The following is a 46,286-nucleotide window of genomic DNA, read 5'->3' on the forward strand; positions in this document are numbered from 1 at the left end:
TGAACGTCCTGTGGGCTCTGATCCGTGACGGACGGTGCTACCAAGGCGACCTCCCAGTCACATCAGCGGCTTGACAACAGCATTAGGAGGTGACGGTCTCGGTGTGCCGGGTGAGGGCGTCCAGGAGTGCGGCCTGGTGGTCGGTCAGCTTGCCGTCGGTGCGGGCCTTGTCTTGCTTGCGCAGCCAGGTGCCGGGGCGGAAGGCCGGGTCGTCGCCGAGGCCGGTGCGGTTGGCGGGGCCGGTGAGGGTGCCGCCGGCGGCGAGGTAGGCGAGCAGACGGCGGTAGGAGCGATTCCAGTCCGGCTCCAGGCGCCACAGCTCGTCCAGGGCGGTGAGCTTGGCGACCTGGTCGCCGGTGAGGCCCGCGGCCTTGCGCTGGCGGCGCATCCACGCGCCCACCGCGTAGCCGTCCAGCTTGGCGGTGGCGGGGATCGCGAGGTGGCCGTGGTGGGCGGCCCAGGCACGGGCGTAGGCGTAGCCGCGTTCCCAGGCGTTGGCGTGCTTGGACCAGATCATGCCGAGCGCGTCCAACTCCGAGACGCGGGCGGGGTCGAGCAGGTGCTGGACGTTGAGGTGGCGCTGGCGGTCCAGCCAGGAGATCAGCTCGCCGTGCTTGGTCTTGTCGGTGGGGTCGAGGTGGCCGTGTTCCAGGTGGAACCTGGCGGCGACGGCGTGCATGCGCTGCCACTCGGCCGCCCGCGGGTTGAACGCCCGCAGCTTGACGGTCTGGAGGATCTGTGCGGCGTGGTGCTTCGCGTCGATCCGCAGCCACGCGATCGGTGACTCGGCCGGCGCAGCCGGCTGCTCACCCTCCTCGGCTGAGGAGGTCGCGGTGGTCGCGGTGGTGTGGGAGCGGTGGGTGCGTAGTTCGGTGATCCGGCCGACCACCCGGGCGTCGTGCGCGGCCAGCGCCCGCAGGACCCGCCAGATCGTGCGGAAGGACGACGCTTCGAGTTCGGTGTCGGCCCCGGCCTTCACCGCCGCCCCGGCGTCGCGGACCTCGGCCGGGTCGGCGGTGGCGGTGTCGTCGCCGGCCACGGGCGTCGGGAGGTAGGCCGGGATGATCACCCAGGAGACCTTGCCCTGCCGGTAGGACTGGCGCAGCGCCCGCCCGACGGCCTGGACGATGTCGATCACCGAGGACTTGGGGTCGGCGAAGCAGATCGCGTCGACGGCGGCGACGTCGATGCCCTCCGTCAGCAGGCGGGCGTTGGCGAGGATGCCGCATTCCTCGCCGTCCTCGCCGGTGTGGGCCTTGAACTCCGCGAACGCCGCCCGGCGCTCCCGCAGGCGGTCGGTGCCGGCCACGGCCTTCGCCCAGATGCGCTCCGGGCGCTCCGCGTCGGGCAGCAGGTCCGCGGTCTCCAGCAGGGTGCCGGCGAACTCCCGCGCGGCGGTGACGCGCGAGTGGAAGGTGATCACGCGGCGCAGGTCGAGGTCGGCGATCGCGCGCAGCACGGCGGTCTGGAGGGCCAGGCGCAGGAGTTCCTCGTTGGTGCGCTGGGAGCGCAGGTCGGCGACGGCGGGGAGGTTGAGGAGGTCGCGCAGGTCCTCGTCGGTGACCACTGGGACCAGGACGCGGTAGTCGGCGAGGTAGCCGTGCTCGATGCCCTGGCCGAGGGTCCAGGTGAACACGGTGGGGCCGTAGGTGTTCTCGTCGTCCATCGAGCACAGTGCCGGCAGCTTCTCCGCTCCGCCGGCGCCGGCGGCGTCGGCGGTGAGGTCGGCCAGGCCGTCCTTCGTGCGGCGGTCGTCCGCGATCCGCGGGGTCGCGGTGAAGTACAGCCGGCGCGCGGCGGGGACCTGGGCGTCGTCGTGGACCGCCGCCCACGCCTTGCCCTCCGAACCGGCGGTGCGGTGCGCCTCGTCGACCACCACCAGGTCCCAGGCCGGGAGGCCGAAATCGCGGTGGGCCTGGACGATCCGCTCCAGGGAGGCGTAGGTGGCGTACACGGTGACCGGCTCGGAGGGCTTCGCCGAGGCGAGCAGGTCGGCGATCCGCGGGGCCTGGGTGGTCACCCGGGCCCGCACCCGGGTGCCGGCTTCCGCGCTCTCCAGCGCCTCCTCCCGCGAACACGCCGCCACCGCCAGGCCCCGGCGGCCTCCCTTCAGTGACCACGCCTCGGCGGTCTGCTCCAGCAGCTCGATCGTGGGCACCAGCACCAGCACCCGGCCCTTCGCTGCCAGGCGCCGGGCGCAGCCGGCGGCGATGAGGGTCTTGCCGGAGCCGGTCGCCGCGACGACGGTGGCGCGCCCGCCGTTCTTCACCTCGCGTACCGCGGCCGCCACCGCGTCCTTCTGGAACCCGTGCAGCGGCAGTGGGTTCACCACGGCGGCAGTCACGGCGGGCTGCGCCGGCAGCGGCGTGCGGGGCTGGGTCCGGGTGTGGGCGCGCGGCCCGGCCGGCACGCCGGTCCCGACGGTGGCGGCTGTGGTGGTGTCCACGGCGGTGCTTCTCCTTGCCGGTGCTGGGCCGCTGGGTGTGGTGCGGGGACCACTCGATCGGGGCCGGACGGTGGTGCGGGCGGTGCGAGGTCAGGGCATGTGGCCGTCCCGTGCGACCTCCTCGGCCTCTTCCAGCGCGTCGAGGGCGAGTTCGCGGGCAGGGCCTTCGTTCCCGCAGGCGTGGTGGCGCAGGAAGTCGAGGACCTGCGGAGCGGAGTCGGCGAGTTGGGGGATGAGGAAGCAGATCTCTTCGAAGTGGTCGATGTCGGCCGCGTCGGCGGTGCGGAGGAGCTCGGGGAGGATGTCCAGGATCCGTGCCCGGCAGTACGCGGCGGTGTCGACCGCTCTGCCGCCGACGGGGACCGTGGAGCCGGGGCTTCTTGCGTTGAGGATCGCCTCCAGCGTGCTCACCGCGGCAGGGCTCGGCCGCCCGCCCGCGCGGACGTACTCGGCGATGAAGTCGACGCACGGTGCTGCGGCGGTGTAGAGCGAGCCCTGGTTGGCGACCTCGCAGTGCAGGACCCGATGGGCCTTGTGGCGCTCCTTCGGGCTGCCGGTCACCAGCCACCGCGGGTACTGGGTGATCTGGGAGGCCGGCATGTGCAGGGTCCGCAGAGACGACCAGTCCCATGCTTGTGTCATCAGGGCTTGACTCCTTCGCAGTGGCGGAAGGACCGTGTGCTCACGACCCGGGGACCCAGGCGCGGACTTCGAGGTAGCGGATGTCGGCGTCCTCGACGGCGCGGCCGGTCTCCACCAGCCAGGCCTTCATGGCCTCGGTGACGTCGCCGTGGTGGTCGGCGACGCGCCGGGACCACTGGGCGGCGTCGAAGCCGCCGGTGGAGGCACTGCCGTAGGTGCGCTCCTCGGTGCCGTCCGCGCGGGGGACGAAACCGCGGCGCAGGCCCGGGGAGTCCAGCGTCGAGCCGGCCGGCATCGTGAACTGATCGGCGCGCATCCGCACCGTGAAGGCGAGCCGGCCACCGGCCTGGCCGGTGGCGTGGACGACGGGGGCGAGGTGGGCGGCGCCGGAGCGGATGGCCTGTTGGCCCGCGCGTGCGGCCATGCTCTCGCCGGGCGCGCCGACGACGTCCTTGCCCCGTACGCGGGCCTTGTGGCCGGTCCGGGTACGGCGGCGCTCGATGTTCTCCCGGGCGACGGCGCCGAGCGCCTCGACGTCGCGTTCGCCGCCGCGCACCGCGCGCACGACCTGGCGCAGCGCGTTCACGAACGCCGCTCCCTTGCCCTTGGTGAAGAACTGGGAGACGAGGGAGGCGTCGCGGCCGAGCATCCCGGCGATCTGGCGTTTGGTGTAGCCCTGGTCGATCAGCTGCTGGGTCAGGCGGGCGGCTTCGTTGGGGTGGTCCGGGTCGGCCGGGCTCACTGGTCGGTCCCCTTCTCGGCGGCGGCGAGTTCGGTGCGGCCCCGGGCCCGCAGTTCGAGGTACTGCTCCTGGCTCCTCGGGTGCTCGACCGGGCCGGTCAGGTGGCCCTTGAGGAGGTAGTCGCCCACCTCGCCGCGGTAGGGCCACGGCTGGCGCTCGGTCAGGGCGATGCCGTCGGTGCCGAAGTACACGACGGTGCCGGGCCTGGCGTGCAGGGCGCCGGCGCAGGCGATGACGTCCTTGCCCTGGCGGTACTTCGTGTCCAGCAGCGCCGCGCGGGCCCCCGACCACACGTAGGCGGCCCACTCGGGGTGGGCGTACGGGTCGCGGGAGAAGCCGGCCCGGCGCTGCCAGGTGACGACCCGGTCGTCCTGGCCGAGGATCTCCACCCCGGCCGGCAGCGCCTCGCCGATCGGGGTGGTGCCGGAGACCAGGCGCGGGCGCTGGGCGAAGCCGCCCAGGCCGAACAGCAGTACGGAGCGCACCGCGCGGGAGGCGAGGTAGGCCGCGGTGCGCTGGCGTTCGTCGCCGTGCAGCTTGGAGAGGTTGGTCAGGTCGGCCCAGGCGGCCTTGAGGCGCTTGCCCCATTCGTCGAGGGGCTTGCCGTCCTCGAAGAGCAGGCCGCCGAGGACCTCGACCTTCCACGGCATCAGGTGGTTGGACAGGGCGAGGTGGACCTCCGCCCCGCCCGCCCAGGTGGTGAACGTGGCGCCGGGCTCGGCCGGGTAGGTCCAGGCGCGGTCCCCGGTCACCGGGGCCGGGAGGAGGCCGGCGTGGTCCCAGCCGGCGGGGACGGTCACCCGGATGTTCCAGTGGGAGCAGGACATCAGCGCCTTCACCTGCTCCTGCCCGGTCATGGCGGCGAACGCGGCCGCGGTGATGCGGCGCGGGGTACCCACCGGGGACTTCCACAGGTGCTTGGCGTAGGCGAACGTGCGGTCGTACTCCACCAGCGCCGGCAGCTGCTCGGGCACCCGCGGGGGCAGGATCAGCTCGGTGCGGCCCTGTCCGCCGGTGGCGTGCAGCAGGCCGCGCAGTTCCTCACTGAGGACCGGGTAGCCCCCGGCCCACTTCCCGGTGGTGGGGATGGTGCGTGACCACAGGTCCCGGCCCGTCTGGCTCGGGGAGCCCATCAGCACGGCGTCGTCCCAGTGGCGGCGCAGCGCCTGCCACAGCAGCGTGAACGCCTGACGGCAGGTCACGACGTCGGCGCCGTCCGGGTCGAACCACTCCCCCATGGAGCGGATCTCGGTGCCGGCGCCGTCCGGGGCGGTGGCGGGGGCGTAGCGGCCGACGGGCTGGCGCTGGTGGACGAAGTGGCCGGCGAGTTTGTCGCGGCCGGAGCCGACGGCGGTGGTCCACCGCTCCGAGGGCGTGTTGAGCCAGGCGGCGACCGCGTCCTTGAGGGTGGAGTAGCGTTCGGCGCCGTCGTGCCAGGGGGCTCCGGCGGTGATGTAGATCCGCTCGGTGCCGGGGGCGGCGTGCAGGACGGCGTCCAGGATCTCGCCCGGGGTGCGGGCGCCGAGGTCGAGCCGCACGGTGCGGTCGCGCACGGCGAGGTCACCGGTCGCGGCGTCCAGGAACACGGTGGCGCGGGTCTGCTGGGTGAAGTTCGGGCGTTTGGAGACCAGACCGGTGGTGACGGCCTCGAAGCGGGCACCGGCCGGGCCTTCGGGGAGGGTGGGCAGCTCGCGTGGGCCGGGTACGGCCGCCGGGTGGGGCGCGGAGGAGGCGGGGGTTTCGGCAGGGGTGGCCTGGTCGTCGTCGGCGGTGGGAGGCTGCTCGACCGGTGCGGCGGGGGCGGGAGGCGCGGCGGGGTCGGCGGGCGACACGGGCGGCGCAGTCGGCGTCTGGACAGGGGCGGGGGCGGTGGCCTGGTTCTCGCCGGCGGGCTCGGCCGGCTGCTCGACCGCCTCAACCGGGCGGGGCAGTGCCGGGGCGAGCGCGGCGGCGGGTTCGTCGGACGACGCGGACGGATCCTGGGCAGGGGCAGGGGCGGGGGCGGCCTGGGCGGTGCGGACGGCGGGCGGGGTCGGGTCCAGCAGCGGGGCGATCCGCACCACGTCGCCGACCGACAGCCCGGAGGCCTTCGCGACGGCCGGTGCCTGGGCGCCCTCGTACCCCGCGAGCCCGGCGACCCGGCGCGCGCGCTGGGCGGTGAGCTTGTCCAGTTCCTTCTGCGCGGCCGCGACCTGCTTCTCCGCGGCCGTGATCTCGGCGCGCAGCGCGCGCAGCGCGGCGAGTTCGGCGGTGTACGTCTTGCGGTCCATCAGGCCTGCTCCCCCTCGGTGGCGGGCTGGTCGGCGGTGCGGGTGGGGACGTAGGCGATCGGGCCGCCGGAGACGGAGGGCAGGCGGGTGCCGAGCAGCAGGCCGGCCAGGCGGGTGTCCTCGGGGCCGGTGGGGCCGGCGGCGTTGGCGGGGGCGGTGAGGTCGGTCAGGTAGCCGGCCAGGCGCGCCTTCGGGAAGCGGTACCGGCCCGTGGTACCGGGCGTGCCGTCGGACTCCCACGCGGCCAGGCCGGTCAGCACCGCGACGACGAAACCGGCCACCGTGACCGGCAGCACGACGCCGGCCGCGACCCGGGACGGGTCGCACCGCCACCAGCCCGACAGGGCGGCCAGCAGCTGTTCCTGGTCCAGGCCGGTGCCGAAGCCGATCCAGTCGCGGTCCGGTTCGTCGACCCGGGCTGGGGCGTCCGAGCGCAGCACCGCCACCTCCGGTGTACCGAGTGCGGCCAGGTCGGCGGCGGGACGGGCCTGCAACTGCTGGAGAGCGGCCAGCGGGAACACCTGCCGGCCGGTGTCGCGCACGCCCGGCACCACGCCGGTGGCCATCAGCTTCTTCACCGTCGGGATCGAGCACCCCAGCGCCGTCGCGGCCTGCCCGGTCGTCACGAACACACCCAGTCCTCCATGCCTGTCGACCTGGCTTGAAAGGCTAGTGGACGTTGGAGCAACTCCATGCCGCTCACGGGCGCGGGGCGTGCCTTTTCAGTGAGTCATACAAGCATGCCCAGGGGACGTGGCCGCCCCGGTGCCGGGCGGGCCAGGCGGGACCGGGGAGGAAGGGGCGCGGCGAGGGCCTCCCGTGGCAGGACGTCCCCACCGGGTGCGAGACACCCGTGGGCAGCGGCGTGCCCCGGGCGGACAGGGACGTCAGCCGCCGTGTTCCCGGGCTTCCTTGGGGACGGGGCCGCGTGCGTCGATCTTGGGGGTGCGCGAGGAGACGGCGCTTTCGTTGCGGCCGGAGTCCGTGGGCAGTTCGGCGAGGGAGGAGGCTCCTGGGCGCAGGGTGCGGTGGGTTCGGCGTCCTCTTCCGGTGTCCGGTGTTTGCAGGCGTGGTGGGGTCTTTCCTGCCAGGGCCGTGTGTGCCCTGGTCTGATGCCGGGTCGGTGAGGGGCGGCGCGGGATCGGTGGGCGGGGTCAGGACCGGCGGGCGGACGCGGGCTCGGCGGGGGTGGGGTGGCGGCGGGCGGGTGGTGGGAGCCGGTGGCCTGCGCGCCACTGGGCGGTGGTCCGCTCCCCGCCGAAGCGGCGCCGCCAGTACAGGTGCTGGGCGACGATCAGCGGGCCGAGCGCGGTGAGCAGCGGGAATCCGGTGGTGAGCCAGCCGGCGGCGAAGCAGGCGCTGACGGCGCTGGTGGTCAGCAGGCCGGCCAGGGCGGCGAACCCGGCGGCGGTGCGGCCGTGGGCCTTGGCGGCGACCAGGGGGTGGAGGGTCAGGAGCAGGAGGTCGCCGAGGCCGATGGCGACGGGGGCCGGGCCGCCGGTGAGGGCGAGCATGGGGGCGAAGGGGCGGTCCTGGACCTGGGCGAAGAAGCGGGCGGTGGTGTCGGTGAGGGTGGTGGCGGCCAGGTCGTAGACGGTGAGGACGGCGGCGAGGGCGGCGGTGTGGGTGGAGCGCAGGCCGCTCTGGGTCCAGAGGTTGGCGACGCCGATGACGGCGGCGGCGATCATCAGGTCGCTGCTGGCCCGGGCGGCGCCGGGGTGTCCGGTGAGGGCGGCGAGGGCGGTGGCGGCGGTGGCGGTGAGGGCGGCGGCCCAGGACCAGGGCGCGGCGCGCGGGCCGGCGGCGGCGAGCAGGGGCGCGAGGGTGAACTGGAGGGCGAGGCAGCACACGAGGCCGAAGAGGACGCAGACCACCGCGCCGGGCAGCGCGGTGTAGAGGAGGGGGGCGAGGACGACGCCGGCGCACAGGACGGCGACGTCGCCGGCGGTGTAGACGCCGACCGGGGGCCGGGGCATCCGGATGCGGGCGAGGTACCAGGCGGCGAGGGCGGTCTCGGCGGCGACAGCGGCGCTGAGGGCGCTCAGCGCGGCGGGGTCGGCGGCGGCCATTCAGCGCCTCCCGGGGGTGGGGTCGAGGGTGTCGAAGGCGTGTTCGCGCAGGTCGGCGCGCAGGGGCGCGGTCGGCGGCATGGCGGCGCGGTCCTCGTGCAGGACGATGTCGGACAGGCGCAGGCCGGCGGCGTGGGCGCGCTCCTCCAGGCGGCCGCGCAGGGCGGTGGCGGGCAGGCGCTCGACCAGCAGGTGGAGGCGGGCCGGTCCGTCGGGGCCGTCGGGGCCTTCGGTGAGGGCGTGGCGGGCGGGCAGCGGGACCTCGGGGTCGGCTTCGAGGAGGTCGAGGATCTCGCGGGTGGTGACGGTGGTGCTCAGCGGGCCGCTCCAGCGCCCGAGGATCTCGGAGGTGGCCGGCAGGTGGGCGAGTTCGCAGCCGGGCGCCTCGGCGGGCAGGCGCACGAGGTCGCCGGTGGCGTAGCGCAGCAGCAGGGTGCAGTGGCGGTAGGGCACGTACGGGGTGTGGACGACGGTGCCGATCGCGCCGGGCGCGGTGGGCTGCCAGGTGAGTGGGTCGAGGACTTCGAGGTGCCCGAACTCGGGGGTGTGGTGGAGATGGCCACGCGCGCAGGGGGTGGCGCCCGAGGGCAGGATCTCGGTCATCAGGTAGGCGGAGGTGACGGTGGCGCCGAACGCCTCCTCGGCGCGCCGGCGCAGGGGCGCGGAGAGGACCTCACCGCCGACGCTGATCGAGGCGAGGCCGAAGTCGCTCGGACGCCGCCGGTGGTGTTCGGCCTCCCGGACGAGGGCGGCCAGGTAGGAGGCGGAGGTGGTCAGGTGGGTGATTCTGGGGTCCTTGCCGGGCAGGTGGAGCGGGGCGGCGAGGCGCTCGATGGCCACGGCGGGGGTGACGGTGCCGAACTGGACGAATCCGGCGCCGGCGCGGGTGGCCGATTCCTCGGCGTTGACCAGGGACACGGTGGCGCGGGAGCAGCCGGCGTAGGCGACGGTGTGACGGGGGCGCAGGCCGAGGCCGAGGACGGCGGAGATGGTGCTGAAGGCGATGGCGCACTCGAGTTCGGCGCGGGAGAACCAGACGACGGTGGGGGTGCCGCTGGTGCCGGTGGTGAGGGCCATCAGGGCGGGGGCGGCGGTGTCCGAGACGAAGTCGGCGGGCCGGGCACGCAGGTCCTGTTTGGGGGTGACGGGCAGGCGCGGCCAGTCCTCGGGTTCGAGCCGGCCGGGGTCGAGGTCGAGGCCGGCGAACCGGCGGCGGTAGTAGGCGGTGTGGCGGGCGGCGGTACGGGCGGTGGCGCGCAGGCTGCGGCGGGCCACCTCGTGGCGCACCCGCGGGTCGACGTGGCCGGCGCGGCCGGGCAGCAGGGCGGAGTCCTCACCGGGTTCGCCGAACTCGGCGATGGTGGCGACGAGGTCGCGGGCGAGGCGTTCCAGGTCGCCCGGTCTTATCCGACGGCTCGTCAGAATTGATGCGGCGTAGCGCAGTTGGCTCAGCGCGGTCGCGAACAAGCGCACTCTCCCCAGGCCAGGGTCGGACGGTTGCGCCACCCGGCCCCGGCCGGGGTCGGACGGATCAGACCATGTGCAGGAACATGGCGGCGGTGAGGGTGCTGAAGGCGTACTTGAGGTAGTGCTTGACCATGATCGGTTCTCCCTCGTACGGGCGGCCGGCCGCCCTGGCCGGGCGCAGCAGCGGATGCCCGGACGGCCGGGTCCCGGTCGGCGGGCAACGGAAGTATAGGGACGGGCCGGGCGCGCGCAACAGGCTATGTGCACGGCCAACCTTCCGTTTGTGCCGGGGAGTTGGGGACGGCGGGACGACGGGGTGGCAGGGCGGGGGGGCGCCGGGGCGGGGCCGGGCGGCGGGCGGGCGGGGATGCATGGCCGGCGGATCGGCGGGCAGGCGCGGACCACAGGACACCGCCCCCGGGCGGCTGGTGACGAGACGTCGGAGGGATGTGCGATGCACCGGATCGAGGAGTCCGTCGAGGTGGCGGCGCCGCTCGGGGCGGTCTACGGGAGCTGGGTGCGCTGCGAGGAGTTCCCGCGGTTCATGCGGGGGGTGGTCAGTGTCGAGCGGTCGGGTTCCGGCACCCGGTGGGTCCTGCGGACCCCCGCCGGGCCGAGGGAGTTCGAGGCCGTCACGACGGAGATGGTGGAGCACGATCGGGTGGCGTGGGACAGCGGTCCCGGGCCGGCGCGGCACCGGGGTGTGGTCACCTTCCACCCCGTGGACGAGCGGACCACCCGGGTGATGCTCCAGTTGGAGGTGGAGCCCCACGGGATCTGGGAGCACCTCGTGGAGGCGCTGGGTTTCGTCGACCGCCGGGTGATCGACGACCTGGAGGACTTCCGGCGCCACGTGGAGGAGGACAGTGCCGCCGGCACCGGGGCCCCGGGCGTGTAGCGCGCGGCAGCGGACACGCGCGGACGCCGGCGGCGCGGCGGCCAGGACACCCGATCCCCCAGGTGTCCGGACCGCCGCGCCGCCGGTGTGCGGCGCTCCCGGTCAGCCCGCGAGGGCCTGGTTCAGGGCGTCGAGGCCGTCGGCGTAGATGGCGGTGAACAGGTCGACGGCCTCCTGCTCGGTGGCGCCCTTCGGGTTGAAGCGGCCGGACCACTGGACCTCGGCGACGTCGGCGCGGCCGGGGACGGTGTGGACGCGGATGGTGGAGACGTAGCCGTCGACCGGGAAGGGGGCCTGAAGGATGGCGTAGCTGTACTGCCGCTCGGTCTCGTTGAAGTCCACGAGGCGCTCGACGATGACCTCGCCCTCGGGGTTCTTCAGGCTGCGGACGCGGCCGCCTTCGGACGCGGTGCTCTCGGGGATGTAGGGCAGCCAGTCGGGCAGGGCGTCGAAGCCGCCGATGAGGCTCCAGACCTTCTCGGGGGTGGCGGGGACGACGCGGCTGACGGAGGTGGAGGCCATGATCGTTTCTCCTGGGCTGTGCTGAGGGTGAGGGTGGGGTGGGGGTTCAGGCGCCGTTGGGCAGCGGGGCGGCCGGGCTGACGAGGCCGGCGGCGCGCAGCTCGGTCCAGAACGCGGCGGGGACGCTCTCGTTGAGCGCCGCCTGGTCCTCGGCGATGCGGCTGGGCTTGGTGGCGCCGGCGACGACGGCCGCGCTCACCGGGTGGGCGAGGGAGAACTGCAGGGCGGCGGCCTTGATGCTCACGCCGTGCTTCGCGGCCAGGCCCTTGAGCCGGGTGACGCGCTCGATGATGTGCCGCGGGGCTTCCTGGTACTCGAAGTGGGTGCCGCCCGCCAGGATGCCGGAGCTGTAGGGGCCGCCCACGACCATGTCGACGTCCTGCTCCTGGGCGAGGGGCAGCAGGCGCTGGAGGGCGTGCTCGTGGTCGAGCAGGGTGTAGCGGCCGGCCAGCAGGAAGCCGTCGGGCCGCGGCTCGTCCAGGGCGAGGGTCATCTCGATCGGCTCGGTCTTGTTGACGCCCAGGCCCCAGGCCTTGATGACGCCCTCGTCGCGCAGGCGGGACAGGACGCGGAAGGCGCCGGTACGGGCCTCCTCGAACTTGCTCACCCACAGGTCGCCGTGGAAGTCCTGCGCGATGTCGTGGACCCAGACGATGTCCAGGCGGTCGGTGCCCAGGCGCTTGAGACTGTCCTCGATGGAGCGTTCGGTGGCCTCGGCGGTCCACACGTGGAGCATCTTGTTCGGGTTGCCGTGCTCGAACAGGCCGCCCTTCTCACCGAGGTCGCGGGCGCCCTCCTCCACCTCGTCGAGGATGACGCGGCCGACCTTGGTGGACAGCACGTACTCGTCACGCGGCTTGGTGGACAGCACCTCGCCGAGACGGGACTCGGACAGGCCCGCGCCGTAGAAGGGGGCGGTGTCGTAGTAGCGCACGCCCTGGTCCCAGGCGGCCTCGACGGTGGCGGCGGCCTCCGCGTCGGGGATCGCGCGGAACATGTTGCCGAGCGGGGCGGTGCCGAAGCCGAGCTTGCCGGGAAGGATGTTCTTCAGGGACATGTCAGTGCCTTTGTGGAGCGGGCGGGCGGCCGCGGGGAAGGGGGCCCGCCGGGGGTTGCGGCCACACCGGAACAATCGGTGCAGACGCGCCTTACATGCAGAAACAATAGTTGCATGCGCGGGGCAATGCAAGGGGCCGGCCACGGCGGGGCGGCGGGCGGACGGAAGCGGGGCCCGGCGCCCCTCCCCCGCCCGCCCGGCCCCTCCCCGGCCCGCCCGGCCGCCCGCCTGGCCGCCCGGGCCCCGCGGCCGGGGTCAGGAGGCGGTGAAGACGACCTGGTCGACGGTCCAGAAGGCGCTGTTGGTGCCGGTGTAGCGGAACTGGAAGCGGGCGGTGGTGGCGCCGGCCGGGACGGTGACGGGCAGGTTCTCGACGGTGTTCAGGTCGCTGCGGTAGGACTTCACCGGCTGCGGGGCGCCGTTGTCGAAGACCACGTAGAGGTCACCGGTCTGCGGGCCGTCGATCTTGTAGTTCGTGGCGAAGGACAGCACGCCGCTCCTCGCGCCGGCCACCGGGTAGGCGGGGCTGACCAGGGTGGAGTCGAACTGGCCGGCGCCGTGTGCCTTGTCGTCCCACTCGTCGGAGTCAGCGACGGCGAAGACGTTGCGGGCGCGCACGTTGGTCTCGCGGGACTGACCCAGCTCGGCGGCGCTCCAGAACTCGTCGGTGGCGAAGGTCCAGCCGCGCCACTCGGTGACGCCGCCGCTGGGCATCCGGGAGTTGTCGATGCTCCAGCCGGCCGGCGGGGTGTGGGTCCAGCCCTTCACCGCGGCCGGGATGCCGCTCTCGTCGGCGCGGGACTGGAGGCTCGGGCGCAGCGCGTCGAAGGCGTCGGGGGTGATCTCGTCGACGGGGCGGCCGTCGAGCTTCCAGGCGGGGTCGATGGCGGCGCCCTCGTGCTTGAGGACGGTGGGGGCGATGTCGACCGGCTTGACGTCGTAGCGGCGCGAGCCGGGGGTGTAGCCGGCGCCGTCGGCGATCAGGAAGGTCTGGCGTTCGTTGGCGCTGTTGCCGCCGTGGCCGCCGGCGTCGGTGTGGCCGTGGTCGGTGGTGACGATGACCAGCCAGTCCTCCGAGGCGTACGTGGCGCGGGAGGTGACGGCCTGGAGGACCTGGCCGACCAGGGTGTCGGCGGAGTGCAGGGCGGCCAGGTAGTCGGAGCTGGCGCCGCCGTGGTTGTGGCCGGCCTCGTCGACCTGGTCGAAGTGCAGGAAGGTGGCGTCGGGGTTGCCGTGGGCGAGGTAGTCGACGGCGTCGGCGGCGGTCTTGGTGTCGTTCTCGCTCTCCTGGAGGCGCACGTCGGCGCGGCCGTTGAAGACGGTGCCGGCGATGGGGTTCCAGGAGCCGATCACCAGGGTGGAGGTGGCCGGGTCGGCGTTCTCCAGGCGGGTGGCGAAGTCGGGGTAGAGGTCGAGGCGGGCGCCGGTGAAGTTGTTGTCCTTCACCTGGTGCTTGTCGGGCCACACGCCGGTGGCGATGGTCGACCAGCCCGGGCCGGAGAGGGTGGGGGCCAGCGGGTTGGCGTAGAGGTTGCTGGTGGCGGTCATGCCGCCGGCCATCAGGGCCTTGAGGTTGGGGGCGTCGGCGGTGAGCAGCTTGTCGTAGCGGGTGCCGTCGATGCCGATGACCAGGGTCTTGGCCTGCTTGGTGCCGTTGGGCAGGCCCCGGTACGGGCCGTCCGCCACGGCGGCGGGGATGGCAGCGGGGGCGGGGGCAGTGGCGGTGGCCCAGGCGGTGGCGGACAGGGGGATCAGCGCGGCCACGGTGGCGGCGACCGTGGCGGTGGCGAGGGCGGCGGAGCGGGAGGAGGCGGAGCGGGTGGAGGTGGGGCGGGAGGAGGTGGGGCGGGAGGTGCGCAACGGAGGTCTCCCAACTGATCGTCAGTGCGGTGCGGTCGCACCGGGAGTGAGGATGGGCCAGCCGGGCGAGGACGACCGCTCGCCGAATGCACTGTTGTATGAACAACCGCCGAAATTCAGACCAGACCCGTTACACTTCCATGATCTTTGGCCTCGGGGGGTGGCCGGGCGGCCCCCGGGGCGCTCGGTAGGCTTGCGCGGTGAACCGCCCCCTCCCCCGCCCCGGCCCCGAACCCGCCCGCGCCGGCGTCCCCGAGCACGGCCGGGTGCCCAAGTACTACCTGGTCAAGGCCCGGCTGGAGGAGCTGCTCGCCGAGCTGGGCCCGGGCGGGCGGCTGCCCACCGAGGCCGACCTCGCGCAGCGCCACGGCGTCGCCCGGGCCACCGTCCGCCAGGCGCTGCGCGAACTGCTGCTGGAGGGGCGGCTGCGCCGGCAGGGCCGGGGCACGGTGGTCGCCGGCCCGAAGATCGAGCAGCCGCTGTCCCTGAGCAGCTACACCGAGGGCGTCTCCCGTCAGGGCCTGCGCCCCGGCCGTACCCTGATCGCCCTGGAGGAGCTGCCCGCCGACGCGGCGATGGCCCGCCTGCTGGACGTCCCCGAGGGCGAGCCGCTGTGGCACCTGGAGCGGGTGCTGCGCGCGGACGAGGAGCGCGTCGGGCTGGAGTCCACGTACGTGGCCGTCGCCCGGGTGCCCGCGCTGGCGCGGGAGTTCGACCCCGAGGGCTCCTTCTACGGCTACCTGCGCGAGCACGGGGTGCGCCTGGGCGCGGCGGACGAGCGGATCGAGACGGTGCTGGCCAGCCCGCGCGAGGCGCTGCTGATCGGCACCCCGCCGGCGCTGCCGATGCTGCTGCTGCACCGGCGCAGCCGGGACGCCCGGGGGCGGCCGCTGGAGCAGGTGCGCACCCTGTACCGGGGCGACCGCTTCAGCTTCACCCTCGCCCTCGGCGCCCCCGAGGGCGGCTGACCGGGGGCGGCCGGCCGGGGGCGCGGGGGCTGCCCCGCGGAGGGAATCCGCGGCGGGCGGGGGCGGTTCTCGCCACCGGCGGGCATCGGGGGCGGTCCTCGCCACCGACGGTCAGGAGACGTGGAGGGAGCGGCGATGCGTGCCGTGGTCGTGGAGGAGCCCGGGCCGCCCGGGGCGCTGCGGGTGGCCGAGGTGCCGGAGCCGGCGCCCGGGCCGGGCGAGTTGAGCATCGACGTCGCGTACGCGGGCGTCGGCTTCGTCGACACCCTGTTCCGCTCGGGGGCCTTCGCGCTGCCGACGCCGTTCGTCCCCGGGATCGAGGTCACCGGACACGTGCGCGAGGTGGGCCCCGGGGTGAGCGGGTTCGAGCCCGGCCGGCCGGTGGCCGCCCTGCTCAACGACTTCGGCCGGGGCCCGCGCGCGGGCGGTTACGCCGAGGTCGCCGTCGCCCACGCCACCATGGCCGCCGCGCTGCCCTGGGACGCGGACCTGGCGCGCACGGCCGCCGTCCTGGTCAACGGCGTCACCGCGTGGATCGCCCTGCACGACCTGGCCCGCCTGGGCATCGACGACGACGTGCTCGTCCTGGGCGCCGGCGGCGGCCTGGGCTCCGTCGCCGGGTGCATCGCCGCCGCCCGTCCGGCCCGTTCCGTCACCGGGGTCTTCGGCCGCGTACCGCAGCCGTCGGCCGCCGGCCCGTGGACCCGCGTGGTGAGCGGCGCCGACCTGGAGGGCCTGGCCGCCGGCGGGGTCGACGTCGTCATCGACCCCGTCGGCGGCGAGGCGAGCCGGCGCGCCTGGGAACTGCTGGCGCCCTTCGGCCGGCTGGTCGTGCTGGGCAACGCCAGCGGCCGGGCCCACCCGGTGGACACCGACTCGGCCTGGCACGGCACCCGGCAGCTGCACGGCCTCAGCCTCGGCGGCGTGGCCCACCTGGTGCCCGAACGCGTGGCCACCGCGCTGAGCGCCGTCATCGGCCTCAGCCACCGCGGCGTGCTGCGCGAACCCGCCCCGGCCGTCCTGCCGCTGGAGCGGGCCGCCGACGTCCACCGCGCGCTGGAGCGGCGCGGCGCCCCGGCCAAGACCGTCCTCGCCGTGCGCTGAGGCCCTGCCCGGGGCGGGCGGTTTCCCGGGGCCCGGCGCGCGCCCGGGGGTTGGGGGTCAGGGGGCGCGCTCAGGCCCGGGGCTCAGGCCTCGGGCTCAGGCCTGGGGCCCCGGGCACTGGACTCCGGGCTCTGGGCCGGCAGGTGTTCGGCGGGTGTCAGCAGGTGCCGACGCGGCCGTTGTGCGAGGACCAGACCGGCGTCCAGGGGCTGGTGTTGTCGTGCGGGCGGTAGACGACGATGTTGGCGTCGTTCTGCACCCGCACCCAGTTGGCGCTGGGGTTGCAGCCGAAGGCGGTGTTGGAGGCCCACTTGGGGTTCTTGAAGGTGTCGTAGACGACGAAGTTGCCGTCGTACTGCATGATCGCCTTGCCGGCGCCGCCACCGGTGGTGCCGGTGGCCCACAGCGCGGTGCCGCGGCTGTCGTACTCCACGAGGTTGCCGTCGCTCTGGTAGGTCAGCCGGTAGGCGCCGTTGGCGGAGTAGAGCGAGTCCCCGGGCAGCAGGCAGCTGCCCCAGTCCATGTGGTCCCAGCCGCTCGGGTTGCGCGAACAGTTCCAGTCGTCGGCGGCCGAGGCGCTGGTGGCGGTCGTCAGCCCGGTGAGCGAGGCCAGCGCCAGCGCGGCTCCGGCGAAGGCGAGAGCGCGCTTGGCCCGTCCGGTGTTCCTCATCGTTCCCCTCTCTCCGCCGCGGCACGGCTGCCCGTCGGCCGCGGCACGATCCTCCTGGACGGCGGCGCGTCACCCGGCCGCCGTCGACTGGCGGGAGCAGAACCTCTCCCGTTCATGACAACGGGAGGCGGCCGACGGCCGGTTCACCGGAACGTCCGTGGACGGCCGAATGCCGGGGCCGGACGCGGGAAGACGGCGCCGACCTTGTAGGTTTCGGTGGTCACCGGCCGCGAGGAGACGGTGACGCCGGGTGGGGAGGGAGGCCCGGCCGGTCGGGCGGGGACGGGCTCCGGGAAAGGGAAGGGCGGACAGTGGCCACGAGCACGGAGAGTGTGTTCCGCGGCGAGGGCGTACCCGGCAAGGAACGGTTCGACTGCTGGCGGGAGTTGGTCGGCCGCACCCGCGACAGCGAGGTGACCAGCGCTCACGCCGACGACTTCCGGGCCGAGATGCGGCGCCTGGAACTGGGCCCGGTGACCCTCCTGCGGACCTCCTTCCCGCCCACCCGCTTCCAGCGCACCGCCCGCCGGGTGCGCCGCTCGGACCTGGGGGTGTTCCACCTCACCCTGCTGCTCGACGGCGGCTTCTCCCTGACCCGCGACACCGGGCGCACCGAGACCTTCGGCCGTGGCAACCTCCACATGCTCGACAGCTCGCACCCCTTCGACCTGCGGGCCTTCGCCACCCGCGCCCACTCCCCCGAGGACCTGAGGATCGAGGCCGTCGGCGTCGACTTCCCCACCGCGCTGCTGCCGCTGCCCGCGCACCGGGTGCAGGAGCTGCTGGGCCGCGGCTTCTCCGCGCGGGAGGGCACCTGCGCGCTGCTCTCGGACTTCCTCGTCGGCCTCGACCGGCAGGCCGCCGCCCTGGGCCCTGCCGAGACCCCCCGCCTGGGCGGCGTCGTGGTCGACCTGGTGGCCGCCTGGCTCGCCCGGGAACTGGACGCCGAGGCCGCCGTACCCGACGACACCCGCCAGCGGGCCCTGGTGGAGAACGTCCGGGGCTTCGTCGCGCGCCACCTGCACGACCCCGAACTGAGCCCCGCGGTGATCGCCGCCGCCCACCACATCTCGGTCAGCTACCTGCACCGCCTCTTCGCCCGGCACTCCGGCGGCGAGACCGTCGCCGCCTTCGTGCGCCGGCGCCGGCTGGAGAAGGCCCACCGCGACCTGGCCGACCCCGCGTTGCGCGACCTGCCCGTCCACGCCGTCGCCGCGCGCTGCGGGCTGCCGCGCGCCGCCGAGTTCAGCCGCGCGTTCAAGGGCGCGTACGGGCTCGCGCCCAGCGAGCACCGGCGGCAGGCGCTGACGGGGACCGGATAGCCGGACCGGCGCCGACGGGCGGGCGCGGGCCGGACGGGCGCGGGCCGGGCGGCGGGCGCTTTCCGTATGGGCACCGCGGCCGTACCCGCGCGAAAACGCCGCGCCGTGGACACCTGGCGCGCACGGGCGGGGCGGAAAACCCGGGCCTGTGCACGCGTTGCCAAGAAGTGTCCACTGGGAGCCAACACGGCGGGGCGCCGCGCTGGCATCCTCCAGGGGTGAACACCGCGCGGCGGAACGCCTCGTTCCGCTCACGCGCCGGCGGGGGGGGGGGGGGGGGGGGGGGGGGGGGGGGGGGGGGGGAGGGGGGGGTGGGGGGGGGGGGGGGGGGGGGGGGGGGGGGGGGGGGGGGGGGGGGGGGGTGGGGGGGGTTTTCCCCCCCCCCCCCCCCCCCACCCCCCCCCCCCCCCCCCCCCCCCCCCCCCCCCCCCTCCCCCCCCCCGCCCCCCCCCCCCCCCCCACGGCCGGATCGGTGGTACCCCCGAGCTCACGGTGTCGGGCGCACCGGCGCCGCCCCGTTCGTCTCCTCCCTGGCCCAGGCGCCGGCACCGAGGCGGCCGGTGGTGCCGAGGTCGAGTTCCGGGGTGACCATGACGGGCGCCGCCCCGGGGATGGCGCGCACCCGGACGTAGGGGGCGTTCTGCGAGGTGCCGGCCTCGGCGGTGTTGCGCCACACCAGCACGGAGCGGGCGCCCTCCCCCGGGCGCAGGGCGATCCTCTGCGGCGGGTCGTCGGCCCCGGTGCCGGTGGCGATCTCGGCGCCGCCGCGCAGCACGCGCACCCCCTCCAGGGGCTGGTGGTCGGCGTCGAGCGGCTGGACCTGCGGGTAGCCGTCGAGGGTGACGGTGGCGGTGCCGCAGTTGCGCAGGTGCACCCCGACCGCCCGCAGGCCCATCGCGGCGCTGCCGTCGTCGGCGTACAGCCGCAGGCCCGAGGGCGGGCAGGGGCCTCCGGTGTCGGGGGCCTCGGCGGTGGGCACGGAGCGGACCTTGACGATCTTCGGCTGCGGGCCGCTGCCGGGCCGGTCGGCCGGGGCGGGGCGCAGGTCCAGCCGGCCCTTCTCGGTGGCGCCGGGGGCGAGCGCGGTGACGGTCCGGGACACGTTCTCCAGCCCGCCGCCCACCGCCGCGGGGACGCCGAACACCACGGTGACGTCGTACGGTTCGCCGTTCGGGTTGGTCACCTCGTACGCGGCGCAGGCGGGACCGGCGGCGGTGATCCGCACCCCGCCCTGGGCGAGCGCGGCCGGCGGCGGCGCTCCGGGGGCGGTCGGCGGCGGGGTGCCGCACGGCCCGGGGGTGCCGGACTCCCCCGGGCCGCCGGCGGAGGCCGCCGTCGTCGCGGAGGCGCAGCCCGTGAGCAGCAGGGCGGCGGCGGTCGCGGCCACGGCGTGACGGGCTGTCAGCGGGCGGCGGGGCGGGGAGAGATCGCGCATCGGGTGAGTCGATCACGTGCCGCGCCGGAGGGCTGTGAGCCGCGCCACTTCGTAGGCAACAGGCCTGCCACGGTTCCCGGCGCTGCCCGGGGCCGCCGACCGTCCGTCCCGCGATGGCTCCCGGGCCCCCGTCGGCCACTTTGGCCGGGCACCTACTGGTCGCAGGCCCGATGAACGATCATCATCAGCCACGACAAGCCACCCCGTCACGAAAGAGCACCGAGATGCCCCTGATGTTCGGCAAGCGCCGCCTCACGGCCGGGTTCGTCGCCGCCGCCACGACCGCGGCGGCGCTGGTCGCCGCCGCGCCCGGCGCCCAGGCGGCCGGCAACTGCACCCACTACGGGCAGCCGGGGTACGGGCAGGTGTTCACCGACTACAACTACTCGGGTGACTGCTGGGAGTTCCAGATCGGGACGTGGACGGTCTTCCCCGTCCTGGTCAACCACAAGGTCTCCTCGCTCAGGAGCTGGGCCGCGTACCCCGGACAGGCCGTGCACCTGTCGGGCGACGGCATGACGTTCGACGCGAAGGCGGGCGAGTGGTGGCCGAACCTGCCCGACTGGTTCAACGACCACGCCAACGCGGCCTACTGACCGAGGGCTCAGCGGACGTCGACGGTGAACTGGCGCTCGACCTGGTCCGGCCCTCCGGACCAGTCCCCGCCGAGCTCGTCGCGGTAGGCGACGTGCACGGTGATGGTGGTGCGGCCGGGGTTCTGGGCGCGGAAGGTGAAGTAGTAGCGGCCGCCCGCGCCGACGTTCCCGACCGCGCCGGTGTCGAACACGTCCCCGAAGCGGAAGTTGCGGACGTACTCGTCGCCGGCCGCCCGCACGACGGCCGGGTCGGGGGCGGGGGCGGCCATGCTCCAGACGTCACCTGCCAACCGGTGGGCGGACACCTCGGCGGAGAACAGCCCGCCGGGCCTGACGGTGAGCTGTCCCGAGGTCTGGGTGAACACCGTGCCGTGGTCGAGCTTGCCGGTGGCATCCCGGTGGAGGCTCACCGCGCGCATGGTGACCGGGACGGCCAGCAGCACCGGCGCGCCCACCACCGCCAGCAGGATCAGGCGCCACCTGCGCCTCACGCGCTCGCCTCCCGGTGGGTGACGCGCAGCGCCAGGACGGCGGCGACCGCCTCCAGCCAGCGGGCGGCCAGCGCGGCGTCGTGGATCGGCCCGGTCCCCGCCGTGACGAGCTTGTCCCCCGCGGTCCCCGAGTTTCTCCGGGTGGGCACTGAGCCCCGCCCCCGCACCACCGGTACCCCCAAGTCGTTCGATACGCTCCGTAGCGCGCCGAACAGCATAGCGTCGATCTCACCCTCTCTGACCAGACGATATGCCCGCACAGCAGGGAGGCGCCCGGCGTCGTCGCCCCCGTCGGCCCTGCTCGGGGTGCCGTCGCGGTGACAGGATCGGGAAGCCTGATCCTTTCCCGCGCCGCCCCGGCCCGGGCAGGCCGGACCGGAGGACCCACGACGTGTCGACACCACCCGAGTTCCGCGGCTTCGACCTGGTGCGGCGCGGCTACGACCGCGAACAGGTCGACAACTACCTGGCCGCGCTGTCCCAGGCCGCTCCCCCGCCACCGCAGCCGACGTTCCAGATCCGGTGGCGGGGATACGACCGCGAACAGGTCGACGCCCGCATCGCGGAGCTCCTGCGCCGAAGCCGGTAGCCCCCGGGCGGCGAAATGGGCGCACAGGAAGTCGGACCGGCCGACTTCCTGTGCGGCGCCGGCGCGTGAGCGGTGACGTCGGTGGTCTTGGCCGACATCGCTTTGACCACGGAAGGGCCCCGGCGTCGGGTGCGGCCAGGGTCAGATGGGCAGGTTCCAGCCCGGTCCGTCCTCGGTGCCGAGCCACACGCGCTGTCCGGCCGGCGACACCGTGATCCCGAAGGCGTCCTGGGGCGGTGCGCCGGCCGCCTGCCAGTACTGGAGCGCGTGCTCGACCCGGTCCCACAGGCGCACGGGCCCTCGCTGGGTCACGGTCCACCCGCCGCCGGGGGCTGGTGCCGTCCGGGCCTGCGATCCGGTGGCCGGGTCCCAGAAGATCTGCCGGGCCCCCACACCCATGCGAACGGCCGCGGGCGCGGCGAGTTGGGCCACCCAGCCGCCCGTCCGGTCGTCGAGCACCGCCGGGTCGAGGCGGGTCGGACGCTCCTCGCCGGGCAGCAGGTTCATCACCGGCAGGGGCGGCCGGTCATGGGGGCGGGCGATCATGAAGTCGGCCTGGCCGGTCGGGAACCGGCCGGTGGCCTCGCCGGGGCCGGTCACGTCGAGCAGCGCGAGGGCGTTCGCGTAGCTCCACCCGGAGAGGGTGACCAGGATCCGGCCGCCGGGCCTGACCTGGTGGAGCCACGGCAGCGGGACGTACCGGACCGAGCAGGTGGCGATGAGCCGGTCGTACAGGCCGCCGTCCGGGTCGCCGCGCAGCCCGTCGCCGACGATCAGGCGGGGGGAGAATCCCGCGGCCTTGATCGCCGCCACGGCTGCCGTGCCGAGGGAGGGGTCGTACTCGACGCTGGTGAGGCCGGCGTCCCCGAGACGGTTCGCGCCGAGGGCCGTCGAGTACCCCGTCCCGGTGCCGATCTCCAGCACCCGGTGCCCGGCCTGGCGCCGAGCTGCTGCCACATGCGCAGCACCACGGAGGGGAGGGTGGACGAGGAGGAGGGGATGCCCGTCACGGTCTCCCCCGCCGTGTCCTCGGGGCCGGTGCGGCCGTCGAGTTGGGTGCCCAGCGTCTGGTCGTCGTAGATCCCTTCCAGCCATCCGGGGTCGCCCTCGCGGACGGGCTGGTAGCCGGTCGGGGCGCTGCCGGGGACAGGGGTGAAGTAGGCCGTGGGGAAGAGTTCCCTCGGAACGGCCCTCACGGCGCTCTCCCACGCCCGGTCGGTCAGCGTGCCGTCCTCGGTGAGCCGGTCGGCGAGGGCGGCGCGGAGCTCAGCAGGTGTGCTCATGCGTGGGGGAACCTTTCCGGAGCTGGTCGGCGAGGGCGCGGGCGATGGCATCGGTGGTCTCGGCCGGCTGCCAGGCCCACTGGCCGTTCGGGTTGCATTCGAGGAAGTACCAGGCGCCTGAGGCGGTCACCGCGAAGTCGAACGCGCCGTAGACCAGCCGGAGCCGGTCCAGGTGAGGCGGCGGCCGAGCGCGCGACCGGCTCGGGTGCGTCGATCGGTGTGCACGTCATCCGGTCCTGGCGACGGCGCCAGTCGAGGTCGGGGCTGTCGATCCGGACGCCGAACAGGCGGTCGCCGACGGCCGTCACCCGCACGTCGAACGCCTTCGGCACCTTCGCCTGGAAGAGGTGCGGACAGGCGGACACGGCGTCGGTGATGTCGGCCGGATCGGCCTCGCGCACCCACACGGCGTGGGGCCGCCCGTCGACCGCGTAGGGGGTGTTCCACAGGGGCTTGTACACCGCCCCGCCGGCTTGGGCCGCCGTGAACTCCCGGGCCTCGTCGGCGCTGTTGGTGATCACCGTGTCAGGGACCATGAGGCCGACGTGCCGCGCGGCCGCGAGCTGGGCTGGCTTGTGCTCGGCGGCGCGGTTGGCCCAGGGGTGGTTCACGTAGTGCGCGCCGGGGAGCGAGGCGAGGATGCCGCCCGCACCCCACAGGGTTTGCGAGGCCGCGAACCGGCGCTCCTGGCCGCCCAGTTCGGCCGGTCCTTCGTAGGGCGAAGCCCGGCGCACCCAGACGGACCGGACCGCGCACAGGTCGAGGTCCCGGCTGGCCGTGCGCAGGGTGCCCCGCTGCTCGCCCGTGCGGTACGCGGCGGTCAGCGAGGCACCCGTGTGCAGGTCGGTGCCGGGATCGAGACGGACCACCGGAACCCGGCGCTCGGCGAGCACCCGCAGTACCGCGTCCGCAGTCACGTCGAGGGGATTGGTCAGCACCAGCACCGACCCGCTTCGGCCGTCCATCAGCCGTTGCTCTGGTCCTGGTCGTAGGACTCGGTGCTGTCGGCGTCGGTCGGGCTCTTCGGGTTACCGTCGGGCGTGGTCTGCGTGGGCGTCAAACCGCTGGTGCTGGTGCCGTGGCCGCCCATCTCCACCGTGCGGCCAAACTCGTCCACGAACACGGCGACCTGCGTCTCGGGGGTCGATGAGGGACGTGAACTGCGGGACCGGGACGGCAGCCGAGAACGGCTCCATGCGGGTGGTGCCCCACGGCGCGGTTGTCATCTGTGGTCCTCCTCCAATTCGTACTGGTGGTGAGGGAGTTGCGGCCAGTCCTGATCCAGTCGGGACGGCGGCGGTGATGCATGACAGACCGTAGGGGCCCGGGCACCGCACGCTCGACGAACTTGCGCCTTCTTGCGGGCCATCACTCCAGCGAGTCGATGGCGGCGGTGATCAGAGCCCTGGCCTCCACCCCGTACACGGCCATGCCGGACAGGCCCATGAAGGCCCGCAGGTAGTCCGTGATCTCTCTGGGCTGGAGAACGTTGACCTTCGCCGTCAGGTTCTCCACCGCCACCCGCCGGTCGTCGAAGAGGTAGAAGGCTTCGAGGGGCCAGATCACTCGCGGGCAGCCGAGCGGGATGATGCCGATGGAGACGGCCGGCAGCGACATCAGGATGAGCAGGTGGCGGAGTTGAGCGGCCATGTCCTCCACGCTGCCGATCCTGGTCCGCAGCACCCAGTCCTCGATCAGGACCGCGAACCGGTGCGCTCCCGTGTACATGAGCTGTTTCCGTGCCAGGCGTGCCGGTACGGCCGCCGCGACGTCGTCCGGCGTGCCCTGGAAGTCCGTGATGGAGCGCATGAGCGCCGTCGCGTACTCGGCGGTCTGGAGGAATCCGGGTAGCACGTTCGAGACGTAGATCCGGAAGAGCCCCGTGCGCTCGTAATCGCTGATGACCCGCTCTTGGGCGAGCCGCAGGCCGGAGCTGTTCCGGAGCCGCCACTCCTGGTACATCGATTCGGCGGCGCGGGATGCCGCGATCAGATCGGGAATCCGGTCGACGGCCCCACAGGCGGTGCACCAGGCCCGGATGTCGTCTTCCGACGGAGCGGACTTGCCGGACTGGATACGGGAGGTCTTGGCCGGGTGCCAGCCGCAGAGGGCGGAGAGCTCACCGCCGTTGAGCCCGGCACCCTTCCGGATCTCGACCAGTTGGTCGGCGATGGCCTTCCGCGCTGCGACAGTGCTGGAAGACGGTGACGAAGACATGAGCTGGTTGTCCGGTGCTCGCAGAACTCAGACGGTGAACTTCTCATGCGGAACGCCTGCCGCCCAGACGGCCTCGAACGCGGACGAACAGGGTTTCACTGCGGCCCCCCTCCTTCGTGAAGGCGTGCCCGAGGAACCGTACGGGAATGGATAGCCCTCGCGTCACGTACCTTGCGCATTCTTGCGCTCAACGTTGGCGCGGCCACCAGCATCCAGTGTTCGAGGCCGCTCTGTCAGGCGCTTCGAAGGCTGGAGCAGTGCCGCAACTCCCCGTGCGCGACGGCGAGATCCCGGCGAACGCGCTGGATGCTTGAGGATGCCGGGACGGCCATGAGCGGGAACCGATCAGGTGGGGCGGTACTCCGCGTGTGGCGTCGCCCGCTCCCAGGCGGCCTCGTAGGCCGCCAGGTACCGCTTGGCCAGCTCGGGATCGGTCCGGACCTCCATACCGGCCTCGGCCCACTGCCCGTCCCCGGTGAAGTGATGCAGGATCACCACTTCGTCGTCCATCACCCAGCCGTCCAGGCCGGGCAGGAGCAGGTCACCGGCGCGGGAGCGCGGCAGCCACCTCACGTCCTCTCCCGCCGCGACGTTCGGGAACGTCACGTCGTACTCGTACCGGATGTAGTCGGTCACCGGCTCGGAGACCACACGCAGACGGCGCATGACCACCCCCCGACCGGTCGCCTCGGCCACCACGTCGAGCCACGACCGCCACCACGACTCACGGTCCGTCGGGTCAAGCCGCTTGCCCCGCTGCCAGGCGATGAACTCGGGGTCGTCCAGCATGTAGCCGTCCCGCATCTCCAGATGAACCGCCGAGCGCCGTGCTTTCGCGAGTTGCTCACGAACCGCCGTTGCCATCGTCGTTGACCTCACTGTCCGGCCGGGGGAACCCAGGTGGATTCCACACAGTTTCAGGGCCTTGGCCACCACCGGTGAAGGGGGCGTCGAGGGCGTGGAGGGAGCATCCCGCAGCCCCCGGCACGCGGGGCGGCCGGGGGCCGGGGGGTCAGGGGGACTCGTTGGGCGGTGGGGCCGCTCGGAGGGGGGTGGCGAGGCAGCCCAGGGCCGTCCCGGTCAGGAGTCGCGCGGGAAGTCGCGCTCGGCGTCGAGGAGGAGGACGAGGAGGTTGAGGAGGGTCGAGGCCGGCGCGGCGTCGAAGCGGACCAGGACGCGGCCGTCGATGGTCTCGCCGGTGGTGGCGGAGGGGAAGATCAGGCCGAACTTCCGCCCCCGCTCCTGGACTTCGGCGAGGAGGCTGCGGATGTGGGAGTCGGTGTAGTGCCGGAGCCGGGGGTCGGTCGGCAGCATCAGGGGCCGCCTCACGCGACGGACCCCATCGTGAACCACACGGACTTGCCGCGCTCGTGGGACTCGACGCCCCAGCCGTGGGTGAGGCCGGCGACGAGTTGGAGGCCCCGGCCGGACTCGGCGAGGAGGGACAGGGGTGGCGCGGAGGGCACGACCGGGCTCTCGTCGGTCACGGAGACGCGCAGGGAGTCGTTGACGGAGATGATCTCGACCAGCGGCGCCGGGGTGTCCGCATGGCGCCACGCGTTGACGAGGAGCTCGACCAGGGCCAGCTGCGCGTCGGAGATCAGGGAGGGCGACCAGCCGATGCCCGCCATGGTGCGGTGGAGGCTCTGACGGGCGATGGCGATGGTGGGGGTGTTGATGTGACGCATGGGAGTTCTCCCGAGGCGTGAGAGGGGAGGAACCGGCGGAACACGTGTCGCCGTGAGCCAGGCCGTGGAGAAGGCACGGCTGCTCTGCGGCGCCTGCCGCGACAGGCGTTACTGACGATCCGTCGGATCGATGTGACAGCGACCCTAGCGCAGGGCGGCTCAATTTTGAGCCGGAAGCGGCGAGGTCCCCCGATCGTGGCATCACCGCCCTCCCGACCTGCGGCAGACTGGTCATCATGGCGCTACGACCGAACCCAACCCTTCGCCAGCGGCGGATCGGGACCGAACTGCGGAGGATGCGGGAGCAGGCCGGCCTCGGCGGCAGCGAGTTGGCACGCAAGCTCGGCATCCAGCCCGCCCAGATCACACAGATGGAGAGCGGGAAGGGCGGCATCAGCGCCGAGAGGCTGCGGACCATCGCCGCTGCGTGCATGTGCGGCAACCAGCCCCTGATCGACGCGCTGGCCGAGGTGACCACTGAACGCATGAAGGGATGGTGGGAGGAGTTTCGCGGATCGGTCTCCTCGGACCTGCTTGATCTCGCAGAGTTTGAGCACTCCGCGAAGAGGATCACCGCCTACACGATTACGTTCGTTCCGGGACTGCTGCAAACCGATGCCTACGCCGCCTCAGTCTTTGCCAGGGCAATCCCACCCTTGCCCCGCCATGAATTCGACACCCGGATGAACTTCCGAATGAAACGACAACAAGTCATCCGCCCAGGAGGAGTGCCCTACCGCGCGTTCATCCACGAAGCCGCACTACGGATGCAGTTCAGCGGACCCAAGGTTCTCGCTGACCAACTCGACGCCCTCATCGGGCACTCCGAGACCCCAGAGGTCTCGATCCGCGCCGTACCGTTCGACATCGAGTCCCTGCCCGGCCCGAGCGAGAACCTCAACTACGCGGAAGGCGCTGTACCCGAGCTGGACTCGGCTCAGATCGACACCACTCACAGCAGTCTGATTCTCGACTCTCCTGCATCACTCGCAAGCTATCGCGAGATGCTCGCCCGGATGGCGTCCGTCGCGCTTCCGGAGGAAGAGTCGCGAGAGTTTATCCGGCAGATCAAAAAGGAAATCGAGATCAAGTATGAATAACCCCGCGTGGCAGAAGTCCAGTTACTCCGGTTCCAACAACGCATGCGTGGAGGTCCGCTCGATCAGCGGCACGGTCGAACTCCGCGAGTCGGACGAGGGCCACCTCGTCCTCCGCACCACCCCTACCGCCCTCGCCGACCTCCTCCACGGCATCAAAACCGGCGAATACGACTACCCGCCGAGCCGCTGATACAGCACCTCCCGGGACCTTCGTACCCGGCTCACGAGCCCGGCCCGGTGCAGGATCTGCAAGTGGTACGACACCGTCGCCGGGCTCAAATACAACCTCCTCGCGATCTCCGTCGTGGTACGCGGCTGGCCCAGCTCCGCCAGGAGCTTCAGCCGCGTCGCGCCGATCAGGGAATGCCCCGGCCCCGACCCCGGCGACACGCAGTCCACCTGCGCGGCCGGATAGACGATCAGCGGAATACGCGGCACCGGCGCACCCGGCGGCTCCCCCGCGCAGAACAGCGCCCAGTCGACGAACACGCTCGGCGTCAGGATCACCGCGTCCGCGTCCAGCGTCAGTTGGTGAATGCTCTCCGTACGGAAGTGCACGACCAGCTCCCCGTCCCGCCACTCCAGGTTCGGGGCCAGCCCGTTCAGGGTCTCACCGAGCCCGCACCGCGCGATCTCCGAAGCCCGCGCCGCGACATCCGCCTCCAGCCGGGCCCGGATGGCCGGCCACGACGACTCCAGCGCCGTGTGCCAGAACCGCGCCATCTCGTCCGCCAGACGGCGCGCGAAGTACTCCTCCCCCCGGTCCAGGGCCCGCAGCAGCCGCGTCGGCGCCGGGCGGCCGGAACCGGGATCCCACGCATGGCCGTTGACGGCCCCCTCCAGCTCGTAGCGGACCCGTTCCTGCGGGGTCGTCGCGATCTGGTGCAGCCCCGTGCCGATGTCGGTCAGGAATCCCGGGGGCTCCGGCCGGATGAAGTCCGGCGCGTAGCCGAGCGGCCCGCCCCCGCCGACCACGGCCAGCAGCCCGAGCCGGTGCCGGGCGAGCGCCTCCGCGGCCCTGGCCCGCCACGCCGGGGTCAGGGTGCCCGGGCTGAAACCGGCCAGGCGCAGCAGGTCCTTGGCGGAGCCCACCGGCGAGACCGCGAACCTGACGTTTCCCAGCCCCCGGGCCCCCAGGCGGATCCGGATCACGAACGCTCCTCCCACGCCGCCCCATTCGAAACAGATCGAATCATTCGACCGGTCAACCGACTTGGCGTTTCCTGGATTTCACCGCGCGGAACCGCACGGACCAGCCGTGAGAGGAGTCCAGGACTCGTGATCGTCCACAGGAAGCCGGCCGCAGTCGTGATCGCGGCGGCTACCCTCGTCGTCGGCGCCATGGGCTCGGCAGCCGCCGACTCCTCCGCCGCCCCGGGCACGCGCGCCGTCACGGACCAGAGCAGCATCCCGACCTGGCAGCCGATGGCGCTCCACAACGTCAACAGCGGCCGGTGCCTGTCCGTCGCGGCGGGCAGCACCGCCGGCGCCGCGCCCATCGTCCAGTGGGACTGTTACGGCGGCCCGGAGCAGAGCTGGGAGGCCGTCAACCCGAGGACCGGCTCCGACGGCAACCTCTACTACGAGTTCATGAGCACCCACAACAACGACGGGCAGTGCCTGGCCGTGCCGGCGGGCTCGCGCGCGCTGAACGTCCAGCTGATCCAGTACGGGTGCTACGGCGGGAACGAGCAGTACTGGGCTCCCGTCACCGCGCCCGCCGGGGGCGCCCGGTACCTCAAGAACCTGAACAGCGGCCTGTGCGCGGCCGTCGGGGGCTCCAGCACGACGGCGGGCGCGCCGGTGGTCCAGTGGACCTGCGACAACGGGTACGAGCAGATGTGGGACCCGTACTGGCTCTGACCCCCGTGCCGGACGCACGGCCGACGCCGGGCGGGCCGGCCCGGGCCACGGGGGTGCCCGGGGCGGCAGCCAGGCGGCCGGTGCGGCATCCAGGCGGCCGGGCGCGGCAACGGACGGCCGGGGAGAGGCCGGTGGCCCCGTACCGCCGACGGGCGGTACGGGGCCGAGGGTCCGGCAGGGGGCCGGGGGCGTGGCCGCCGGCCGGGCCCGGCTCTAGACCAGCTTCCAGAGCTGGCCGCCGCCCATGCCCCGGTCGCAGTTCCACGCGCCCAGCGCGGCGCCCTGGGAGTCGGCGGTCAGGCAGCCGCCGTTGGGGTAGCCGTTCTGCATGTTGTAGACGCCGCGGACGCGGTACCAGCCGTTGCCGTACTCCTCGAAGCGCCAGAGCTGGTTGGTGCCGCCGTTGTCCTGCACCAGGTGGGTGTGCCAGTCGTTGGGGATGACGTCCATCAGCATCCTGCCGCGGAAGTCGGTCTCGATCTGCCAGTTGCCGTTGCCCTTGTCCCACAGCACCCACTTCTGGGCCTCGGAGCCGTTCGGCCCGTAGGCCCAGATGGTGTTCCCGGCGCTGGTGTTGCCGTTCGCGAGGTCGACGGCGAGGCCGTTGTCGGAGATCAGCGAGACCACCTTGCCGTGGGCGGGCTTGCCGGCCGATCCGCGGTTGCGGGCGTCGGCGGCGTCGTGCGCGGACTTCTGGAGGGTGGTCGGGAACCAGTAGGTGTACTTGTCGCTGGTGCTGCCCGGCGTGCCCGTGGAGTGGGTGTGCCCGTAGTGCCGCCAGTTCTGGTAGCCGTAGGCGCCGTTGTTGCTCCACACCTGGCCGTCGGAGTCGAAGACGTACACGTCGTACAGGGCCTTCTCCTCGGAGCCCTCGTACTGGACGGTGCCGAAGCAGCTGGACTTCTGGAGGACGTTCTCCGCGAAGCCCTTGCCCGAGCGGACGATGCTGATGTTGTACTCGCCCTTGGTGAGGTACTCCAGCTTCTTCTCCAGGCTCTCGATGAACCCGGCCTGGTTCTCGCGGAGCTGGGCGGCCTTGTTGGCCTCGTCGATGAGCGACTTGATGAACTGGGCGCCCGAGAAGACGCCGCCGAGCAGCGAGCCCGCCTCGGAGCCCCAGCCCCCTTCCGTGCTCCTGGGCGTGATGGTGCCCGCCCGCGCGACGGGCGTGCTGATCCCGCCGACGAACTGGCGGCACTCGACGCCGGTGGTGATGTCGGCGGACGCCGTGGCCGGCGTGACCAGGGTGAGTCCGGCGGCGGCCGTGACGGCGGCGGCCACGGTTCCGAGTACCTTGCGAAGCATCATGGGCGTCTCTCCGGGAGTCGTCTGCCGGGCGCCGTGCGGCCGCCCGTGTCGGGAACGGGCCCGACTCTGGCGGGCGGTGGCAGACGGGAGATGGACGGCGCGGCGGGCGGGTGGGCAGGGCGCCGCAGGGCGGAGGACCGTCCGCGTTGATCGATCGTCTACCACCGGATGCGCGGACGGTGGCCCCGTACCGCGGACGGGCGGTACGGGGCCACGAGGGAGAGCCGACGGTGTACGTCAGCCGCGGGCGGCGGTGTCCAGGGCGCGGGCGTCGGCGGCGATCAGGGCGGCCCGGTCGGCGGGGACGCTGCGGCCGGACTGGTTCTCGGCCCACTGGGCGAGCGGCTGGTACTGGCCCTGGCCGAGCATCACGGTCAGCGTGGCGACGGCGTTGCGGTCGGCGCCGGAGGTGAGCACCAGGGCGGCCAGGCCGGTGGGGGTGGCGGCGAGGGTGAACTCGGCGGTGCTCTCGGCGCGTCCGCCGGGGCCGGTGGCCTCGGCGCGCAGGGTGTGCTTGCCGAGGGCCAGGGCGGTGGTGTCCAGGGCGGTGCCGGGTGCCAGCTCCTTGCCGTCCAGGGTGAGGCGGACGGTGTCGGCGCCGCCGGCCTGGACGGCGGCCACCGGGTGCTGGGCGCGGTCGAGGGTGGCGCCGGCGGCCGGGGAGGTGATCGCGACGGTGGGCGCGGCGGGCTGGACGGGGGCGCCGCCCTGGCTCCAGGCGCTGTTCCAGCCGGCCAGCTCGGCCGGGCGGTTGGTGATGATGCCGTCGACGCCGGCGGCCTCCAGGGCCTTCCAGCGGGTGGCGGAGTCGACCGTCCAGACGTTGACCGCGACGCCGGCCGCGTGCAGGTCCTTGACCACGTTCAGGCGCGCGGAGAGGCCGCCGTCGGAGGGGTTGTAGGCGGACAGGCCGAGTTCCCTGGAGATGGCGACCGGGTCGGCGTCCACGTCACTGCGCAGCAGGCCCAGCGGCAGTTCGGGGGCCAGTTCGCGGGTGTAGCGCAGGGCGTCGACCTCGAAGCTCTGGACGAAGACCCGGCCGGTCATCTGGTGGTCGCGCACCTCCTTGACGATCCGGGCGACCTCGTCGCGGCTGTGCCGGCCCTTGATCTCCAGCAGCAGGTTGCCGCCGCGGGTGCGCAGGTCCTCCAGCTGGGCGGCGAGGGTGGGGACGCGGGTGCCGGCGTAGGTGGGGCCGAACCAGGAGCCGGCGTCCAGGGTGTCGAGCTGGGCAGCGGTCAGGTCGCGGATGCGGCCCTTGCCGTTGGTGGTGCGGTCGACGGTGTCGTCGTGCAGAACGTAGGGGACGCCGTCCTTGCTGGGCTGGACGTCGTTCTCGATCCACTCGGCGCCGGCGCGGCGGGCGACCTCGTCGGAGGCCAGGGTGTTCTCGGGGGCGGCGGAGGAGGCGCCGCGGTGGGCGAAGACGGTCAGCGGGGAGCCGGCCGGGCGCAGCCAGCCGCCGGGGGCGAGGGCGGTGACCTTGAGGTCGGCGAAGGAGACCTTGGCGCCGTTGACCACGAGGGCCTGGCCGCCGTCGGCGGTGCGGGCGACCTGGGTGGTGCGCATGACCTCCTTGCCGTCGAAGATCCAGCGGGCGGTGGTGCCGTGGACCTCGGCGGCGATGCGCACGTCGCGGCCGGTGCCGGCGGCGGTGGGGGCGGCGGCGGTGTTGGTGACGTTCCAGGCGTTGGCGGTGGTGCGCTGGGCGAATTCGAGGCCGTTGGCGGCGGTGGTGCCGGTGCGCATGGTGGCGATGGACCAGGGGGTGGCGCCGTTGGCGGGGACGTCCAGGCCGAGCGCCGTCCAGCGGGCGCTGTCCTGGGCGGTCTCGAAGCGGGCGGTGGCCTCGATGCGGAAGTCGTTCAGGTGGCGGCCGAAGGTGATGCGGCTCTGCTGGCCGGAGTTGGCGGAGGTGCCGACCAGGCGGCCGCCCTCGACCTTCCAGTCGCCTTCGACGGCGGTGAAGCCGGCGGGCAGGGCGGTGCCGGTGAAGTGCTCGTCGACGACGACCTCGCCGGGGGCCGGGGTGGTGGCCGCGGCGGTGGCGGGCGCGGGTTCGGCGGACACGGCGCTGGGGGTGTTCAGGGCGAGGGCGGTGAGGGTGAGCGAGGCGGCGACGGCGGCGGCGAGCAGGCCGGTGCGGCGGCCCGCGCGGGGGCGGTGACTGTGTGTCATGCGCGGCAGGCTAGGGACGGTGGCCGAACCGGACGCCACGAGTCCGGGAACCGTTCGTGACCATTGCGCGTGCGGTGCGCGACGGTGGCGTGTTCCTTGCGCTGGTTGGCCGGTTCGTTTCCGTACGGGTGCGGGTGGCGGGCTCGGCGGGCGGGCTGCGCGGGGTGGGTGGTGCGGCGGGGTGGTCGCCCTGTGCGACGGCGGCGGGGGTGCGTGGGCTGTGTGAGGGGTGGTCAGTAGCGCAGGGCGGCGGCGATGCGGCCGGTGTCGGCGAGGGTGTCGTCGGGGACGAAGAGGACCTGGCCGCCGGTGTCCAGGGTGTGTTCGATCACCTCGTCGACGATGTCCTCGCGGGCGCCGTCCTGGCCGGCTTCGGCGGGTACGAGGTGGCCGCCGTCGTCGCGGACGGTGGCGCGGTAGTTCTCCTCGACCACCAGGCGGTCGATGCGGCCCTCGGCGACGGTCTGCCAGACCTCGTCCAGGCCGGCGGCGAACTGCTGGGCGCCGCGGGCCTTGTCGAGCCGTTCCAGGCCCTCGGCGACCTCGCGTTCGGCGCGGGCGCGCACGGCGGGTTCGACCACCTTGCGGACGGTCTCCGCGTCGGCCTGGGCCAGGCCGCCGTGGGGCAGCTGGGCGGCGGCCTCCTTGGCGATCGTGCCGACGGCGTCCAGCAGGGCGAGGGCGGCGGCCTCGCCGACCACGTACAGCGGGCGGGGGGCGGCGGCCAGCAGCTTGCCGACCTCGGTGTCGGCCTGGCGCAGGAAGGTCTTGGTGCCCTCGTCGCGGAAGGTGCTGGGCGTGTCGCCGATCTGCTCCTGGCGTTCGGGGTCGGGGTTGTCGAAGACGCGCACCAGCGGGAAGCCGTGGCCCTTGTGCTCGGTGACCCGTTCCTGGGTGCCGCCCCACAGCACGACCCTGTCGGCGGCGACGGCGAGGACCCAGTGCGGGCGCTCGGCGGCGCGGGCGGCGACGAGGTTGCGGGTCAGGAAGGTGTCGGAGAGGACCACCCGGGCGGGGGCGGTGCGCCCGAGTGACCAGACCTGGTGCTCGCCGGGCGCGGCGAAGAGGGCCAGGCCGTCCTCGGCGTGGACGAGGTCGACCTCCGCCAGGGCCCGGTCGAGTTGCTCCAGGACGTCGATGCGGTCGGCGCGGGAGACCTTCGGGTCGGCCTGGAGCCGTTCCTTCGCCTCGGACAGCAGGTTGCGCAGCCGGACCGGGTCCTGGGCGTTGTCCGGTTCCCTGCGGTGGGTCGGCATCAGGATCGACACCGCCGGATAGGGCCGCGGGCGGCGCAGCTCGGCGAGGACGGCGGGGCTGAGGTCGGGGCGCATGGAGACCCTTTCCGAAGGCGGTCGGCCTTCTTTCGTGGACGCGCGGGAGCCTGGCGACTGCTGCCGAATGTCGTCAATGTACCTATTCGTGGCTTCGGCGGCGCGCGCGAGTACGAGGGGGCGGGTCAGGCGCGGGGGCTGCGGGAGGGGCGGCCCCGCCCCGGGGAGGGGGCGGGGCCGTCGCGGGGGCCGGGGCCGTCAGAACTGCACGTCGGTGCAGGAGTAGAAGGCGTTGGCGGTGTCGGCGACGTCCCAGACGGCGACGACCACCTGGTGGCCGGTGCGGCCGGTGGGCAGCGTGGCGGTGTGGACGGTGGTGGCGGCGGGCTGGCGGCCGTTGTAGGGGACGGTCAGGAACGGGTTCAGGTCCAGGGAGGCGCGGGTGATCGGCTGACTGGCGTCGTAGCCGGGCTTGGTCAGGTAGTACTTGAAGTAGCTGGTGGCGTGCCGGGCCTCGATGTTCCAGGTGAAGTTGAGCTGCTGGCCCGCCGTCACCTTGGTGGTCGGCCAGGCGCCGCCCCGGGGGTTGTCGAGCGGGGCCCAGCGGGCGTCGCCGCCGGCGCAGATGGTGCCGTCGGCCGGGCCGCGGGTCGGGAAGCCCTTGGGGCCTTCGACGCTCTGCGGCTCCCACTGGATGTCGCCGCAGTCCCACGGGACGGCGTTGGCGCCGCAGAGGGCGGAGCGGCTGGGCGGCAGGTTGATGAAGCCGTGCGACTGGGCGGGCAGGGCCGCCGCGATCGGCAGGGCGATCGCGGCCATGGCGGTGGCGATCAGGTGGCGCTTGCGCATGGTGCTCCTCCGTGGGGGTGGATGGAGTGTGCGCCCGGCGCGGGCGTGCGCGTGCGCGTGGGGGTGCGCACGGCGGTCTGCCCGAGACATGGCATGCCCGCGCCAGACCGGTTGCCCGACACCGTAGGATCTGCTTTCCCCCTACGTCAATGGTCTGAACCATTTGCGCCAAACCCGTGCGGATACTGGGCACCGTCCGGCATTTCCGTCCGCCGGCGCCACCCCCGGGCCACCTCCAAGATTGCTTGCACAAGCGGCATACAAGCTCTAGCCGATATTTCAGTTCATGGCTTATCCTGGACACCAGCCACATCCGGAAGGAGGCCGGGCCCCCATGACCGCCACGGACCCCGCGCTCACCGCCCTCGCCAACGGCTGGGGTGCCCTGTCCCTCCTGCACGGCAGGATCGAGTCGCACATCGAACGCGCCCTGCAGGCCAAGCACGACCTGAGCGTGCGCGAGTACTCGCTGCTCGACGTGCTCAGCCGCCAGCACGACGGGGTGGGCGGCCACCTCCAGATGAAGCAGGTCGCCGACGCCGTCGTGCTCAGCCAGAGCGCCACCACCCGCCTGGTCACCCGATTGGAGGACCGCGGGCTGCTGTCGCGCTACCTGTGCCCGACCGACCGCCGCGGCATCTACACCAACGTGAGCGAGGAGGGCCTGAAGCTCCTGGAGGAGGCCCGGCCGACCAACGACGCCGCGCTGCGCGAGGCGCTCGACGAGGCCGCCCGCAACCCCGAGCTGGCCTCGCTGGTGCGCGCGGTCGAGGCGGTGGACGCACTCTCGCCCGCCCGCTGACCCCCGGCCGGCGCCCGCGCCGTCCACTCCCCCGGGCCCGGCCCGTCCGAACCGCCACGCGCGGCCGGACGGGCCGGGCCCGGTCGCGTTCCACGGCCCCGTGAACCCGTGAACCCGGCGGACCCCCGAACCCACGGACCCGCCCGCGACGCCCCGCCCGGACCCCGTCCGGACGCCGCAGAACACCTTCGCCCGCCCCCTGTAGGCGCGTGCACCATGTCCGCGCTTGCACTTATAGCGCGTCTGCAACTATTGTTTAAGCACGCAAGGCGCTAGCTCAAGCAATCACAGAAGGGTTCGGGCCCATGCCTCTCGCTCTCATCGCCCTGGCCATCGGCGCATTCGGGATCGGGACCACCGAGTTCGTGATCATGGGTCTGCTGCCCCAGATCGCCGGCGACTACGGCGTCTCCATCCCCAACGCGGGCCTGCTGGTCACCGGCTACGCCCTCGGTGTGGTCATCGGCGCCCCGCTGATGACCGCCCTCGGCACCAGGATCAGCCGCAAGACCATGCTCATGCTGCTGATGGGCCTGTTCGTCGCCGGGAACCTGCTCTCCGCGTTCGCCCCGTCCTTCCCCGTGATGCTGGCCGGGCGCATCGTGACCTCACTGGCCCACGGCGCCTTCTTCGGCATCGGCTCCGTCGTCGCCGCCGACCTCGTCGCCCCGCAGAAGAAGGCCGGCGCCATCGCCACCATGTTCACCGGGCTGACCATCGCCAACATCGTCGGCGTCCCGCTGGGCACCTTCATCGGCCAGGCCGTCGGCTGGCGCACCACCTTCGCCGGCGTCGCCGCGCTCGGCGTGATCGGCCTGCTCGGCATCGCCAAGCTCGTGCCCACCATGCCCCGCCCCGAGGGCGCCCACCTGCGCCGGGAGCTGACCGCCTTCCGCAACCCCCAGGTGCTGCTCGCGATGGCGATGACCGTCCTCGGCTTCGGCGGGGTGTTCGCCGCGATCACCTACATCGCCCCGATGATGACCAACGTCGCCGGCTACGCCGAGGGCTCCGTCACCTGGCTGCTGGTCCTGTTCGGCGTCGGCATGTTCCTCGGCAACCTGCTGGGCGGGCGCTACGCCGACCGCAAGCTGATGCCGATGCTCTACACCACCCTCGGCGGCCTCGCCGTAGTGCTGGCGCTGTTCACCTTCACCGCCCACGACAAGGTCCTCGCCGCCGTCTCCGTCCTGCTGGTCGGAGCCCTCGGCTTCGCCACCGTCCCCCCGCTCCAGAAGCGGGTCCTGGACCAGGCCCACGGCGCCCCCACCCTGGCCTCCGCCGTCAACATCGGCGCCTTCAACCTCGGCAACGCGCTGGCCGCCTGGCTCGGTGGCATGGTGATCTCGGCCGGTCTCGGCTACACCGCCCCGAACTGGGTCGGCGCCGTCCTCGCCGCGGCCGCCCTGCTGCTGGCCTTCTGGTCCGCCGCCCTGGAGCGCCGCGACCGCACCCGTGAGGCCGTCACCACCAGCGCGGCTCCCCGCCACGCCGCCCTGCGCCACTGACCATCGATCCGACCGGAACCCACCCACTCCCGGGAGAAGCACCACCATGAGCCCCACCACCGCCGTCGCCCCGCTCACCATCACCGACGCCGAGCGCCTGGTCGACGCCGCCCGCACCGCCGCCGAGACGGCCGGCGTGAGCGTCAGCGTCACCGTCCTGGACGCGGGCGGCCACCTGCTCGCTTTCCGCCGCGACGACCGCGCCGTGCTGATCTCCGGCGAGACCAGCACCCGCAAGGCCTACACCGCCCTCCAGCTGAACGCCCCGACCGCCGACCTGGTCGACCTGGTCAAGCCCGACGGCCCGTTCCACTCCCTGCCCACCGCGCTGGACCGCCCGCTGCTGTTCATCGCCGGCGGCATCCCGGTCCACCGCGACGGCCGCCTCATCGGCGCCATCGGCGTCGGCGGCGGCGCCCCCGAGCAGGACCACGCCTTCGCCACCGCCGCGCTGACGGAACTCGCCCGGTGACCCGCACCCCCCAGGAGGTCTTCGCCGACCACGGCCGGCGCCTGGGCACCGGGGACCTCGACCACATCGCCGGGAACTACACCGAGGACACCGTCCTCATCACCCCCGAGGGCGCCTTCCGCGGCCACGACGGGGTCCGGCGGGTCATAGGCCGCCTCCTGGCCGACCTCCCGGACGCCGACTGGCAGCTCACCCCCAGCTTCGCCGGGAACGTGCTGTTCCTTCGCTGGAACGCCGCCACCGACGACCACGAGGTCGCCGACGGAGTCGACACCTTCGTCTTCCGCGACGGCCTCATCAGCGCCCAGACCGTCCACTACACCCTCACCCACCGCACCGCCTGAAGGAGCACGACCATGAGCACCCCCCGCGTTCCCACCGTGAAGCTGAACAACGGCGTCGAGATCCCCCAGCTCGGCTTCGGCGTCTTCCAGGTCCCCGACGACCAGACCACCGCCGCCGTCTCCTCCGCCCTGGAGGCCGGCTACCGCAGCATCGACACCGCCGCCATCTACGGCAACGAGACCGGCGTCGGCCGCGCCCTGGCCGCCTCCGACGTGGCCCGCGAGGACCTGTTCATCACCACCAAGCTGTGGAACTCCGACCAGGGCTACGACGCCACCCTGCGCGCCTTCGACGACAGCCTCGCCAAGCTCGGCCTGGACTACGTCGACCTGTACCTCATCCACTGGCCCACCCCGGCCCGCGACCTCTACCTGGACACCTGGCGCGCCCTGGAGCGCCTCGTCCAGGACAAGCGCATCCGCGCCGCCGGCGTCTCCAACTTCCAGCCCGCCCACCTCCAGCGCCTGCTGGACAACAGCTCGCTGGTGCCCGCCGTCAACCAGGTCGAGCTGCACCCCGGCCTCCAGCAGGCCGAGCTGCGCGCCTTCCACGCCGAGCACGGCATCGCCACCGAGGCCTGGAGCCCGCTCGCCCAGGGCGCCGTCCTGAAGGACCCGGCGATCACCGCCATCGCCGAGCGCACCGGCAAGTCCCCCGCCCAGGTCGTGCTGCGCTGGCACCTCCAGCTCGGCAACATCGTCATCCCCAAGTCGGTCACCCCGGCCCGCATCCGCCAGAATCTCGACGTCTTCGGCTTCGAGCTGACCGAGCAGGACATGGCCGCGATCGCCGCCGGCGACCGCGACCTGCGCACCGGCCCGAACCCGGACGAGTTCAACGCGAGCTGACCCGCCCCACCACTCCCGTCCCGGGCGGTCCGCACCGCCGCCCGGGACGGGCTTTTTCACAAGGACCCCCGCCATGGCACTGCCCCACCCCGCCCTCACCCGACTGGCCCCCGCCGACGGCCGGCTGACCATCGGCCTGGAACTGCCCCTGGACAACGACTGGGGCCAGGACCGAGGCCGGGCCGACCGCGCGGCCGGCCGCCCCTTCGGCGTCCCCGACCTCGCCGAGCACGCCCGCCTCGCCACGCTCGCCGACCGCCTCGGCTTCGCCGCCCTGTGGGTGCGCGACGTCCCGCTCTACGACCCCCTCCAGTTCGGCGACGCCGGCAGCGTCTTCGAGACCTTCACCCACCTGGGCCACCTCGCCGCCCTCACCGAGGACGCCGTCCTCGCCACCGGCGCGATCGTGCTGCCGCTGCGCGAGCCCCTGCTCGTCGCCAAGGCCGCCGCCACCGTCGACGCCCTCTCCGGCGGGCGCCTGCTGCTCGGCCTGGCCAGCGGCGACCGCCCCGTGGAGTACCCGCTGTTCGACCGCGACTTCCAGAACCGCGGCCAGGCCTTCCGCACCGGTGTGGAGACCCTGCGCGCCGCCTGGCGCCCCGGCCCGCTGGAACTGCCCGCCGCCGGCCTCGGCTCCGACCGGCAGCTGGAGGTCCTGCCCAAGCCCGTCCACCCCGCGGGCATCCCGATCGCCGTCGCCGGCGGCGCCCAGCAGAGCCCCGAGTGGATCGCCGAGCACGCCGACGCCTCCCTGAACTACCCGCGCGACCTCGGCGCGCTGCGGATGCGGATGCGCCAGTGGCGCGACCTCGCCGGGGACAAGCCGTACCTGACCCCGATGGTGCTCACCCTCGACGAGGACCCGGGCGCCGCGCCGCACCCCATCCGGCTCGGCCTGCACACCGGGCGCACCGCGCTGATCGAGCACCTGGAGCTGATGAACGACCTCGGTGTCGCCCACGTCTCCTTCAACCTGCGGCCCAACGACCGGCCGGTCGAGGAACTGCTCCAGGAGCTCGCCGAGGAGGTCCTGCCGCACTTCGCCGCCCCCGCCGGCGCCGTCGTCGGGCGGCAGCGGGGCTGAGCCGGGCCGGGGGCGGGGCGCCGCGGGCGGGGCGGCCTACAGCGGGGCGGCGAGCCAGGAGGTCAGGGCCTGCTCGGTGCGCTGGAGCTGTTCGCGGCGCTCGCGGATCTCGGTGAGCCGCCGGGTCAGGCGGGCCCGGGTGACGTCGCAGCACCTGCGGTCGTCGTCCGGGTCGGGCTCGATGCAGGGGAGCATCAGGGCGACGTCGCTCGCGGTGAGGCCGGAGTCCAGGAGCGCCCTGATCCGGCGGGCCCGCTCCACGTCCTCGGCGCTGTAGTCGCGGTACCCGGACGGGCCGCGCTCGGGGACGAGCAGGCCCGTCGCCTCGTAGTGGCGCAGCCGGTGGGCGGGCACGCCGATCCGGGCGGCGGCGTCGGCGATCCGCATGCGCGCTCCTCCTGCGGGACTCGGACTTGACCTTCAGATCAGTGTGAAGGTTGATGCTGCACGCATGCAACGTTCGTCTTCGAAACTTTTCGTTCCGGTGCTGGCCTGTGCCCTGTTCGTGGTCACGACCAGCGAGTTCCAGGTCTCCGCGATGCTGAGCGCGATGTCCCGCGACCTCGGTGTCCCCGTGGCGGGTCTCGGTCTGCTGGTGACGGCCTACTCGCTGGGGATGGGGTTCGGCGGGCCGCTCGTGGCGTGGTGCCTGCGCGGGTGGGGTCCGCGGGCCGGCCTGGTGCTGGTGCTGGGCTGCTACGCGGTGGCCGAGGCGGCGGCCGGGACGGCGGGGCGGCTGGACGTCCTGGTGGCGCTGCGGGTGGCCACCGGGGCGCTCTCGGGCGCGACGTTCGGGATGGCGCTGTCCGCCGCCATGGAGCTGACCGCGGGCAGCGAGCGGGCGCGGGCCTCCTCGCTCGTGCTGGCCGGGCTGATGGGCGGGACGCTGCTCGGGCTGCCGCTGAGTCACCTGCTCGCCTCCTCCCTCGGCTGGCGGGCCTCGTTCCTGCTGCTCGCCGGGTGCGCGGCGGTGATGGCGGCGGCGGTGCTCGGCTGTCTGCCGCGGGCCGGGGCGCGGGGCGGGCGGGCGCCCGCGCGGGGCGTGCTGCGCGGCGGCGCGCTGTGGCTGCGCTACCTGGGCAGCTTCCTGACGATCGGCGGGGCGTTCGCGGCGTTCGCGTTCATCGACCCGGTGCTGGGGCGGGCGGGTCTGAGCACCGGGCAGAGCACCCTGGCGATGCTCGGCTTCGGCGGGGCGGCCTTCCTCGTGAACCGGGTGGCCGGGCGGGTGCGGGCCGGGGCCGCGCGGCCGTGGCTGGTGCTGGGGCTGGCGGTGCAGCTCGCGGCGCTGCTGGTGCTGCTGCTGGTGCCCGCGTCGCCGCTGCCGGTCGTGGTGGCGGCGGTGCTGCTCGGGGGCACCGGGATCGCGCTGAACCCGCTGCTGGTCGACCGGGTGGTGTCGGTGGCCGAGCCCGACGTGCTGGTGAACACCGTGCACACGTCGGCGATCACCCTGGGGGTGGCGGCCGCGACGGCCCTGGGCAGCCGGGCGGTCGGCGCGCGGGGCGGTGACCTGGGCGGGACCCTGCTGGTCGGGGCCGCGTTCACCGTCGCCGCGCTCGTGGCGGCGGTGGCCGTACGGGATCCGGGGCCGGCCGGGGTCCAGAGCCGGGGTCCAGAGCCGGGACCGGGGCCCGCCCGGGCGCGGGGCTCGGGCGGGCCCCGGTCGGGGCGGGGCGGGGTCAGTCGGTAACGGGGCGGGTGTCGAGGCGGATGTGGTCCAGGGCCCAGAACCAGTTGTTGCCGGCGTCGTACATGCGGAACTTGAGGGTCACGGTGCGGGCGCCGGCCGGGACCGGGACGGCGCGGGTGATCCGGGCGTTCTGGGCGTCCTTGCCGGCGTTGTCGTTGCCGGTGGCGTCGGGGCCGTAGGTGAGCAGGCGGGTCTCGGTGCCGTTGTCGAAGACGGCGGTGACGGTGGCCTTCTGCGGGGCCTCCTGGCGGTAGTGGGAGTCGAAGGCCAGGTGGAGGGTGCCGGTGCCGGCCGGGATGGTGACGGCGGGTGAGACGAGGGTGGAGTCGAAGACGCCCTTGCGGGAGGGGGAGCCGGTGTCGTCCCAGTCGTCGGGGTCGGCGACGGCGACGACGCCGAGGGCGCGGGTGAAGTTGCCGCGGTCCTGGGCGCCGAGGGTGGCCCACTCGCGCTTGGTGTGGAAGGTCCAGCCCTGGAGGCGCGTGGTGCCCTGGGGCATGCCGGGGGCGTTGACGACCGTCCAGCCCTCGGGGGCCTGGGCCGTCCAGCCGAGCAGGCCGGACTCCGGCTTGAGGGCGCCGGCCAGGGACTCGAAGTCCTGGTCGAGGAGGTGGCCGGTCATCACCGGGGCGGTGCGGGCGGCGAGTTCGCCGTCGGCGAGGGCCTGGCGGCCGTCGGCCTGGGCGCGGGCGGTGACCAGCAGGCGGTGGGTGGGGACGGCGGGCAGCCGGGCGGGCGGGGTGACCTGCCAGACGGCGGTGGCGCGGGCGCCGGCGGCGAGCTTGTCGGGCGCGGGGGTGAGGGCGGTGGCGCTCCAGCCGGGCGGCAGCAGCGGCTGGGCCTCCAGGCGGGTGAGGGCGGTGATGGCGGTCAGGGTGGCAGTGATCGTGGCAGGACGCCCGGGCAGCAGGATCGCCTCGTCGATGGTGGTGGAGGCCGCGCCGAGGGAGAGCTCGACGGTCAGCGGGTCGGCCAGGCCGAGGGCCGGGTCGGTGACGGTGCGCTCGTCCCAGGGGAAGCGCCCGGCGATGCGGCGGCGGAAGCCGAGGTCGCCCTGGACGGTGACGGCGACGTCGTACCAGCCCTCGGGGCCGACCTTGAGGTTGACGGTGCGGTCGTCGCCGGCGCCGACGCGCACCTCGCGCAGGCCGTCGCCGTAGGCGAGGTCGCCGACCAGGAAGGTCTGGGCGCTGCGGGTGCGGTTGATGACGTCGACCTCCAGCACCTTGCCGTTTCCCTCCTCGGAGAGGGAGACCTCGTAGCCGGCGGCGGTGTCGCCGCGCAGGTGCCACAGGGCGCCGTCGGGGCCGTGGACGCGCAGGTCGTAGCCGGCCGGGCCGACCTTCCAGACGTCGGACAGGCGGCTCCTGGCGGCGACGGTGTAGTGCCTGGGGGCCTCGCCGGGGGCGGGGTAGACGGCGAAGACGGCGCCCTGGCGGCCCTGGTTGACGAAGTCGAGGGTCAGTTCGTCGCCCTTGAGGCGGGGCTTGACGAGCAGGTTGTAGGGGGCGGGGCGGGCGGTGCGGGTGCCGCGCTGCTGCCGGGGGAAGATCTGCGGGCTGGGCACGGTGGGGGCGGGGAGCTTGCCGGTGTCGGTGACCTTCTGGCGGTTGCCGCTGGTGTCGGGCAGCTGGGGCCAGGCGGGGTTGCGGCCGGAGAAGTCGAAGACGTTGGTGAGGTCGCCGCACACCGCGCGCCGCCAGGGGCTGATGTTGGGCTCCTGGACGCCGAAGCGCTGTTCCAGGAAGCGCAGGACGGAGGTGTGGTCGTAGACGGTGGAGTCGACGACGCCGCCGCGCGTCCACGGGGAGACGACGACCATCGGCACCCGCACGCCCAGGCCCATCGGGTAGGGGCCGGAGACGAGGGTCTCGCCGGCGGGCAGGGTGTCGGACCAGGCGAGGGTGCCGTCGGCGGCCTTGACCCGGTACCTGCCGTCCTGGCCGACCACCCGGTAGTAGGCGGAGGAGCCCTTGGAGACGCGGACGACGACCTCGCCGTCGACCGGGACGTTGGACTTGCCGCGGCCGTCGGCCAGCGGCGGGACGGGCGGCAGCTGGTGGTCGAAGAAGCCGCCGTGCTCGTCGTAGTTGAGGATGAAGACGGTCTTCTGGAACACCTCGGGCTTGGCGGCGAGCGCGGACAGCAGCCGGGAGGTGAGGTGCTCGCCGTTCGGCGGCGCGTAGTTGGCGTGCTCGGACAGGGCCGCGGGGGCGACGATCCAGGAGACCTGCGGGAGGCGGTCGGCCTGGACGTCGGCGGCGAAGGCCTCGACGAGGGCGTCGCCCATGGCGAAGGGGTCGTTCTTCTTGGCCGGGTCACCGACGGCGCGCATGCCGCGCTCGTACAACGGCTCACCGGGCTTGGCCTTGACGAAGGGGGCGAACCAGGCGAGGGCGTTGTCGTCGAAGTTGTCCAGGGCCTGGTAGGTCTTCCAGCTGACGCCCGCCTTCTCCAGGCGCTCGGCGTAGGTGGTCCACTCGTAGCCGCCGGGGATCTCGGTGTTGTCGGTCACCGGGACGTCCCGGACGGTGCCGCCGCTGGTGCCGGTCATCAGGTGGTCGCGGTTGGTGTTGGTGTTGCACTGCACGGAGGCGTAGTAGGCGTCGCAGACCGTGAACACCGAGGCGAGGGCGTGGTAGAAGGGCATGTCGGCGGACTCGTAGTAGCCCTGGCCGAGCCAGCCGGAGGAGCGGCGGGTCACGGAGCCGTCGGCGCGGCCCTCGTTCCAGGCGCTCATCGAGTCGCCGTAGCCGAAGGAGGGCGCGCCCTGCTGGTAGGCGCTGGTGTGGGCGGCGTTCATCGCGAAGGGCAGCAGGTAGCCCTCCCTGCGGCCCGGGTCGGGCTGGTGGAACACCGAGCGGCCGTCGACGCCGCGCACGGCGGCGCGGTCGCCGAAGCCGCGCACGCCCGCCAGGGTGCCGAAGTAGTGGTCGAACGCGCGGTTCTCCTGCATCAGGACCACGACGTGCTGGATGTCCGCCAGCCGTCCGGGCCGGGCCGGGGCGGCGAGTGCCTGCCGGACGCTGATCGGGAGGGCGGACAGCACCGCGGCCGCCGCCGCGCCGCCGAGGACGCTGCGGCGCGACAGTTCGGGCTTCGGACTCATGGGGGTGGGGCTCCTTGTGGACGGACCGCGGTCTTTCGGTTCGGGGCCGGGCCGCGCGGTTCGGACCGGACCCGTTATGTGTACGAGACCGAGATGGACGCAGCCGTGGTGTCCGATGACGGGCCGATGACCGGCAAGAAGAGCCGAGCTGTACAGACAACTTGACGGTATTTGATCCAGGGAACCGGGCCCGGTGACCCCGTCCGCGGCCGGCGCCGGCCGCGCCCGCGCGCCCCGATCCGCCCACCCGCCCCACCCGCCCCGCCCGGCGGCCGCGTACGAACGGCGCTTCGGGGTAGCGGAGCGGACATGCTGACACTCGGAGTCGAGGAAGAGTACCTACTGGTCGACCCCCGCGACGGCACCCCGCTGCCCCGCGCCGCGGAGGTCCTGGCCACCGCCTCGCTGGCACCGGCGCTGCGCCCACCGGAGGCCCAGCACGAGCTGCTCCAGGTCCAGGTGGAGAGCGCCACCCCGGTCTGCGAGGACCTCGCCGAGGTGGGCCGCCACCTCGCCCGGGTGCGGTCCGGGCTGAACGCCGCCGCCGCGCAGCACGGCTGCCGCGTCGTCCCGGTCGGCTCGGCCCCGTTCGGCCCGGACGACGCGGCCGGCCGGGTGCCGGTCACCGACGACGCGCGCTACCGGCGGGCCCGGCACCAGGCGCCCGCGCTGGTCGACGACCTGATGCTCAACGGCATGCACGTCCACGTCGGCGTGCCGGACGAGGAGGAGCGCCTGGGCGCCCTGGTGCGGCTGCGGCCCTGGCTGCCCGTGCTGATCGCGCTGAGCGCCAACTCGCCCTACTGGCGCGGCGAGGACACCCGCTTCGCCAGCTGGCGCACCGTCCACTTCGACCAATGGGCCGTCAGCGGCCCGCCCCCCGCCTTCCGCGACGCCGCCGACCACCGGCGGCGGGTGGCCGCGCTGCTCGCCGCCGGGGCCGTCGCCGACGAGGGGCAGCTGTACTGGCACGCCCGGCTGTCCGGGCGCTACCCGACGGTGGAGGTGCGGGCGATGGACGTCCAGCTGACGGTCGCCGACGCCGAGCTGTTCGCCGGACTGGTCCGGGGCCTGGTCGCCGCCGCCGTCCTCGCGGAGCGGGACGGCCGCCCACGCCCGCAGACCCCCGACGAACTGCTGCGCGCCGCCACCTGGCACGCCGCCCGCACCGGGACCGGCGGCCGGCTGGTCTCCCCCACCGACGGCACCGCCCGCCCGGCCGCAGCCGTGGTCGAGGAACTGCGCGCCTTCGCCGCCCCCGGCCTGGAGGCGAGCGGCGACGCCGAACGGGTGGCCGGGCTGTGGCGGGGCTTCGAACGCCGGGGCAGCGGCGCCGAACGCCAGCGCCGCTGGTACCGCGAAGGGGGCCGCGAAGGCCTGGCCGGGCAGCTGGTGGGCTCCACCGTCACCCGTACGCCCTGACCCCGGCGGGGGGGGGGGGGGGGGGGGGGGGGGGGGGGGGGGGGGGGGGGGGGGGGGGGGGGGGGGGGGGGGGGGGGGGGGGGGGGGGGGGGGGGGGG

Annotated in this window: 43 protein-coding genes and 2 pseudogenes; 17 read left to right on the forward strand and 28 right to left on the reverse strand. The window is 73.8% G+C overall.

All coding sequences use genetic code 11. The features are described from left to right. Window positions 1-82: 82 nt before the first annotated feature. The 7 genes from ACZ55U_RS32605 to ACZ55U_RS32635 form a co-directional block, all read right to left on the reverse strand. Window positions 83-2,446 (reverse strand): helicase associated domain-containing protein, encoded by a 2,364-nt coding sequence (locus ACZ55U_RS32605; RefSeq protein ID WP_465531986.1) that lies wholly within the window; start codon window positions 2,444-2,446, stop codon window positions 83-85. A gap of 90 nt (window positions 2,447-2,536) precedes the next feature. Continuing rightward, a complete protein-coding gene (locus tag ACZ55U_RS32610; protein WP_465531988.1) occupies window positions 2,537-3,088 on the reverse strand; it encodes a hypothetical protein in 552 nt (183 codons plus the stop codon). Between the two features lie 40 nt (window positions 3,089-3,128). Continuing rightward, window positions 3,129-3,830 (reverse strand): helix-turn-helix domain containing protein, encoded by a 702-nt coding sequence (locus tag ACZ55U_RS32615; RefSeq protein WP_465531990.1) that lies wholly within the window; start codon window positions 3,828-3,830, stop codon window positions 3,129-3,131. Then, window positions 3,827-6,100 carry a hypothetical protein gene (locus ACZ55U_RS32620; protein WP_465531992.1) on the reverse strand — a complete coding sequence of 758 codons (2,274 nt, stop codon included), beginning with the start codon at window positions 6,098-6,100 and terminating at the stop codon, window positions 3,827-3,829. Before ACZ55U_RS32620 ends, ACZ55U_RS32615 begins: the two co-directional genes overlap by 4 nt. Beyond that, on the reverse strand, window positions 6,100-6,732 hold the full coding sequence (locus ACZ55U_RS32625; RefSeq protein WP_465531994.1) for a helix-turn-helix domain-containing protein: 633 nt from the start codon (window positions 6,730-6,732) through the stop codon (window positions 6,100-6,102). Before ACZ55U_RS32625 ends, ACZ55U_RS32620 begins: the two co-directional genes overlap by 1 nt. A gap of 522 nt (window positions 6,733-7,254) precedes the next feature. Next, on the reverse strand, window positions 7,255-8,169 hold the full coding sequence (locus ACZ55U_RS32630; protein ID WP_465531996.1) for a hypothetical protein: 915 nt from the start codon (window positions 8,167-8,169) through the stop codon (window positions 7,255-7,257). Further along, complete coding sequence (locus tag ACZ55U_RS32635; RefSeq protein WP_465531998.1) at window positions 8,170-9,636, reverse strand: phenylacetate--CoA ligase family protein; 1,467 nt, start codon at window positions 9,634-9,636, stop codon at window positions 8,170-8,172. A 454-nt stretch (window positions 9,637-10,090) separates the two neighbouring features. On the opposite strand from ACZ55U_RS32635, the gene ACZ55U_RS32640 reads away from it, so the two are divergent. Continuing rightward, window positions 10,091-10,534, forward strand: coding sequence for an SRPBCC family protein (locus tag ACZ55U_RS32640; protein WP_465532000.1), 444 nt, complete (start codon window positions 10,091-10,093; stop codon window positions 10,532-10,534). A gap of 102 nt (window positions 10,535-10,636) precedes the next feature. Here the strand turns inward: ACZ55U_RS32640 and ACZ55U_RS32645 are convergent, their stop codons facing one another. The 3 genes from ACZ55U_RS32645 to ACZ55U_RS32655 all read right to left on the reverse strand — a co-directional run bounded on the left by ACZ55U_RS32645 (window position 10,637) and on the right by ACZ55U_RS32655 (window position 13,973). Beyond that, complete coding sequence (locus ACZ55U_RS32645; protein ID WP_465532002.1) at window positions 10,637-11,056, reverse strand: SRPBCC family protein; 420 nt, start codon at window positions 11,054-11,056, stop codon at window positions 10,637-10,639. Between the two features lie 46 nt (window positions 11,057-11,102). Continuing rightward, the gene (locus tag ACZ55U_RS32650; protein ID WP_465532004.1) at window positions 11,103-12,113 is read right to left on the reverse strand and encodes an aldo/keto reductase; all 1,011 of its coding nucleotides are present in this window, start codon (window positions 12,111-12,113) and stop codon (window positions 11,103-11,105) included. Between the two features lie 255 nt (window positions 12,114-12,368). After that, window positions 12,369-13,973, reverse strand: a complete 1,605-nt coding sequence (locus tag ACZ55U_RS32655) for an alkaline phosphatase family protein (protein WP_465532006.1) — start codon at window positions 13,971-13,973, stop codon at window positions 12,369-12,371. Window positions 13,974-14,173: 200 nt separating this feature from the next. On the opposite strand from ACZ55U_RS32655, the gene ACZ55U_RS32660 reads away from it, so the two are divergent. Beyond that, complete coding sequence (locus tag ACZ55U_RS32660; RefSeq protein ID WP_465532008.1) at window positions 14,174-14,941, forward strand: GntR family transcriptional regulator; 768 nt, start codon at window positions 14,174-14,176, stop codon at window positions 14,939-14,941. 135 nt (window positions 14,942-15,076) lie between these two features. After that, window positions 15,077-16,045: a quinone oxidoreductase family protein gene (locus tag ACZ55U_RS32665; protein ID WP_465532010.1), complete on the forward strand. Its 969-nt coding sequence runs from the start codon at window positions 15,077-15,079 to the stop codon at window positions 16,043-16,045. A 157-nt stretch (window positions 16,046-16,202) separates the two neighbouring features. On the opposite strand, the gene ACZ55U_RS32670 is transcribed toward ACZ55U_RS32665, so the two are convergent. Beyond that, the gene (locus ACZ55U_RS32670) at window positions 16,203-16,715 is read right to left on the reverse strand and encodes a hypothetical protein (protein WP_465532012.1); all 513 of its coding nucleotides are present in this window, start codon (window positions 16,713-16,715) and stop codon (window positions 16,203-16,205) included. Between the two features lie 311 nt (window positions 16,716-17,026). Between ACZ55U_RS32670 and ACZ55U_RS32675 the strand changes: the two genes are divergently transcribed. Beyond that, window positions 17,027-18,037 carry an AraC-like ligand-binding domain-containing protein gene (locus ACZ55U_RS32675; protein WP_465532014.1) on the forward strand — a complete coding sequence of 337 codons (1,011 nt, stop codon included), beginning with the start codon at window positions 17,027-17,029 and terminating at the stop codon, window positions 18,035-18,037. Between the two features lie 487 nt (window positions 18,038-18,524). Here the strand turns inward: ACZ55U_RS32675 and ACZ55U_RS32680 are convergent, their stop codons facing one another. Next, window positions 18,525-19,472, reverse strand: a complete 948-nt coding sequence (locus ACZ55U_RS32680) for a DUF4232 domain-containing protein (RefSeq protein WP_465532016.1) — start codon at window positions 19,470-19,472, stop codon at window positions 18,525-18,527. Window positions 19,473-19,696: 224 nt separating this feature from the next. Here ACZ55U_RS32680 and ACZ55U_RS32685 point away from each other — a divergent pair, with 224 nt between their 5' ends. Then, window positions 19,697-20,068 carry a hypothetical protein gene (locus tag ACZ55U_RS32685; RefSeq protein WP_465532018.1) on the forward strand — a complete coding sequence of 124 codons (372 nt, stop codon included), beginning with the start codon at window positions 19,697-19,699 and terminating at the stop codon, window positions 20,066-20,068. Window positions 20,069-20,076: 8 nt separating this feature from the next. Here ACZ55U_RS32685 and ACZ55U_RS32690 read toward each other — a convergent pair whose 3' ends face one another. Both ACZ55U_RS32690 and ACZ55U_RS32695 read right to left on the reverse strand, forming a co-directional pair. Continuing rightward, window positions 20,077-20,559: a protease inhibitor I42 family protein gene (locus tag ACZ55U_RS32690; RefSeq protein ID WP_465532020.1), complete on the reverse strand. Its 483-nt coding sequence runs from the start codon at window positions 20,557-20,559 to the stop codon at window positions 20,077-20,079. After that, on the reverse strand, window positions 20,556-20,708 hold the full coding sequence (locus tag ACZ55U_RS32695) for a hypothetical protein (RefSeq protein WP_465532022.1): 153 nt from the start codon (window positions 20,706-20,708) through the stop codon (window positions 20,556-20,558). Before ACZ55U_RS32695 ends, ACZ55U_RS32690 begins: the two co-directional genes overlap by 4 nt. Before the next feature lie 242 nt (window positions 20,709-20,950). Between ACZ55U_RS32695 and ACZ55U_RS32700 the strand changes: the two genes are divergently transcribed. Beyond that, window positions 20,951-21,148, forward strand: a complete 198-nt coding sequence (locus ACZ55U_RS32700; RefSeq protein ID WP_465532024.1) for a DivIVA domain-containing protein — start codon at window positions 20,951-20,953, stop codon at window positions 21,146-21,148. 141 nt (window positions 21,149-21,289) lie between these two features. Here the strand turns inward: ACZ55U_RS32700 and tgmC are convergent. The 7 genes and pseudogenes from tgmC to ACZ55U_RS32735 all read right to left on the reverse strand — a co-directional run bounded on the left by tgmC (window position 21,290) and on the right by ACZ55U_RS32735 (window position 26,336). Then, a pseudogene (gene tgmC / locus ACZ55U_RS32705) lies at window positions 21,290-22,431 on the reverse strand (ATP-grasp peptide maturase system methyltransferase). Continuing rightward, window positions 22,415-23,396 (reverse strand): annotated as a pseudogene (gene tgmB / locus ACZ55U_RS32710) (ATP-grasp ribosomal peptide maturase). Before tgmB ends, tgmC begins: the two co-directional pseudogenes overlap by 17 nt. Then, complete coding sequence (locus ACZ55U_RS32715) at window positions 23,396-23,554, reverse strand: putative ATP-grasp-modified RiPP (protein ID WP_465532026.1); 159 nt, start codon at window positions 23,552-23,554, stop codon at window positions 23,396-23,398. Before ACZ55U_RS32715 ends, tgmB begins: the two are co-directional and overlap by 1 nt. Before the next feature lie 245 nt (window positions 23,555-23,799). Then, on the reverse strand, window positions 23,800-24,648 hold the full coding sequence (locus ACZ55U_RS32720; protein ID WP_465532028.1) for a helix-turn-helix domain-containing protein: 849 nt from the start codon (window positions 24,646-24,648) through the stop codon (window positions 23,800-23,802). A gap of 345 nt (window positions 24,649-24,993) precedes the next feature. Then, window positions 24,994-25,512, reverse strand: a complete 519-nt coding sequence (locus ACZ55U_RS32725; RefSeq protein WP_465532030.1) for a DUF6879 family protein — start codon at window positions 25,510-25,512, stop codon at window positions 24,994-24,996. 216 nt (window positions 25,513-25,728) lie between these two features. Next, window positions 25,729-25,962, reverse strand: coding sequence for a hypothetical protein (locus ACZ55U_RS32730; RefSeq protein ID WP_465532032.1), 234 nt, complete (start codon window positions 25,960-25,962; stop codon window positions 25,729-25,731). 11 nt (window positions 25,963-25,973) lie between these two features. Further along, window positions 25,974-26,336, reverse strand: a complete 363-nt coding sequence (locus tag ACZ55U_RS32735; RefSeq protein ID WP_465532034.1) for an ATP-binding protein — start codon at window positions 26,334-26,336, stop codon at window positions 25,974-25,976. A gap of 236 nt (window positions 26,337-26,572) precedes the next feature. Between ACZ55U_RS32735 and ACZ55U_RS32740 the strand changes: the two genes are divergently transcribed. After that, window positions 26,573-27,436 (forward strand): helix-turn-helix domain-containing protein, encoded by an 864-nt coding sequence (locus ACZ55U_RS32740; protein WP_465532036.1) that lies wholly within the window; start codon window positions 26,573-26,575, stop codon window positions 27,434-27,436. Next, window positions 27,429-27,626 carry a DUF397 domain-containing protein gene (locus ACZ55U_RS32745; RefSeq protein ID WP_465532038.1) on the forward strand — a complete coding sequence of 66 codons (198 nt, stop codon included), beginning with the start codon at window positions 27,429-27,431 and terminating at the stop codon, window positions 27,624-27,626. The genes ACZ55U_RS32740 and ACZ55U_RS32745 overlap by 8 nt, the downstream gene beginning before the upstream one ends. Here ACZ55U_RS32745 and ACZ55U_RS32750 read toward each other — a convergent pair. After that, window positions 27,608-28,588, reverse strand: coding sequence for an ArsR/SmtB family transcription factor (locus tag ACZ55U_RS32750; RefSeq protein ID WP_465532040.1), 981 nt, complete (start codon window positions 28,586-28,588; stop codon window positions 27,608-27,610). The genes ACZ55U_RS32745 and ACZ55U_RS32750 overlap by 19 nt on opposite strands. 126 nt (window positions 28,589-28,714) lie before the next feature. Between ACZ55U_RS32750 and ACZ55U_RS32755 the strand changes: the two genes are divergently transcribed. After that, window positions 28,715-29,299, forward strand: a complete 585-nt coding sequence (locus tag ACZ55U_RS32755; RefSeq protein ID WP_465532042.1) for an RICIN domain-containing protein — start codon at window positions 28,715-28,717, stop codon at window positions 29,297-29,299. Between the two features lie 213 nt (window positions 29,300-29,512). On the opposite strand, the gene ACZ55U_RS32760 is transcribed toward ACZ55U_RS32755, so the two are convergent. The 4 genes from ACZ55U_RS32760 to ACZ55U_RS32775 all read right to left on the reverse strand — a co-directional run bounded on the left by ACZ55U_RS32760 (window position 29,513) and on the right by ACZ55U_RS32775 (window position 34,905). Beyond that, the gene (locus ACZ55U_RS32760; RefSeq protein WP_465532044.1) at window positions 29,513-30,607 is read right to left on the reverse strand and encodes an RICIN domain-containing protein; all 1,095 of its coding nucleotides are present in this window, start codon (window positions 30,605-30,607) and stop codon (window positions 29,513-29,515) included. Between the two features lie 237 nt (window positions 30,608-30,844). After that, a complete protein-coding gene (locus ACZ55U_RS32765) occupies window positions 30,845-32,785 on the reverse strand; it encodes a glycerophosphodiester phosphodiesterase family protein (RefSeq protein ID WP_465532046.1) in 1,941 nt (646 codons plus the stop codon). Window positions 32,786-33,018: 233 nt separating this feature from the next. After that, window positions 33,019-34,116 (reverse strand): baeRF3 domain-containing protein, encoded by a 1,098-nt coding sequence (locus ACZ55U_RS32770; protein WP_465532048.1) that lies wholly within the window; start codon window positions 34,114-34,116, stop codon window positions 33,019-33,021. Between the two features lie 198 nt (window positions 34,117-34,314). Beyond that, window positions 34,315-34,905 carry a lytic polysaccharide monooxygenase gene (locus tag ACZ55U_RS32775; RefSeq protein ID WP_465532050.1) on the reverse strand — a complete coding sequence of 197 codons (591 nt, stop codon included), beginning with the start codon at window positions 34,903-34,905 and terminating at the stop codon, window positions 34,315-34,317. A gap of 334 nt (window positions 34,906-35,239) precedes the next feature. Between ACZ55U_RS32775 and ACZ55U_RS32780 the strand changes: the two genes are divergently transcribed. The 6 genes from ACZ55U_RS32780 to ACZ55U_RS32805 all read left to right on the forward strand — a co-directional run bounded on the left by ACZ55U_RS32780 (window position 35,240) and on the right by ACZ55U_RS32805 (window position 39,964). Then, window positions 35,240-35,707 (forward strand): MarR family winged helix-turn-helix transcriptional regulator, encoded by a 468-nt coding sequence (locus ACZ55U_RS32780; protein ID WP_465532052.1) that lies wholly within the window; start codon window positions 35,240-35,242, stop codon window positions 35,705-35,707. A 305-nt stretch (window positions 35,708-36,012) separates the two neighbouring features. Further along, a complete protein-coding gene (locus ACZ55U_RS32785) occupies window positions 36,013-37,215 on the forward strand; it encodes an MFS transporter (RefSeq protein ID WP_465532054.1) in 1,203 nt (400 codons plus the stop codon). Window positions 37,216-37,261: 46 nt separating this feature from the next. Next, window positions 37,262-37,687 carry a GlcG/HbpS family heme-binding protein gene (locus tag ACZ55U_RS32790; protein ID WP_465532056.1) on the forward strand — a complete coding sequence of 142 codons (426 nt, stop codon included), beginning with the start codon at window positions 37,262-37,264 and terminating at the stop codon, window positions 37,685-37,687. Then, window positions 37,684-38,031, forward strand: coding sequence for a nuclear transport factor 2 family protein (locus ACZ55U_RS32795; protein ID WP_465532058.1), 348 nt, complete (start codon window positions 37,684-37,686; stop codon window positions 38,029-38,031). The genes ACZ55U_RS32790 and ACZ55U_RS32795 overlap by 4 nt, the downstream gene beginning before the upstream one ends. Window positions 38,032-38,043: 12 nt before the next feature. Then, the gene (locus ACZ55U_RS32800; protein ID WP_465532060.1) at window positions 38,044-38,880 is read left to right on the forward strand and encodes an aldo/keto reductase; all 837 of its coding nucleotides are present in this window, start codon (window positions 38,044-38,046) and stop codon (window positions 38,878-38,880) included. Window positions 38,881-38,953: 73 nt separating this feature from the next. Beyond that, window positions 38,954-39,964, forward strand: a complete 1,011-nt coding sequence (locus tag ACZ55U_RS32805; RefSeq protein ID WP_465532062.1) for a TIGR03571 family LLM class oxidoreductase — start codon at window positions 38,954-38,956, stop codon at window positions 39,962-39,964. 36 nt (window positions 39,965-40,000) lie between these two features. Here ACZ55U_RS32805 and ACZ55U_RS32810 read toward each other — a convergent pair whose 3' ends face one another. Further along, the gene (locus tag ACZ55U_RS32810) at window positions 40,001-40,351 is read right to left on the reverse strand and encodes a MerR family transcriptional regulator (RefSeq protein ID WP_465532064.1); all 351 of its coding nucleotides are present in this window, start codon (window positions 40,349-40,351) and stop codon (window positions 40,001-40,003) included. 64 nt (window positions 40,352-40,415) lie between these two features. On the opposite strand from ACZ55U_RS32810, the gene ACZ55U_RS32815 reads away from it, so the two are divergent. Then, the gene (locus ACZ55U_RS32815) at window positions 40,416-41,657 is read left to right on the forward strand and encodes an MFS transporter (RefSeq protein WP_465532066.1); all 1,242 of its coding nucleotides are present in this window, start codon (window positions 40,416-40,418) and stop codon (window positions 41,655-41,657) included. On the opposite strand, the gene ACZ55U_RS32820 is transcribed toward ACZ55U_RS32815, so the two are convergent. Further along, a complete protein-coding gene (locus tag ACZ55U_RS32820; protein WP_465532068.1) occupies window positions 41,647-44,766 on the reverse strand; it encodes a phosphocholine-specific phospholipase C in 3,120 nt (1,039 codons plus the stop codon). The genes ACZ55U_RS32815 and ACZ55U_RS32820 overlap by 11 nt on opposite strands. Before the next feature lie 309 nt (window positions 44,767-45,075). On the opposite strand from ACZ55U_RS32820, the gene ACZ55U_RS32825 reads away from it, so the two are divergent. Beyond that, window positions 45,076-46,188 carry a carboxylate-amine ligase gene (locus tag ACZ55U_RS32825; protein WP_465532070.1) on the forward strand — a complete coding sequence of 371 codons (1,113 nt, stop codon included), beginning with the start codon at window positions 45,076-45,078 and terminating at the stop codon, window positions 46,186-46,188. The last annotated feature ends 98 nt before the right edge of the window (window positions 46,189-46,286 follow it).

The sequence above is a fragment of the Kitasatospora sp. NPDC034533 genome, from assembly GCF_055575155.1.

Bases quoted from the DNA above. Each gene is read 5' to 3' on its own strand.
- ACZ55U_RS32610 (WP_465531988.1), bottom strand. From the start codon at position 3,088: ATGACACAAGCATGGGACTGGTCGTCTCTGCGGACCCTGCACATGCCG.
- ACZ55U_RS32620 (WP_465531992.1), bottom strand. From the start codon at position 6,100: ATGGACCGCAAGACGTACACCGCCGAACTCGCCGCGCTGCGCGCGCTG.
- ACZ55U_RS32630 (WP_465531996.1), bottom strand. From the start codon at position 8,169: ATGGCCGCCGCCGACCCCGCCGCGCTGAGCGCCCTCAGCGCCGCTGTC.
- ACZ55U_RS32640 (WP_465532000.1), top strand. From the start codon at position 10,091: ATGCACCGGATCGAGGAGTCCGTCGAGGTGGCGGCGCCGCTCGGGGCG.
- ACZ55U_RS32645 (WP_465532002.1), bottom strand. From the start codon at position 11,056: ATGGCCTCCACCTCCGTCAGCCGCGTCGTCCCCGCCACCCCCGAGAAG.
- ACZ55U_RS32650 (WP_465532004.1), bottom strand. From the start codon at position 12,113: ATGTCCCTGAAGAACATCCTTCCCGGCAAGCTCGGCTTCGGCACCGCC.
- ACZ55U_RS32665 (WP_465532010.1), top strand. From the start codon at position 15,077: ATGCGTGCCGTGGTCGTGGAGGAGCCCGGGCCGCCCGGGGCGCTGCGG.
- ACZ55U_RS32670 (WP_465532012.1), bottom strand. From the start codon at position 16,715: ATGAGGAACACCGGACGGGCCAAGCGCGCTCTCGCCTTCGCCGGAGCC.
- ACZ55U_RS32680 (WP_465532016.1), bottom strand. From the start codon at position 19,472: ATGCGCGATCTCTCCCCGCCCCGCCGCCCGCTGACAGCCCGTCACGCC.
- ACZ55U_RS32685 (WP_465532018.1), top strand. From the start codon at position 19,697: ATGCCCCTGATGTTCGGCAAGCGCCGCCTCACGGCCGGGTTCGTCGCC.
- ACZ55U_RS32720 (WP_465532028.1), bottom strand. From the start codon at position 24,648: ATGTCTTCGTCACCGTCTTCCAGCACTGTCGCAGCGCGGAAGGCCATC.
- ACZ55U_RS32725 (WP_465532030.1), bottom strand. From the start codon at position 25,512: ATGGCAACGGCGGTTCGTGAGCAACTCGCGAAAGCACGGCGCTCGGCG.
- ACZ55U_RS32730 (WP_465532032.1), bottom strand. From the start codon at position 25,962: ATGCTGCCGACCGACCCCCGGCTCCGGCACTACACCGACTCCCACATC.
- ACZ55U_RS32735 (WP_465532034.1), bottom strand. From the start codon at position 26,336: ATGCGTCACATCAACACCCCCACCATCGCCATCGCCCGTCAGAGCCTC.
- ACZ55U_RS32740 (WP_465532036.1), top strand. From the start codon at position 26,573: ATGGCGCTACGACCGAACCCAACCCTTCGCCAGCGGCGGATCGGGACC.
- ACZ55U_RS32745 (WP_465532038.1), top strand. From the start codon at position 27,429: ATGAATAACCCCGCGTGGCAGAAGTCCAGTTACTCCGGTTCCAACAAC.
- ACZ55U_RS32760 (WP_465532044.1), bottom strand. From the start codon at position 30,607: ATGATGCTTCGCAAGGTACTCGGAACCGTGGCCGCCGCCGTCACGGCC.
- ACZ55U_RS32765 (WP_465532046.1), bottom strand. From the start codon at position 32,785: ATGACACACAGTCACCGCCCCCGCGCGGGCCGCCGCACCGGCCTGCTC.
- ACZ55U_RS32770 (WP_465532048.1), bottom strand. From the start codon at position 34,116: ATGCGCCCCGACCTCAGCCCCGCCGTCCTCGCCGAGCTGCGCCGCCCG.
- ACZ55U_RS32775 (WP_465532050.1), bottom strand. From the start codon at position 34,905: ATGCGCAAGCGCCACCTGATCGCCACCGCCATGGCCGCGATCGCCCTG.
- ACZ55U_RS32780 (WP_465532052.1), top strand. From the start codon at position 35,240: ATGACCGCCACGGACCCCGCGCTCACCGCCCTCGCCAACGGCTGGGGT.
- ACZ55U_RS32785 (WP_465532054.1), top strand. From the start codon at position 36,013: ATGCCTCTCGCTCTCATCGCCCTGGCCATCGGCGCATTCGGGATCGGG.
- ACZ55U_RS32790 (WP_465532056.1), top strand. From the start codon at position 37,262: ATGAGCCCCACCACCGCCGTCGCCCCGCTCACCATCACCGACGCCGAG.
- ACZ55U_RS32800 (WP_465532060.1), top strand. From the start codon at position 38,044: ATGAGCACCCCCCGCGTTCCCACCGTGAAGCTGAACAACGGCGTCGAG.
- ACZ55U_RS32805 (WP_465532062.1), top strand. From the start codon at position 38,954: ATGGCACTGCCCCACCCCGCCCTCACCCGACTGGCCCCCGCCGACGGC.
- ACZ55U_RS32810 (WP_465532064.1), bottom strand. From the start codon at position 40,351: ATGCGGATCGCCGACGCCGCCGCCCGGATCGGCGTGCCCGCCCACCGG.
- ACZ55U_RS32815 (WP_465532066.1), top strand. From the start codon at position 40,416: ATGCAACGTTCGTCTTCGAAACTTTTCGTTCCGGTGCTGGCCTGTGCC.
- ACZ55U_RS32820 (WP_465532068.1), bottom strand. From the start codon at position 44,766: ATGAGTCCGAAGCCCGAACTGTCGCGCCGCAGCGTCCTCGGCGGCGCG.
- ACZ55U_RS32825 (WP_465532070.1), top strand. From the start codon at position 45,076: ATGCTGACACTCGGAGTCGAGGAAGAGTACCTACTGGTCGACCCCCGC.